The following is a 45,381-nucleotide window of genomic DNA, read 5'->3' as shown; positions in this document are numbered from 1 at the left end:
CAGCCAGTCACTTCCCCTGAGTCGAGCCGTGGGCAATCGCTCTGGGGAAGCTCTCACCCTCAACAACATCGGCAATATCTACTCAGACTTGGGAGAAAAACAGAAAGCGCTAGAGTATTACAGTCAGTCGCTTCCCCTGAGTCGGGCAACCGGCAATCGCTATGGGGAAGCTACAACCCTTAACAACATCGGCTTCGTCTACTCAGAATTGGGAGAAAAACAGAAAGCGCTAGAGTATTACAGCCAGTCGCTTCCCCTGAGTCGGGCAACTGGCGATCGCGCTGGGGAAGCTACCATCTTTTCCAACATAGCTTATACAAAACGCGACCTAAACAATCTTCCCGAAGCCCTCAATGACATTGAATCCTCTCTCAAAATAATCGAAAACCTCCGCACTAAAATAGCCAGCCCTGAACTCCGCAGCTCATACTTTGCCACAGTCCAGAACTACTACGAATTCTACATCGATTTGTTAATGCAACTGCACAAAACTAATCCTAAATCCGGTTATGATACCAAAGCCTTAGAAGCCAGCGAACGTTCGAGGGCCCGTAGCCTCCTCGAACTCCTCTTTGAAAGTAACGCCAACATTCGCGAAGGCATTTCCCCCGATTTACTGCAACAAGAAAAGAGCTTGCAACAGCAACTCGATACCATTGAAAAGCAGCGCATCGAAGCAGTCAGCACCCCCAACCCCAATCAAACTAAAATCGCTGAGATCGACAAACAGCGCCTCGCACTTTTGGAACAATATCAGCAACTTCAAACCAAGATTCGTACCGCCAGCCCCCGCTACGCAGCCCTTACCCAACCCCAACCTTTAACACTGCCAGAAATTCAGAAACAGATTCTCGATGAAAACACGATTTTATTGCAGTATTCCCTCGGCACAAACCGAAGTTATTTGTGGGTGGTGACATCAACAAGAGTAACCAGCTCTGAATTACCAAAACGCGCCGATATAGAAACAGCAGCTAAGGAATTCCTAGAGACAATAACTAGCCCAATCCAGAGAGATATTCCCCAACAAGTTGCCCAAGCAAGTGCCAATCTCGGTCAAGTGATTTTACAACCTGTCGCAGCCCAATTAGGCAATAAACGCTTATTAATTGTTCCCGACGGCGTGCTGCACTATACCCCTTTTCAAGCTTTAACTCTTGCCCAAACTGCTGGACAAAATACCAATGTTCCCTTAATTGTCGAACATGAAATTATTACCCTGCCTTCTGCCTCAAGTCTCGCTATTCTCAGGCAAAATTACGGAGATAGAAAACCACCGGGCCGAACTTTAGCAATTTTAGCAGATCCGGTTTTCAGTCCAGAGGATGAAAGAATTAAAGGAAAAATCACCCAAGCAACAACAGAAAAATTAGAAGCAAATAACCTCGGTTTAAATCGCTCGCTTCGTGCTTCTAATCGGCAGTGGCCACCCGAACGCCTACCATTTACTCGCCAAGAAGCCCAAACAATATCTAGCTTATTCCCCTCAGCTTCTACCCGTCAAATACTTGATTTTGATGCCAGTCGCACTACTGCTACCGATGGAAATTTAGTCAATTATCAAATCATTCACTTCGCCACCCACGGCCTTGCCAACAGCAAAAATCCTGAGCTGTCAGGAATTGTGATGTCTATCGTAGATGACAAGGGCAATCTTGTCAATGGTTTCTTGCGCCTCACGGATATTTTTAACTTGAAACTAGCGGCAAATTTAGTGGTTTTAAGTGCTTGCCAATCGGGAATGGGACAGAATGTTAAAGGCGAAGGAATGGTGGGATTGACTAGGGGTTTTATGTATGCGGGGGCGCAGCGGGTGGCGGTGAGTTTGTGGAGTGTGGATGATGAAGGAACTGCTGTGTTAATGCAAAAGTTTTATCAAAAAATGCTGCAACAAAAGTTAGCACCGGCGGCAGCTTTGAGGGCGGCGCAGATGGAAATGATGCAGGAGGAAAAATGGAAATCTCCCTATTATTGGGCTGCTTTTACCTTGCAAGGGGAGTGGAAATGATATACAGCACTTTTGCTGGTAAGTAAGTACATAGCCCTTCTAGGGACACGGCAATGCCCATTGGTGTCAACTTAACCTTAAATCGGTAGTCAGACAGTCCGATAGTCCGATAGTCAGACAGTCCGACAGTCCGACAGTCCGACAGTCCGACAGTCCGACAGTCCGACAGTCCGACAGGGAATGAATTCCCTGCCTAATAGCTAAAGTCCTCTGAAGAGGACTAATAGACCTCTTGCAAAAATCCTTTTCATCAATTGATGGGACGGGCAAGATGCCCATCCCACAAGAGTTATTTTTTTTGTGGGATGGGCATCTTGCCCGTCCTAATTATTTTTGCAAGGAGACTAATGAGTTTAAAAATTAGGCGTTGCTGGGCGTTGCTGAATACAGGTAGGAATTCAGATTTCCCAATTGCTATAAAACAAGTATGGTCAGTTTTGTAACATCAAGCGAAAAGTTGATTCCTACCATGAATCAGCAACGTCAAAAATTCATTTTCTCAGTCCTCTTCAGAGGACTTTAGCTATTAGACAGGGGTTTCAACCCCTGGCGGACTAACGGGTGGGCGGGCTGACAGCTTAAGTTGACACCAATGGCCGAAGAGCCCGGAACGGGCAAGATGCCCGTTCCACAAAAGAATGAGTTTTCTTGTGGGGTGGGCATCTTGCCCGCCCAGAAAAGGGTTTATCGCCCGTTAGCTAAAGCCTCCCGCAATTTGCGGCCCCGCGATTTATCCCGAAGTTCGGGAGTCGCCATCCGCAACACAAAATCCAGCAACCAAGGCGCAATTCGGTGACACCAAACTGCTAGATGACTTTGCCATCCTACCAAGATTTCCGGCGCATCTTTCTGCAATCCCGCGACAAGTGCTAGGGCAACTTTTTCGGGAGTTGTGGGCACTACCCACCGGAATTGCTCTAAGTCTCGCACCATGTCGGTATCTGTTAGGGATGGCAGCAAAGCTGTGACTCGAACATTGTACTGAGTTAACTCGCTACGCAAAGCTTGGGTGAATCCCAAAATGGCAAATTTGGTAGCAGAATAAGTCGCCATTGTGGGAGCGGCAATTTTGCCCATTAAGCTCGAAACATTGACGATTGTTCCCTCTTTTTGAGTCGCCATTCGCCGAGCTATCAAGCGGGTAATTGTATAGGTCCCGAGCAAATTTAAGGCGATTTCTTCCTCGATTAATGGCAGCGGAGAACGCAAGAATGATGCTTGGTGGGCGACGCCTGCACAGTTGACTAGCAGGTGAATCGGGCCGCAATCTCGCCAAGCTTGGGCGATCGCAATATTCACCGCAACTGACTGAGTTAAATCCAAAGCTAACGGCACTACTTCTGTGCCCAAAACATCGATTTCCTCTGCCAGTTCAATTAATTGCTTGCGGTTGCGCGCCACAATCAACAAGCGTTTGACTCCTTGTCTCGCTAATTCCAGGGCGATCGATCGCCCAATTCCGCGCGAAGCTCCTGTAACAAGAGCTGTTTTTCCTTGAAGTTGCATAGATTAAACCTTTTGGTAGATGCTCACCGCGACACGGAGTTATGAGTTGTGAGTTGTGAATTATTAGTTATGAGTTGGATTTTTTGGCGGTAACAACTCATAATTCATAATTTTGGGAAAGGCTATCTTGTTTCGATAGACCTCATTTACTTGTGGGGTTAACTCAAAACTAAAAACTTTTGAATCGCTAACGTGCGCGTGAGCTGAACTAAACTTTTGGTTTGCCAGAAATCAGTTAATTATCTGGTCTTGTAACCTCATGCCAGCAGACAAAGCTGAGATGGGCAAACCTAGTCATAAATCATGGCCAAGCGGGCTTTATTACCGCTTTTTCTTCAGTTCGCGGAGGCGGACTTTGCCTGTGTAGCCGCGAATTTATTCTCCGGGGTATTCACCGCGAATTGGTCATTGAGCGGGGTTGGAGAACCCCTCTTTCTTCACTCCGTGGAGGCGGATTTTGCCTGGGTAGCTGCGAATAAATTGGCCGGGAATATTCGCCGGGATTGGTTATTCGCCAGGGCTTAATTACCCCTCTTTTTTTTGTCCGCAGAGGCAGACGATATCCTGTGCAGCGGCGACTTACAATCGCCGGGGATTCGTGCGAATTGGCACAGGATAATTGAGCAATGCAGATTATCAATTCCACACCTCCTAGATATGAGAATTTCCTATCTACACACACCTTAACAACTTGACAGAGAAGCGGCAACAATTTTTAATAAATCTTCCGCAACACTTCTTTACAATTTTCTCAGACTGCCGATTTCCAAGTGCCGTGAAAGCCCAAAGGTATGACACCGGGCAATTCTAGCTTGCAAACAGGGGAATCAGAAAGTCCGTCGCTGTCAAATATCCAGACTTCGCTGCTATCAGAATTGCCGTCGTAAACAACTGTCAAAATCCAACCTTTCTCCGAGGAAATATCTGGAACGTAGATGGGCTCTGCGGGATAGCGATTTTCGCCCAAGTCGGCAATTGTGAGATTGCGGGTTTGCGTGTCCAAACGGGCGATCGCACCGTAACGTTCGGCTACAATATCAACGTCAGGCCGATACATTGCCAGATAAATATATCGTGCGTCTTGCCCTATTTCGGCAGCAGGTACGATCGGAAACTCACAAGGTTTATCCAACAATTCTTCGGCTGCTGTCACTTTCCCCGTCTGAGGATTGAGATGCACCCGCCACAGAGTCCCCTCCGCATCGGTGCGAGTTTCACCAGTCGGTACTTCTTTCAGTCGCTGATTAGTTTGAAAGTCAGCGAAGCGCACAAAATCAACCGCTACCGAACCATCTTCCTTCACAAAACCGTTAGCAAAATGCCACTGAAACCAAGGTTCGGTTTCGCCGCGACTAACTAAAGAGAGAGTTTCAGAGTCAAAAACTAATATCTGAGTACCTAACTCCGGTTTCCACTTAAAGGACTCGCTATAACTGCTAATTCCCGTTAACAATGGCAAAAAATTGACTTGCACCGGCGGGATAAAAAATATCAGATACTTTCCCGCAAAAACAAAATCGTGGAGCGCGTAAATTCCATCTAAAGCAACTGTTGATTGTTGCACGACTTTGCCAGTAAAATCGCTTTTATACAGATTCAACTTTGTAGTCGCACCGTTGGTAATTCCAAAGTTGAAAATATTGCGGGTAATCGGGTCGCGCTTGCAGTGAGCAGAATAAACAAATTTACTATCTAAACTGCCTAAATCGTCCGTTCCCTGAGTTTCCAGGGTTTGCAAATCGAGGCGGTGAGGCGGGCCACCTTCCCACAATGCCAAAAGGCGATCGGGCAAAGCTAAAACAGAAGTATTGGCAGCATTTTTAACAGTTTTATTCCACCGCAACCACACAGGACCCGGTGCTGTCATGCCATAATTACTGTAGAGAAATTTATCAGCTTTTTCTTCAGCTAGATATCCCGCTGTTTGCACGTAGCGATAAACAGCCGTAGCACCGACATCGGTAAAATGTACTGCCAAAATTGCACCGTCGCCATCAAACCAGTGTCCCGCAGCAACACCGCCACGTTCCAAACGTCCGGGCCCGTTGCGGTAGAGAGTGCCGCGCAATCCTGCGGGAATTTTACCGCTTTTAACGGATAACTGAGTCAGCGGAAATTCCGCAGCCGGACGGGCTAAAGCTTGAGCCCAGGATTTTTTAGGTGAGATTTTAGTGTCTGTTTTCATTTGAAACTGGCAATTTTCAACTGATATTGCAGAAATTTTCCTTTACAATTATAGCAAAAATCATCTATAACAGTGCTCGCGTGATCCATTCATCAAGGAATGAACAATTTCTCAATCCCCCAATCTAAAATCTAAAATCTAAAATCTAAAATCTCAACCTGTACCTCACTTAATCGAACAAGGGTATAACACCTATGACTCTCCGCCGCCGTGCTCTGCTGACAACTTTTGGGCTGACTGCTATTGGTACTCAGCTTGTGCCGTTAGCGAAGCCCTCGAAGAGGATCACCCAAACCAACCTATCTCCCAAAAGTGCGATCGTGAAGCCGCGCCGCCTGCAAGTTGGCGATACAGTAGCTTTAATCAATCCTGCCGCTTTCAACTACAAAAAAGAAATCGAGGATTTTTTTAAAGTTATGGAAAAGCTGGGTTTAAAAGTTAAATTGGGAGAGCATTTTTACGATCGCTACGGCTATTTAGCCGGCAAGGATGCCGATCGCGCCGCCGATGTCAACGCAGCCTTTGCCGATGACTCAGTGCGAGCTATTTTTACCGGGATGGGCGGCTGGGGCTGTGGTCGGATCTTGCCGCTCCTAGATTACAATATTATCGGCAACAACCCCAAAATTATTATGGGATTTAGCGATATTACGGCGCTGTTATTGGCGATTTATGCTAAAACTAATAGAGTTACTTTTCACGGCCCTTTAGGTGCGTCAACGTGGAGTCCCTTTACAGTGGATTACGTCAAAAAAGTTTTGTTTGACGGAGGTGCTGTGACTATGCAAAACTCCAAAAGCGTGCAAGTTCAAACAATCGGGCGCGGCACAGCTAGGGGCAAACTAATCGGCGGCAATTTATCAGTAATAGCAGCCATGGTGGGTTCTACATATTTACCGCAGTGGGAAAACAGTATTTTGTTTGTCGAGGAAGTTGGCGAAGAAGTTTATCGCATCGATAGAATGTTGACGCAGCTCAAATTAGCGGGCATTCTCGATAAAATATCCGGTTTTATTTTCGGACAGTGTACCAAGTGCGAAGCTGAAAAACCCCAAGAGTCCCTAACCTTGCCTCAAGTCTTGTCCGACCACATTCGCCCTTTAAATATTCCCGCGTGGTACGGTTCAATGGTGGGACACATCCGGGAACAGTTCACTTTGCCGATCGGTCTAGAAGTCGAAATCGACGCTGACTCTGGTACAATCATATTATTAGAATCCGCTGTCAGCTAAATCTTAAACTCTTCTGGATATTACCGAGGCAGAGCCTCTGGATCTGCGTTCCCCGGCAGAGCCAGGGAACGAGAAATAAATTAAACACAAAATCTGAAATATCGTGAAAAAAACCGCACAATTAATTAAACCCTTAACAGTAATAATTTTGACAATTCTTTGCCTGTTGCCGCTCAATGCCTGTGCAGCAGCAAGTAAAACCGCAAATGGCGACCCAATTTACCAGCAGCGAACAGTCCACAATCCCGACGGAATCGGCAAATTTTACATGGGTCGAGAAATTGCCCAAGTCATGGGATATCAAGGCGCTAGTTGGCTAGAAAGACCGTCTCGCGGCATGGAGGAAAAATCAGCTCGATTAGTCAACAATCTCGATTTAAAACCAACCGATATTGTAGCAGACATTGGAGCGGGAACGGGATATTTCAGCTTTCGCATCGCTGCCTTAGTTCCACAAGGAAAAGTTTTAGCAGTTGACGTGCAGCCGGAAATGATTAATTTTCTGGAATTGAATAAACAAGAAAAAAAAATCGCTAACGTTGAGCCAGTTTTGGGAAATATCGATAATCCGAATTTGCCCGAAAACAGTGTAGATTTAGTGGTGATGGTCGATGCTTATCACGAATTTGCATATCCCAGAGAAATGATGCAAGGAATTGTGAAAGCACTCAAACCGGGAGGCCGCACGGTATCGATCGAGTATCGCGGCGAAAACCCGCTGATTCCCATTAAAGGTTTGCACAAAATGACGCAGAAGCAGGTGAAAAAAGAAATGGCCGCCGTCGGTTTAGTATGGAAAGAGACAAAAGATATGTTGCCCCAGCAGCATTTGATGGTGTTTGAGAAAAAATCTCAAATTTAGCAGCCAAATCGAGCGATTCTCTACCATTTTTACTGAGTTTTGTCAAGGTACAAAAGACGTATTTTTGAGGCGCGCAGGCGATCGGTCAAAAATTCTAAGCCTTAAGTAACCATTAAGAGAGACATTTTACTAAAAATACCATTTACAATTAAAAATTGATAACCCAGAGGCGCTTCCTTCATTTTTCAAGCGAAGAAGTGTCGCTATTAAGAAGTACCAGCGTGAACATTCCAAGTTCCATCCTCACCATGCTCGCCGGCATCGGAGTGACTCTGATCAGTCTCTGGTACGGGCAGAATCACGGTTTGATGCCGATCGCCGCCTCTGACGAAGCATCCGACATAGACGCACTTTTCAATACAATGATGACCATTTCCACTGGACTATTTATCATGGTCCAAGGAATTCTCATCGTTGCTGCAATTAAATATCGTCGCCGTCAAGGAGACAACACAGACGGGCCGCCTTGGCATGACAACTTTCCCTTAGAAATTCTTTGGACAGCCGTGCCGGCAGTGATTATTTTAGGAATCGGAGTCTACAGTTTTGAGATTTACAACTCAATGGGAGGCCTCGATCCGATGGGCAATCACGACCACGGAACCATGCAAGCGCACTCTAAAATGCGGGGAAGTGCGATCGCAGCCACACTCTCAGATACACCCCAAAACGCCCCTCAAATTCCGTCTCCAAAACTCTATGCTTTAGGCGTAGGCGCTTCCCCCGAAAATGAAGACAAACCAGCAGACTTAGTTGTAAATGTCACAGGTTTGCAGTACGCCTGGATTTTTAGCTATCCAGAAAGCGGCGTTAGTTCTGGCGAACTGCATATGCCACTCAACCGCGACGTACAGCTAAATATCTCAGCTCAAGACGTGCTGCACGCATTTTGGCTGCCGGAATTTCGCCTCAAACAAGATGCAATTCCCGGCCGACCGAGCGAACTGAGATTTACACCAACTAAAACCGGCGAATACCGGGTTGTTTGTGCTGAATTGTGCGGCGCTTATCACGGAGCGATGAAAGCTGTAGCAGTCGTTCACACGCCAGAAGAATTCGACGGTTGGCTGCAAAGCCAGCAAGTTGCTAGCAGTCAAAACTTAGAGCAAGCAGTTGCAGTCAATCCTGGGGAATTGTCAGACGGTGAATTTTTGGCTCCCTACGTCAGGGAAATAAAAATTAACTCCGAAACCCTCGAACAACTTCACCCAACTCATCACTAAAAATAGTCATTAGTTCCTGGCACTGGGTTTTTTATCCTTAGCTAATAACTAATGACTAATAACTAATGACTAATAACTATGACACAAGCACAGTTCCAAGAAAGTGCCAACACTGAGGCTCGCGGAACAGCGCCCGCCGATAGACATTGGCGCGACTACTTCACTTTTAATACCGACCACAAAGTCATCGGTATTCAATACCTGGTAACAACATTTATTTTCTATCTAATCGGCGGCGTGATGGCAACTTTGGTGCGAACCGAACTCGCCACCCCCGACGCCGATTTTGTCACCCCCGAACTCTACAACAGTTTATTTACTGTTCACGCGACGGTGATGATCTTCCTGTGGATCGTACCCGCCGGAGCCGGATTTGCTAACTTTTTGATCCCCTTAATGATTGGGGCAAAAGACATGGCATTTCCCAGGCTGAATGCGATCGCCTTTTGGCTAATTCCGGTAGGCGGTGTGTTGCTGTTGAGCAGTTTTTTGGTGGGAGCCCCACAAGCGGGTTGGACTTCCTATCCGCCTTTGAGCTTAGTTACTGCTCAAGCGGGGGAAGAAATTTGGATTCTCAGCGTTTTGATTCTGGGAACTTCTTCGATTTTGGGGGCGGTGAATTTTGCCGTTACCATCTTTACCATGCGGGTTCCGAGCATGGGTCTCAATGATATGCCTTTGTTTTGCTGGGCGATGATTGCGACTTCAGCGCTGACTTTGATTGCTACTCCAGTGTTAGCCGCAGCTTTGATTTTGCTGTCGTTTGACTTGTTAGCGGGGACGGCATTTTTTAACCCGACCGGCAACGGCGATCCGATCGTCTACCAGCATTTATTCTGGTTTTATTCGCACCCGGCAGTTTACATTATGATTATGCCCTTTTTTGGGGTGATTTCAGAAGTTTTGCCGGTGCATTCGCGCAAGCCAATTTTTGGTTATTTGGCGATCGCATATTCGAGTCTCGCTATCAGCTTTTTGGGCTTGATCGTGTGGGCGCACCATATGTTTACCAGCGGCACTCCCGGCTGGCTGCGGATGTTTTTTATGATCACTACTATGATCATCGCCGTACCAACTGGGATTAAAATATTTAGCTGGTTGGCGACTATTTGGGGAGGCAAACTCCGGCTTGTCAGCGCCATGCTATTTGGGATGGGTTTTATCTCAACATTTGTCCTCGGTGGCATCACCGGGATCATGGTAGCTTCCGTACCTTTCGACATTCACGTTCACGACACTTATTTTGTCGTCGCTCACCTACACTACGTGCTGTTTGGCGGCTCAGTGTTTGGCATTTACGCTGCTTTTTACCACTGGTTCCCCAAAATGACGGGGCGGATGATTAATGAATTTTGGGGTAGAGTTCACTTTGTTTTAACCTATGTGGGCTTTACTGTAACTTTCCTGCCGATGCACGCTTTGGGGATGCAAGGAATGCCCCGACGGGTGGCAATGTACGACCCGAAATTTACCACAATTAATGTCATTTGTACTGTCGGTGCTTATATGCTGGCAGTGTCTACAATCCCGTTTATCATTAATGTGATTTGGAGCTGGAGGTACGGCCCGAAAGCAGGTGACAATCCTTGGCAAGCTTTGAGTTTGGAATGGATGACGACTTCCCCACCTCCGATAGAAAATTTTGAAGGAGTGCCGGTATTGGCAACGGGGCCCTACGATTACGGCATGGAAAAAATTCAGAATACAGGGGAACGTCTCAGGCTCAAGTTGAGGGAAAATGCGACCCGCAACGCCCAGAAACAGAAACAGGGTATTCCTATTGCGGAGGCTCAAGCTTCAACTTTCTTTGGCGGTACTGCAACTTTGGTCGCTCCTGAATCAGAGGTAAATGTTGATTCTCCTGCTGATGAAAGTCAAGATGGCGAATAGTTATTAGTCATCAGTCATCAGTTATTAATGTCAACAAACACGTCTAACGTAGTACGGATCTGCTATCTGACGATTAAGCTCTCGATCCCCCCTAGCCCCCCTTAAGAAGGGGGGAACCGGACACACTCTTTCTTCCCCCTTCTTAAGGGGGATTGAGGGGGATCGAGACTCCGCTATGAACGAGAGATACAAAGATTTTCAGGCAATTGTTGGCACTAATGTCCTCTTCCCTCTTCCTTCTTCCCTCTTCCCTCTTCCTTCAAAATCCCATTACCAACTAGCAATTTATTATGCAAATTCCCGCGATCGATCCGACAAAAACAGCCCTAAATTACCACCACGAGGGCGAAGTAGAAGCACACGGTGTCGAGCATCCCGACCACCGAATGTTAGGTGTAATTGTGTTCCTGTGCGCTGAAGGCATGATATTTTTCGGTATGTTTGCGGCGTATTTGATTTATCGGGCGATGGCTCCCGCGTGGCCTCCTGAAGGTACGCCCGATCGCGAGTTATTGCTGCCGGGAATCAATACGGTAATTCTGATTGCTAGCAGTTTCGTGATTCACAATGCGGATACTGCAATCAAAAAGAATGATGCCACCGGAATGCGAAATTGGTTGCTCGTAACTATTGCTATGGGCGCAGTTTTCTTGGCAGGTCAGGTTTACGAATACACTCATTTAGAGTTTGGCTTGACGACGAATTTGTATGCCAGTTGCTTTTACGTTTTGACTGCTTTCCACGGCTTGCACGTTACGTTTGGAGTGCTGCTGATGGCGGGGGTGGTGTGGCGATCGCGCGCGCAAGGTCACTATTCTAGCGAGCACCACTTTGGAATCGAAGCGACTGAGATTTACTGGCACTTTGTGGATGTGATTTGGATTGTGTTGTTTCTGTTACTGTATATTTTGTGATCCCAGAGGCTTTTCGACCTCTGCCACAAGATATTTGTATGACCCCCAATTGGGGGTTTTTTTATTATTTGGAGAGTGCGCTCGCCTTTCATTCACCTCCTCACAGCCGATCGCGCTAAACTAAAAGTAGCAATTCTCTTATCCAGCAGCATTGAGAAAATTATGCAGTGCGAATTGTGCGATCGACAAATGGAAGCATTAACCGCCCATCACCTTATCCCCAAACAAAACACCAAGCGGAAAAACGAAGATCCAAGCCCGACAATAGACATTTGCTCCGCTTGTCACCGCCAGATTCACTCTCTATTTGACAACAAACACCTCGCCCAAGATCTCAACACCGTGGAAAAGCTCAAAAATGACCCTGAACTCCAGAAATTTCTCTCTTGGATTAAGAAACAAAAAACCGACAAACGCATTCAAGTACGCGGCAAAAAAGCTTGAGCGCAGGGTCAGAAATTAGGTATATACTCCTGGACGCAGTTACTGTCTGAAGCCCGGTTTCTTCATTAATTTTTCGTTCCCTAAGCCAAAATTTTACATAGAAACCCGGTTTGTTTGCGTAAATCCTAGTATAGTGATTTACTTATTGGTAACAAGCTGCCAACACTTATCATGAACCTCACCTCCCTCGAACTTGCCAAAGACCGAGCGCGCATCTACAAAAACTACCTCCAAATGGAAATAGATGCCAAAGCTAACATAAACAAACTAGCCTTTTTAGACCGCGGTATTGAAAAATCTCCTTACCAACAACACATTAAAAACTATCCAGATTATCTCAAACAGAAACCCGACGGCTTAAAAGTAATTAGCTCTATTCCCGGCCCCAATAATCCCCTCAAACTTACCCCCTTTCCCAGCCTAGGAGAACTACCTCAAATTAACTCTCAAGCTTTAAATTTTCTCCACGAAGACCTCAAAGAAGCCTGCGTTTGCATTGGTACTTTTGTAGACGGCAAAATTCAAGCGCAGTGGCTGGGAAAAAACGCACTTACCAATGCTGAGCAGTGGAGTGCCACTAAAATTATCGCACTTCTTAATATCGTCAGTCAAATAAATAGCAAATATCCCGACTGCGACATAGACAACTGCGTTGTTAGAGATGGAAACGGGCTAAAACACGATTTTTACTTTTACGATGTAGCCAAAGACATGATTAACTATGCCTCCAATATCGGAAGTTCAAACTCCTTAGCTGCGATGTTCAAACGCTTCGATACTCGCATAGGACTAGAGCAATGGCTGAAGAGCGCTACTGGCAATAATGACCTAATTTTTCGCGGCGATTACGGCGAAAATCCTTATCTCACCAACCCAAAAATATTCGATCTCACCAAAAAACAAGTGCTTTTAAGTGCTGCAGTAAACAGCACCAAACAAAAAAATTCTGTATCTGCTTATGACTTAACCAGGCTGATTTCCATGTTAGGATGGCACTTCCATATCGAACAGCGATCGCGCATGAAAGCATCTCAATGGAACAGCCTAGAAAGCATTGTCAGAGCAATGGGACACGACAGCGCTCGATATGTGGACGTAGCAATTAAAACTTTGGGGATGGATAGCCTTATCACTTCTCCAGTAATTATCTCAAAATTGGGTTACGGACTGAGCTCGATCAGGGAAACCCTAGAAACAGTTTATGTGGCTTTAGTGCGGTTTGTTGACGAGCGGCCGAAAGCGGCGGGAAAGCCGGCAAAACTCAGAACTTTAGCGATGACTTTGCGGGCAGAAAAAGCTGTAGGCGGTTCCAGCAATGTCGATCGCTTGGCGATCGAACTCGACGCCAGATTTTGCGCCGAAGTCACCGAGATTCTCCGCCGGTTGTTTGCCGAAGAATTTTAACGGCGGGCGATCGACTAATGAGAAAGTCGGTGAAACTTGCGGTAAAGCATCTTCTCTACCGGCTTTCCTCCCCGCAAATGTTGCTCAGTTATTGCCGCAACTTCTTCAGGGCAAACGCCATTGTACCAAACCTCTTCTGGCAGCACCAACACCATCGGCCCGTTGCCGCACTGCCCCAAACAACTGCTAGCAACAACTTCAACTTCTGAGGGCGACAATTTCTGAAAAGCTGCCAGTACCTTTGCTGAATTTTGCTTGCGACAAGTGCGGTTTTGACAAACAAGAACTTGCCTAGAAGATTCTGTGATTTTCATGTTTTTTTACTTGACAATCTGCTACATATATGGTATTTTTTTATCATGGGAATAGGTGCGGCCATATATGCCCAGATTTGATATATGCCCAAATTTTAAGGTGCGCCGCAACGCACCCTACGATTAATCTGGTGACAAACCTTTGGAAGCCAACCATTGTCGATCGAACAAACGCGACTGATACCGAGCCCCGCCGTCGCAGAGTACCGTAACAATCGTATGTCCAGGCCCAATTTGCTTCGCCAAAGCCACAGCCGCCCCCACATTAATCCCCACAGAACCCCCCATAAACAGCCCTTCTTTCCTCAGCAGTTGGTAAATCACCCGAACAGCTTCAGTATCGTTAATTTGAATCGCGTCGTCTACCGGGGCATTCTCCATATTTGCAGTCACGCGGGTGGTGCCAATTCCCTCAGTAATCGAACTACCTTCAGTCTTAATTTCCCCAGTTTTGAAATAACTGTAAAGTCCGCTGCCCATCGGGTCTGCCAAGACAATTCTCACAGCAGGATTTTTTTCTTTCAAAAACATTCCTACGCCAGCAAAAGTGCCGCCGGTACCAGTAGCTGTTACCCAAGCATCAATTTTCCCGTTGGTTTGTTCCCAAATTTCCGGGCCAGTTGTCTCGTAATGAGCTCGGCGATTGGCTAAATTGTCAAACTGATTTGCCCAGACAGCATTCTCCATTTCTGCAGCCACTCTTCCCGACAATTTGACATAATTATTCGGGTCTTTATAAGGAACAGCGGGAACAGTCCGAACTTCAGCGCCCAAGGTTTTCAAAGCATCGATTTTTTCTTGAGATTGGTTATCGGGAATCACAATTAAACATTTGTAACCTTTAGCGTTGCAAATGTGTGCCAAACCGATGCCAGTATTGCCGGCAGTGCCTTCAACAACGGTGCCGCCCGGTTTTAGCAAGCCTTTTTCTTCTGCATCTTTGATGATGTATAAAGCGGCCCTATCTTTAACGGAACCGCCGGGATTGAGAAACTCTGCTTTGCCGAGAATTTCGCAGCCAGTTTCATCGCTGAAGCTGTTTAAGCGAATTAGTGGTGTGTTGCCGATTGTGCCTACAAAGCCGTTTTTAATATCCATATTTTTGGCGTGTGTGTATCCTATAATTAATTTTTACAAGAAGTTGATATTTATTGCTACCACTTTTACCAAATCTTGCTCATATTGAGTATGAATCCCGGCAAAACGGGGTCGCCGCTGACTGTAGCCGGATTCTCCAAACATTCTTCTGGCAAACCAGGACGGTAAATATAAACTCTGCAATTTTTGCGGTCAATTAACCAGCCTAACTGCACTCCGGGTTCTCTCATATATTCTTGCATTTTTTCTTGCAATGGCTTGAGATTGTCAGAAGCAGACCTCAGTTCTACTACAAAATCCGGGCAAATCGGGGCAAACTTTTGCTTTTGTTCTGGTGACAAAGCATTCCACCGTTCCAGTTTAATCCACGAGGCATCTGGAGACTTGTCACCCATTGCAAGCTTAAATCCTGTACTGGAGTCAAAACAGATACCAGTTCCATCTTGCCCGGCCCAAATATACAACTCTCCAAAGACGCTACCGCTGCGATTTCCCGTCTCCGAACCAGTAGGGGGCATAATTAGCAATTCTCCGGATTTGTTGCGTTCAATTCGTAACTCACTATTGATTTGACAGAACTCGAAAAACTCGTCGTCTGTCATTTGCAATTTGGGCGGGATTCGCAACACAATTGTTGATGACAGCATTTTGCCTTTCCTCAAATCTAAAGCGTTTACACAAGATTGCACAATTTATTTGTTTGTAGTGAGGACTAAAATACTCATTAGGATTAAGGATTAAAGTCCTGACTACAAACGATTTTTAGGCGCGAATTATAGAGGTAAGGTTCGCTAGACGCACCCTAAATATTTAGGTTGTGCGTCCAGGAATGTTAAACCTATTTATTCGGCTGAGGAGTCATCCGCAAATAAGGCTTAATCGGCGTATAACCTTTGGGAAATTTCTCTGCCAATTCTGCGGGGTCGGTAATCGAAGGTACGATTACGCAATCGTCGCCGTCTTTCCAATCAACTGGAGTCGCAACGCTGTATTTGTCGGTAAGTTGCAGGGAATCAATTACTCGCAAAATTTCATTAAAATTGCGACCCGTGCTCGCCGGATAAGTAATGCTTAAACGCAATTTCTTTTCCGGGTCAATCACAAAAACTGTGCGGATTGTTAAGTTGTTCAGCGAGTTGGGATGGATCATGTCGTAAATGTCGGAGACTTTACGATCGCCATCTGCTAAAATCGGATAATTGAGGGTGACATTTTGAGTTTCCTCAATATCTTTAATCCAGCCCATGTGAGAATCCACATCATCGACGCTGAGGGCAATGGTTTTGACGCCCCGCTTTTCAAATTCAGACTTTAGACGGGCCACTGCACCGAGTTCTGTGGTGCAAACTGGAGTATAGTCTTTCGGGTGAGAAAACAACACGACCCAGCTATCCCCAGCCCAGTCGTAGAAATTGATTTCGCCTTCAGACGAAGCTTGGGTAAAGTTGGGAACTGTATCGCCTAATCGCAGAGTCATAACTGATTTCCTCTAATTTTATTTAAGGACTGTTCCTTATCATGCCATAATTGCCCGGTTTCTCGATCGAGCTGTAAAGGATTCTAAACTTTTTGGTCGATCGATCGGCAATTCCACTACTGTAATGTATGTGTGGCTTATACCGCTAAATTTTCTTGCTATGGTTTACTTTCTGCTGAAGGCAATACAGCCTATTTTAGTCCCGCTGTGTTTTGTCTCCGCCTGGGGCTTAGTTTTTTTGCTTTTTTTGAGTGTCGGGCGTACTGTCGCCGACTCCCTGCGTCGAGCTCAGCGGATGCACCAAATCCCTTGTGCTAACTGCGTATTTTTCACCGGCGACTACCACCTCAAGTGTCCCGTTCAGCCTACAATAGCTTTATCTGAAGATGCGATCGACTGTCCTGATTATCGATCGCATTCAGGAACTTACGGTTAAAAAATCCGGCCACCGCTTTACATATTTCTTAACATCTCTGGCTCTTTCAATTAAACTTAAGTTGTGGTAAAGAGATTTTCCGGAGTGTCGAAAGAATGCTAATTCAAAAGCTAAATGACTGCGACGAGTTTATTGCTGGCGACGGTACTCAACTGCGAGAATTGCTGCATCCAGACAAACAAGCTGTGGATTTGCGTTACAGTTTAGCCCATGCCACTTTGCCAGCGGGACAAACTTCTGCGCTACACTCCCTGACAACTTCTGAAGTTTACTACATCCTCAGTGGCGTTGGAGAAATGCACATCGACGACGAAAATCAATTCGTGGAAGCCGGAGATGCAGTTTACATTCCCCCAAACGCCAAGCAGTTTATTTACAACTGTGGTATGGAGCCACTAATATTTATTTGTATTGTCGATCCCGCGTGGAGAAAGGAAGACGAGACAATCCTGTAATTTTCTAGTTTTTATCCTTTTATGCTCGTTACCCGGCTCTGCCCGGTAACGCATATCTAGAGGCTCTGCCTCTACTGAAAAAAACATCACAACCCGAAAATCTCTTTTAACAACAACAGCACCCAGCCATATGTACCGAGTGATTTCCTCTTTTTTCAACTTCGATGTGGAGTTGCAATAATCCGAGGATTCAGTTGCATTGCTCCCCTCTAATTAGTTGAGGAAGTGTCAGCTTTGTTGGTGGGTGCTGCTATTGGTTTTTAATGAGACAGATGTGAGATTAAACAGCGTTTTTACTCCTTAGATTCTATTGTGAACTTCGCTGTGGTATCTAGATGTTGTATCTGTCAGAGAAGCTTTTTGTTCGCTTCATATTATTAATTTAGCACCTTCTTCTAGAAGTGCAAGTACCTGCAACTAAACTTTACATTTTTAGAAGTAAGGGCGGAGAATTATGAAGTTAAATTAAGCATTGAGGTTTCTAACTGCTCAGCTAAAATAGTAGAGTTCGGCTGTGCTTGCTGCTGCGAGAAACGGCATAATATTTGTATGAAAACAACCAAACTCATCAAACTGTGCGCCTTATCGATCGGCATCTTCCTGCTGTGTAGCAGTGTAGTGACAGCGCAAACTACGGCGAACCCTCAACCTGGGCCAACTTACACTAACCAAGAGATTCTGCAACAGTTGGTGAAGGCAAAAGTCGTGTATCTGGGAGAAACCCACGATAGCGTGGAAGACCACCAAGCTCAACTAAAGATTATCCGAGAAATGCAGCGGCAAAATCGGAAAATAGCGATCGCGATGGAAATGTTTCAGCGTCCCTTTCAAAGTGCGATCGACAACTACTTAGCAGGTAAACTGACTGAACAGCAATTAGTCGAGCAAACAGAGTACGATCGCAGATGGCGCTTTCCCTGGGAATCTTACGCCCCCATTTTGCGGTTTGCCAAAGAAAATCAACTACCTGTCCTCGCCTTAAATACACCCTCCGAAGTAACGAGAAAAGTTGCCAGTCAAGGTTTAGAAAGCCTCACTGCCGAGGAAAAAAAGCACATTCCCCCAATATCAGAAATTCGCACCGACAACCCCGAATACCGGCAACTGCTGCTAGAAGTTTTCCAGCAACACCAAAAGGCAGGACAGGGAAATAGTACGGCTTTTGAAAGATTTTTGCAAGCCCAAGTTTTGTGGGACGAAACTATGGCAGAAAAAATCGCTGAATTTGTCAAAGCAAACCCCGACTATCAAGTTGTGGTGTTGGCGGGTAAAGGACACATTATTTACGGTTACGGCATTCCCAGTCGCGTCGAGAGGCGTTTGGGAGTCGGGAATGTAAAAGTGCGATCGGTTTTACTCAATTCCAATGACAATCCTGTTTTGTCGGCAGATAGACCCATTGCTGACTTTGTTTGGAATCACTCGGAATAGTACAATTATACGCGGAAGCAATAATCAGGAAAAAATCAATGACAAACAGACCAAAAATACTTGCATTTGCCGGAAGTACCCGCGAAGCATCCTATAACAAACTGCTGGTAAAAGTTGCGGCGGCTGGGGCTACGGCGGCGGGTGCAGAAGTTACTTATGTAGATTTGCGCGATTTGCCGATGCCACTATTTGACGAAGATTTGGAAGCCAAAGAGGGAATGCCAGAAAATGCCCGCAAATTTAAGGAATTGATGGTAGCGCATGACGGGTTTTTGATAGCTTCCCCTGAGTATAACAGTTCAATTACGCCTGTGTTGAAAAATGCGATCGATTGGGTATCGCGCCCAGCACCGGGTGAACCGGGATTGGTGGCATTTACTGGCAAAGTAGCGGTAATTATGAGTGCTTCCCCAGGGGGAATGGGGGGTTTGCGGGGATTAGTGCATTTGCGATCTATCCTGGGGAATATTAACGTATTGGTGCTCCCGGATCAGAAAGCAATTCCCCAAGCTTTTGAAGCATTTAATGCTGACGGTACGATGAAAGATCCCAAACAGCAGGACGCTGTTGAAAATCTCGGTGCTAAGTTGTCTAATGTGCTGTCGAAATTAATCGCCTGAAGCAATAAATTCATTTTGCAGTAGGGACACAGCAATGTTGTGTCCCAATCCCCGCATCTGTTATTTCGCTGGCTGCATCAAGTGCGATCGCCAACCGCAGACTTTTCCGAGTTTCTTCCAAAGTTTATTCTTGTATCTTCCCACAGGCTAACTCTTCGACATAGCCAATATACCACTCATCTACTTTTCCCCACACCGCAGTAAATCTATTTACTCTTGTGCCTCTACTTGAAAAAGGGTATAATTTTATTTCTCAGATATAATAGCGAGTTTAAAACTTACCACAAATTATACGAAACCGCATCACCCGATCGACGTAAAATAAAACCACCCGATCGCAGATTGGCAGAAATAGACAAGGGTAGGCATACTTAAACCATCGGTCATCGGTCGGTATATTTCTTCCAAACAGCACGGCAGGCGTGGGAGACTCCTCCGTCACGCCTGCCCTGCAGTTTTATTTAATAATTCTTCGATTTCCTACAGGATAGCTTCGCTCGCGCGTAAATTACCCCATTTTTTTCTTCTTCCAAGCCTCCACAAACGGCAAAAACACCGACACCAACTCCTGCCGATTCACCACCAAAGTCGGATAAGAAACTCTCCCGTAATTCTTCCCCACTTCCAGCGGAAAAATCCCCTGGGATTCCAGCGGCAGCCAAACCGCACCAGCAGCCTTCACAATTACCCAACTCCCCGCAATATCCCAAATTTTGGGAGTCGCTTCCACCCCTCCCATAGCCACACCCGAAGCCACAGTCAAAAAATTGTAACTAGCCATACCCAACATCCGAACTTTACTCGGAAGATGAGGCCCCATTCCCACACTCCGGGAACACAAATTAAAAATATGATTCCCGCTCATCTTATCAGCACTCGGACAAATCGGTCGATTGTTCAAAAACGCACCTTGAGGCATATTTGCCAATACGTTGTCGCCCGCCAAATCCCCTGCATAAAAACCGTGAAAAGATTGATTCACCGGTGGCAAATGCACGCAGCCAAAAACCGGAGTTCCGCGATACAATAAACCCAAAGAAATCCCCCAAATCGGAATTCCCCTAGCAAAATTAGTCGTAGCATCCAGAGGATCGACAACCCAGCACCATTCAGTATCTGGGAAAACGTGTTCTCCTTCCTCGCTCAAAATTCCGTGACTGGGAAAAGTAGATGCGATCGCACTTCTAATCTCCGCATCCGCCCAATTGTCAGACTGCGTAACCAAACTCCCATCATCCTTCTCATCTGCTTGTGCAGAACCGAAATCTTTCAAAAACTGCTCGCCGACTGTCTGGACAGTAGTCTGAGAAAAAGTTAAAATTGAATTCCAAAAATTAGTCATTAGTTATTGGTTATTGGTTCCTGATTCGTTATTCGTTATTCGTTATTGCAATAACAACTGACAACTAACAACTGCCAACTGCCAACTGACAACTGACAACTGCCAAGTGCCAACTGACAAAACATCAGTCTAATTCATTTTCAAGAATAGTGGCGATCGCACTTTTAGCATTATCCTGAAACTCCCGAACATCCACCCTACCCAACAACCAAACAGCCAGAATCATACCCGCCGCCGGCACCGCAAACACCAACCCGTAAGCCAACATCGGCACCCCAAACAAACTTCTGCCCAAATCCAAAATAGCACCGCCACTAATCGTCGCCACACCTCGCGCCATCGCCTGCGACAAACCCCAAGCGCCAATAAAAGTCCCAGCAGTTTCTGCAGCAGTCAAATCCAACATCAAACTCAGCGCACCAGTCGTCGTAATACCTGAAGCAAAACCAAAAAACATTAAAGCCGACTTAAACACAATTGGATTACCAGTAAATCCAGATAAAATAATTAAACCAAAACAAGCCGCCACCGACAAACAGCCCAACCTAATCGTATTTTGCTTGCCAATGCGCGGCACAATTAAAAAACCAGTGGCGCTCAAACCGATCAGAGTACCAGTACCATAAATAGCATTCAACCGAGTAGTTTCCGAAATCGGCATCTTAAAAATTTCCCCGCCGTAAGGTTCCAAAACCGCATCCTGCATAAACAAGCAAATTGTCATAATCAGCAGGAAAGTAAAAAACAAACCGGTTTGGCGGCTAGCAGTCAAAATCCGCAGCGCACTTCCCAGAGTAATTTTATCTTCTCGATTCACTGCGGACGATCGCGCCCCGTAGCGCGAATACTTTTTCTCAACCCCAAAAGTGGCAATCCCCACCAACAGCAAAACCAGCGCCGGCACCTTCACAAACAAACCATTAATCGAAGCCTGCAAAACTTCTCGCGGCACATCCCCATCAATTTGCTTCAGCAAACCGCTGCTAACAATCGCCCCGATAATAATACCAACCATCAGCATCGACCACACCACACCCACCAACTTCGATCGATCCTCCTCATCCGAAACATCTACCAACAAAGCCGCAAAAGGAGTCGAACTCGAACAAATAGCAATACCGTAAAGTGCAAAAATCCAACCCAACAAACCCACCCAACCGTAAGTAGGAGTAGTCCACCCCACAGCCTCCAAACTGCTGCCCAAGCGCCACATCACCTGTACCGCCAAAAAAGCAGAAATCACAAACAAAACGCTTCCTACCCACACATAACCCGTGCGGTGATGGCCAAACAAAGGCTTAGCATCAGACATTTGCCCAAACCACACCCTAGCCGGCGCGACAAACTGGTGCATCGCCAGGGTACCCGCCACCACAGTAGCCGGAATCGCCAACTCTTTAATCATGACGCGATTGAGCACCCCCAGCGTCAAAATCGACATCATGCCCAATCCCATCTGAAACAAACCCAACCGGAACATAGTCGCGAGGGTAACTCTTTTGATAGCAGGAGTCGCGGAATCTGTTAATCTAGAATCTGGCAAACGGTCGATCGACATAACTATTCAAATAAACACAGCATGACTCATTTATAGTAACTGAGATACCCGCCACCAGCCGCCATTCCTCCCCAGGCTAGAAGCTCGATCACGACTATTTATAGAAAAATAATAGAGAATAAAGAATTGTGGATTTACCAACCGTGACAACCATTACCCTAGGACAAAATGGCCCAGCCGTCATTCCCCTGTGCGTCGGAACTTGGGCTTGGGGCGACAAACTATTTTGGAACTACGGCAGCAACTACGGCGCCGCCGAAGTCGAAGCAGCATTCAAAACATCCCTAGACAGCGGAGTCAACTTTTTCGACACAGCCGAAGTCTACGGTAACGGCTTGTCAGAAGAATTGCTGGGGCAGTTTCTCAAAAAAACCACCCAACCCGTGCAAATAGCCACAAAATTCGGTCCCGTACCTTGGCGGATTACAGGAAAATCAGTTTCCGACGCTTTGAGTGCCAGCTTAAAACGCTTGCAAGTAGAACAAATAGCCCTCTACCAAGTGCACTGGCCCTTCACTTTTTTACTGAGTCAAGAAACCCTAATGAACGCCTTAGCCGAGGAAGTCAAACAAGGCAGAATTCAAGCAGTAGGAGTCAGCAACTATTCAGTAGAACAGATGCGGCAAGCCCACAAAATACTAGCAGCCAGAGGCGTTCCCCTAGCAACAAATCAAGTCCGCTACTCATTGCTGTCGCGGCAAGTAGAAAAACAAGGAATTGTGAGTGCAGCCCGCGAATTGGGCGTCACAATTTTAGCGTACAGCCCCTTAGCCCAAGGATTGCTCACCGACAAATACACAGCCCAAGAACAACCTACAGGAGCCCGCAAAATGGACTCCCGCTTCAGTAAAGGCGGCATCGAAAAAATCGAATTAGTCATGTCCACCCTGCGGAAAATGGGCCGAAAGCGCGATCGCACGCCCGCCCAAGTTGCCCTAAACTGGTTGATATGCCAAAACGGAGTCATCCCCATTCCCGGCGCCAAAACAGCCAAACAAGCCCAAGAAAATGCAGGCGCGTTAGGCTGGAATTTGAGCCAAGATGAAGTCAATCAATTAGAATTAATGACACGTCCTTGGCGAGAATAAATTTGTTAATTGTTGACTGTTGACTGTTGACTGTAGGTTGTTTTTACTTCTGTCTACCCAACCTACAGTTGACTTCCTTCTTCCCTCTCCCCTCTTCCCTCCTTCCTTCTTCCCTCTCCCCTCTTCCCTCCTTCCTTCTTCCCTCCTTCCTTCTTCCTGACATCCGTTACATCCGTTACAGAATCCGTTGCCGAACTTCCTTCTTCCTTCAATTATGAAAATCTTAACTGACTGGGGCTTCACGCGCGAAGGCTGGCGCAACAACAGCCGCGGCGAATATTTAGTTTTGCTTCAAGGAGGATTGCTCACAGCATTTGTAATCTTACCAGTTTATCAACTGCCAGGATTAAAAATTCAATCAACCCCCTTACTTTATATTATCTGGTTTATGGCCAGTATTCTCGGCTTAACCGGATTAATTTTCATCATCAAAGGATTGATAGACTTAGGAAAAAACCTCACACCTTTACCATATCCCAGAGAAGATGGAGAATTAGTCCAAACAGGCATTTACGGAATAGTGCGGCATCCATTATACAGCGGCTTAATTTTAGCAGCCCTCGGCTGGACACTTTTTCAAATGAGCATATCCCACTTAATAGCCAGCGCACTATTAATAATACTTTTTGAGATCAAAGCCAACCGAGAAGAAACCTGGTTAACCAAAAAATATCCCGACTATTCAGAGTACCGCCAGCGAGTAAAAAAACTAATTCCCGGAATTTATTAAAAGTTCGATCTAAAAACCTCGCTGTCAACAGTCAACAGTCAACTGTCAACTATCTAAAGACCATTACCAATTAGAATAAACGGTGCCCAGTAGTATGGATGACTCAAACGAGCAGCCACTGACTGTCTCAAATTACTGCGGGTTCTAGCTAGGATTGATAAATTTGCCGATCGACCGAACACCGAATCATCACCTGTAATTAAGGCAATTTGCGCTTTTTGCAAAGCTTCTGCCTTCTTATTTCCCGACAGCAACGCCGTATAAAAAGCAATCATCAATGCTTGAGTACCGCCATCATGTACTTTCCATAAAGAAGCGATCGCAGCTTTTGCTCCTGTTTCCTGTATCTGGTAGCCAAAACCTAAAATTTCTTCTCCATTACCTAGTTTACCACCTATCCCCGTCTCGCAAGCACTCAATACTACCAAGTCTACATTTAGTAGGTTTAAAGTTTGAATATCGGGCAGGGTAATTACAGCCCCATCACCTAGCAAAATAAACGAATCTTCTGGTTGTCCGGTAACAAACATAGCATGAGTTGCCAAATGAATAATGTTATAATCTGGCAAGCGGGGAATCATTGTGGCACGATTGAATTCCCGATCTATTAATTTTGTAGTTCCTGGCATCATCGCAGCTAAATTTTCTACTTCCAGCCCCGCAAATGGCAAACCAGACAAACCAAATCGAGTAGACCCCCGTTCAATATTATAACGACCCGCAGCAAAAGCACCAGCTAAAATGCGAGGTTGAGAAGCCGTTTCTACATTGAATTTTGTGAGGCTCGTAGCAGTAATATTATTAATGGCAAACCGCTGCCCCAACCATTGTTTACCATCATATAAAGCTGCTAGAGGAATGTAGCGCAACTGTCCGTCAGGAGCATAAATAATGCTTTTAGCTTGTGCTTCAGTCAGATCGTCTTCTAGGGGTTTGATTAACCAATTATAAAGTTTCTTAGCTGGGATTGTGGCATCGGATGTGGGATCTTCCAAAGCCATGCGAAATTCCACAATTGCTTGATTGAGTTCTTGTTTTTTAACTGCTACAGTACGTCGGAATGGGGGAGAGTCAGCAGTTGTTATTACCAATTCTAAACGGTCTTCTAAAATTAAAGGCTGAATCAATACGGCTTTTTTTTCTAACCGCTGCAATAGGTCTCCCCGTATGGTATTGAGTTGAGCTAGATTCACAGTTTGTACTCTAGCATTAGGGCTGAGTAGTCGGACAATAGCAACAATTTCAGCGGAGTTAATAAATTCATTGAATGTGCCGCGCATTTCCTGCTGCATTTGCCTGAGATTGGCGATTTCTTGTTGCTGTTGGGAGGTGCGGTTAGCTACGGGAATTTTTTCTAATTCAGCAAGCTTTCTGCCTAGTTGAATTTCTCTATTTAAAATTTCCTTGTGCCTGTTGCGAATTTGCTGTTCTTGAGGAGTTAAGGGAATGCCTTGTGCCGTTTGTTCGTTTCCCCGAACGGAACGGAGATAATCTTCTATTTCTTGAATTTTGAGTAAATCGAGGACTTGTTGTGCTTCTAAAACTCGGTCTTGTTGCAGTAATAAATCGGCGAGACGGCGGTAGGTATCGGCGACAGTTGTTGTATAAGAGCGCTGTTGTTCGGCGGGGAGAGAGCGTAATTGGGTGCGAATTGATTCGGTAATGTTGACAGATTCTTTATAGAAAATTATGGCTAATTCTGGTTGATTTTGTTTGGAGATTACGTCAGCAATGTTACTGAGAGTAATTCTTTCTCCAGGGCGATCGCCTAATTCTTTACTAATTGCTAAAGATTCCTGATATAATTGCAAAGCCTGGGAATATTGACCAATTCTTTGATGAACTGTACCTAAACTATCCAAAGTATCACCTAGATCCTTACGATTGCCAAGCTTTTGGAAAATTGACAATGATTGTTTGAGGACATCTATGGCTTGAGAATACTGACCTAACTGCTGGTAAACTACGCCTAAATTGTTAAGGGTCTTTCCAAATCCTGTAATATCGCCAATATCTTTCCTAATAATTAAAGCTTGCTGATAAGAGTTTAAGGCTTCAGTATACTGACCCATTTTATCATAAACAAAACCAATGTTATGAAGAGTTGTTCCCATGCCTCGTTTATTATTTGTTGCTTGATAAGTAGCTAAAGCTTGTTGATATAAGTTTAGTGCTTCCGAGTATTGACCCAGTTCGCTATAGGTTGAACCAGTTCGATCGAGAATATGAGCTTTATAAGTAGGATTATTTAAATTTTCAAATATCGCTAACGCTTGCTGATAAAACTCTAAAGCACGAACATACTCTCCCAAATTTCCGTAAATTATTCCAAGACTGGCTAAGGCACTTCCTTCACCAGCTCGCTCTCTCTCTTCTCTACTAATAGTAAGAGCTTTTTGATAGAACTCTAAAGCACGATAATAATCCCCCATTTCTTGATAAACAGCACCAAGATGATTGAGAGTGTTACCAACTCCTGCTCGATCGTTAAACTCTTGACGAATAGCGAGAGCTTGCTGCAATACTTCTAACGCTGGTTGGTATTCGCTTAATAATCGATATACGTCTCCAAGATTGTGGAGAGTCGCTGCTTCCCCAGTACGATCGCCTAAATTTCGACGCACTTCTAATGCTTTTTGATAAAACTCTACTGCTTGATGATACTGATTGAGATAGTGGTAAACAACGCCTATTTTGTGAAGAACTTCCCCCTCACCTGGGCGATCGCCGATTTTTATCCTAATCTCCAAAACTTGTTGGTAGGTTTCCAGTGCTTTTTGTAGCTCCCCGCTATTTAATTGCTCGTTCCCCTGTTGAAACAGTCTATCTGCTTCAGTTTTAGTATTTTGGGCATTTTGTGCTTGTTCTGGCACTTCCAGCGCTAAAGCATTCGATCTTTGTAACAGGGGGGAGCCGAGCAAAAGCAGGTAGCAAAAAATAAAAGTTGATATCAAAGATAATTCCCTCACTTTTAGCTAGCCCCAAACAAGTTTACCTCAATAGGTCATTTGCCTTAAGAACAAGAAATTCCGGCGTTGCTTAATCAGGGTATGAAAAATATAAGTTTAAAATCCAGAAGCTTTGTGGATACTGGTTTCTATGACTTGCATATTTAGCCTTTCATACCGTAAATCAGCAACGCCGAAATTCCTAACCTGTACTATCGGCTATATTACCTCGAGTGGGTCGTCTGACACTAGGAGGCGGTGTGATCGGTGGTGTCCTCGGAGTGCTATGTTCGGGGTCTATATTATCTGGTGTGACACTAAGTAGGTGTGCAGAATTAATTACACAATATTTCTACTGAAACCCTTGCCTAGCAAGGAGTCTTTATGTAATTAATTTTGTGTGGTTACTTAGGAGGCGGTGTGATCGGTGGTTTGTCATTAGCGGGATGTTTTTTACGAGAATCACTAACATTTAAAGCAGGTTGTTCATTTAAAGCAGGTTTTTCCTTACTCATTTTCGTTCTTGCCTCTCACCTCATGATTTCCAATTTCATACTCCCTCTAAAAACTGTTCTCCGGAAAAAATCAAAATTTTCTCTAAATTAACTCCCCAATCCTCCGGCAAAGCGTTGCGGTTTTGCCAAACTTGCCTTGAGTTTGGCAATCTGCGTTTCAATTTCCTTGACTCTTGGCGTATTTCCTAAAGCTTTGTGACTGTTTATGGCTTGCGTCAACCAGCGAAGTGCTTCTTGCTTTTCGCCGATCGCCCCGTACAACTCCCCCAAAGCCTCCTCTAACTGCGCTTGCTCCCCGATGTCTTTGGCTGCACTAGCTAATTCCTGTGCTTTTAGATAATTGCTCTCTGCCAGCAATGTCACCCCTTCTTCCCAGAATAAATCGCCGAGCTTGCGATAGGCAATAGCTTCTTGAAAACCCGTTGCTACCAATGCTTCCAATGTCTCGATCGCCTCAGATTTCAAATCGGAACCGATGTAAAAATAAGCACGTTGCAAAGCTTTGGTTTTCTCGGCAATTTTTTGACTGTTAATTTGCTCGATCGCCCCTTTCACCAGTTGCTTTTGGGTCGTTGGTAGCATTCGGAAGCTGCGATCGGGCAGTTTTTCCTCGTCCGATGTCCTGCCGTTCTCAGCTTTTACCACCAGTAAATACACAAATCCCGGTTCCAGTTGTGGTGTTCCCGGATACACTACTTCATTTCCATTAACTTTTGTTTCCCAAATTGCCCGATCGCCCTTCACTAAACTAACAGTATAATTATTAACACCGGGAACTTTATTCCAACGCAATTTCGGTCGATCGTTCAGCAATAAAGTGCGCCGAGGACTGATAATATAAGGAATTAAGACATCCAGAGGCCCGCGAGGATCGGCAGTATAATCGTCACAGTCGATCGCTAGCATTTCTTGTTGAGAGAGATCGGAAACTTGGGGAGTCAATCTATTAATTACAGGATAAACCTTTGAGGCTGTTGCGATCGAAATTAAAGGTGTTAGCCCAAAAATAACAAAGTAAGTAAATGTTTTGCTTTTGAGACTGATTAGTGTCAACTTGGATGGAGGATTATTTTTCATTACCTAAATTATCTATAACAGGAGTTACAGCACATTCCACATTTATCAAGTACATCCCGGAGCGATATATCCCTATAGGGACTTAGGCAGTGCCTTTCGTCGTGTTAACTCGATCGGGAATATCGATCGGGCCTCAAATACGGCCTGGGGTTTAAACTCCTGGCTAATAGCCAAAGTCCTCTAAAAGAGGACTGGTATAAAATCCGGGTTTGATATTTCATTTATTTGTCATTGTTGGCGCCCGCTTCACAATCGAATAGACTGTGAAAGTGTTTATTAGTCCTCTTTTAGAGGACTTGTGCTTTGAGGCAGGGGTTTAAACCCCTGCCGGACTATCGGGGATACGCTATAACTGTAAATTTTCAAAATTTTTGCTAAATTCTTGCAGCACCCATCTCTGTTCTTCAGGAAATTCAGAGGACAAATTATTATAGCATTTTTTCCAATTAAATCGAGATTTTTGTTGATTTCCTTGACGTTCTAAAAGAACAGCTTCCAGACAGTAAGCAACAGAGCGATCGCTAGAAATATTAATCGCTTTCTTCAGATTATTGTTAGCCTCTTCATATCGCCCTAACTCCAACTGCGCCCAACCTAAATTTTTGTAGACGGCATACTTAATTTTGTCATCTTTAGCAAGTGGCAAAGCTTTTTCTAACAGCGGTAGAGCTTTTGCATATTGTTTGTCTAAAATTTCTAACCGTGCCAAATTATTCAAAGCTTGATTAAATCCAGCATTTACAGCAATTTGATAGGCAGCGCGAGCCTTTCCATACTCGTGTTTGTCTTCATAAAGCACGCCTAAATTATAGTTAGTCTTGCCGTAATTAGGTTGAAATAAGAGAGCGGTTTTATAATATAACTCCGCAGTATTTAAACGTTTGTCTTTGTAAGTTAAAAAACCTTCTTTGTTAAGATAAAATACTATTTGGGGTGATAGCGTCCACAAACCGCCTAGGAAAAATAAGCTACCTAGAGCTAGTTTACTTACCCAGTTAAAATTTAGCCACTCCTTGATAGGATGCGTTTTACTGGGTTCTATCGAATGATTAATTTCTGGCACTGGTTGCGCCAAGCTCTCCAAGGGCGATCGCGAGTTTACCCCTGCCAAAATTTGCAATATTTCCTGGCAAGTTTGCGGTCGCTTTCCGGGAAAAATCGCCATCATTCGGTCGAGCGAATCTGCCAGATGCGGTGAAACTTGCGTTGCTTTATCTCGCCATATCAATTCACCATTGTCAGGATTTTTAGGTAAATCGATGGGCACTTTTCCTGTCAGTAAATAAACAAAAGTACGTCCTAGAGCAAAGAAATCAGATTGCGGTACTGCATGACCCTCTGCTTGTTCGCTGGGCGTATAACCAGCGGAAATAATCGCAGTTCCAGTATAATTTTCTTTTTGCTGTCGCAGGTAAGTTTCTGTTACTTCTCGCACCGCACCAAAATCTACTAATACCAAGTCTCCATCGGGTTTTAACATGATATTGGACGGTTTAATATCTCGGTGAAAATACTGCTGGTCGTGCAGTAAATTGAGAATTTTTGTTAGTTGAGTTAACCACTCAATGGCTGTTTCTGTAGTTATTGGTTGATTAGCTCTTGCTAACATCCACTCTTGTAAATTTTGGCCTGGTATTTTCTCCATTACCAGACATGGTAACGGTTTGCTACTACCTTCAGGCCAAGTAAAATAGCCGTCTGTTTCTACACGAGGAATGCCAGGATGCCTTTGGCTCATTAAGAACTCTGCTTCTCGCTGAAATAAAATGGTGGCTTTTTGCTTAATATCTGGGTTATTAAAGTTATCCAAATTCAAAACTTTTAATACTTTGATAATACCACCATCATCTACTTCAAAAATATCGCCAAAGCCACCGCCGCCAATGCGATCGATCACTTGATAGCGACCTTGAAGTAAAAACCCTGGATAAATTAAGCTACTTGAAGTCATCTTTCTGTTTCTCCCAGCAGTTTTAAAATATTTTTTTCAGCGTAGTTACCAGCTTGAGAAGGAGATTTACGCAATTTTAATAAAAGTTCTTCTAGCGGCTTTTGAAAAGGACTCCCCAGTGTCAAGTTCAAACGCTCTCTAATTATATTGAACATCGGGTTTTGCTGAGTAGTTTTAGCACCGTCTATTTCCGGGTTTTCATCTAAACCATGACTTCCGATTAAACCTAGGTGTTCGAGAGATTCCGCTTGCATTGCTTCTCGAAGATTTTGACATATTTGTTCAGCAAGTTTATGAGTAACATATTTCATCATCACAGGTTCGAGAGTGAATTTGGATTCAGCACTCGAAGGGGAAAGCTCTTTTTCGATTAAGGAACGTCTTACCAAGGATTCTAATACTGTTAGTAATTCTGAACTAGAAACGTCGGCTGATAATTTTGCTTTCAATTGGTTCAAGGAAATCGGCTGCTGTTCAATTACCAGCCAGTACATCACAGCTTTTCCTACATCTGATAACCGCTGAAAATGTTCGTTAAGTAGATTGCCAAAAATATCGCCAATAACTAAGGAGCTTTGAGCGATAAATTGACTAATATTGCCATTAAACAACTCTTGAATTGTGGTACCAGTAAATTTCAGTGCAGCAGGATGACCTCGGTATATTTGTATCAGTTCATCTAAGCCGTTTTCTGAGGCAGAAAACCCAATGGCCGCCAAAAGCATTTTTGCCTCTGTTTGTTTTAAGCCTTTAACTTGTAATGTACGCACAGGTAAGGTTTCGCCTGCTAAAGAGGATATCTCTACAGGTTTTTCTCGCGATAGGAGTAACAAGCAGCTTTGATGCCGCTCTTCTCCGATTCGCCGCAGTAGTTGACCGTACCCTTGATAACCGTCTCGGTAGTACCCAGCAATGTCTCCACTTCGCAAAATCATTTCCCAATCATCTAGGATTAGCAAACAACGGCGATCGCGCAAACTCTTGAGCAGGGAAGAAATTTGCTCGTCTACAGTGGTTGGAAGTTGCGTGTCTTGGGAACTGCTTGCAAATGAATTCAACTCAGTCAAGATTGTGAGTAAGGGAGGTGCATGGCGGAGACTGCGCCAAATTAGGTATTCAAAACCACCCTGAATTTGTTCTCCCAGTTTAGCAGTCAGAGCCGTTTTACCAATACCTCCCATACCCAACAGCGCCACCAAGCGACAGCGATCGTGGAGTATCCATTGACTGAGAGTGTTTAGTTCTAGACTGCGACCGAAAAAAAATGAGGCATCCGGCGCTTCACCCCAATCTTGGCATAAAGGAGTGCTTGTAACTGCAATTGGCTGTGCGACTGTCTCTGACTGCAAGAGCGATCGCCTTTCCAATGCCGCTTGAAAGTTTTTTTTACTGACCCTTTCCCCCAAAGCTTCAGAAAGCAGCTTCCATAACTTGGGGCCCACATCTTGCATCAGGTATTCGGCAGCATATCCGTAAGTCTCTGCAATCTTATGATACTCATGACCGTTCCAAGATCCTGTCAGAATTATTACTTCTATATCTTTTAAGTGTCTGTTTGTTTTGGTAAATACGGCTGTATCTGCGAGTTTCAGCGCTTCTTCAAAATTCATAAGGTTAAAAAATTTTAATTGGATCTTGAGTATAACCTGAAGTTTACTGAGGTTTACTTATTTAAACTCAGCTTGCCTCATTATTTTTATTTTTGTATTGAACTTTAACAACTTAGGTTATCTATATAGACCGTACAATAACAACTCGCTACTGTATAAATATCAGCTAAAACAAACGAGCTGAAGCCAAATCAATCATTTACAACACTTACCTTGAGTTAAATTATGTCTATTAATCATAACGTTCCGTATTTCAGTCAAGAAGATAACGAGATTGAACCCTGGCGCACTTGCGGTGCTACAAGTTCGGCAATGTGTCTGAAATACTTTCAAGCTGCAGATTTAGGCCCCTTTGCACAGTACGAGGATGATGTTAAAAAACGTTTCGATCGGCTGGGAATAGATCACGGTTCTCCCGATGGCATCAAAAGATTGTTAGAGGGTTTAGGGTTGAGAGATAAGTTGACATTAAAGGGAAGTCTTTCAGACATCACTCGGTCTCTCGATTCTGGCGAGATCTGTATATTGCACGGTTTTTGGACGAATTCAGGTCACATTCTAGTTATTCGCGGTTATAACGCCAGTGGTGACTTTTTTGTGAATGACCCAGCAGGAGAATGGTTCCACTCAGGCTATCGGAAAAATTCCCGATTTTCACCAGATAACAAGGGCGAAAACAAGTTATACAGCGGTAAATTGATATCCTCCGCGGGCAATGCCTCTAGTTTGCGTGAAGCTTTATCTTTTTATGACAATTGGGACAGTAGCACGATCGAATCTACTGCAACAATGTGGCTGCATCGAATTTCTAAATAGCCGAAAAACTTACTGCGTTTGCAATTAAAATTGCGTCCGGTAAAGCCCCTGAATAAAAAAAGTTTGTAGTGAGGACTTTAGTCCGCATTTTTCCCAAACCTGCAACAAAAGACTGAAGTGCTTACTACAAACATCATTACTACTTGGAGAACTGAATATGACCATTAAAAAAGTCGAGTTACAAATCAATGACGGGATTATTGATAGCCCTCACCTGATTGACGAGGTAGAAATCCTGCAAAGGCGCTTGAAAGATTGGGGATTATTACCCAAAGATGCCAAAATTGACGGACTTTTTGGGTCTGTCACAAAAGCAGCAGTCGAACAATTTCAACGGATGCGCCCTGCTAATAAAAGCCAATTTGTCCCCGGCGGACTACAAGTTACTGGAAAAGTCGATCGCAATACCTGGGCCGAGTTGCTGAAGGTGAAGCCAGAAGAAATCGCAATAGTTAGTCGCACAGCTAAGATGTGGGATATGCCCGGTGGCTTTCCTGGCGTCGATCGTATTTTAGATATCGCTCAATCCCCGTCGGAAATTCGTCCCTTTGCTAAGAAAAATTTGCCTCTTATTCTCGATCGATGTCTCAACGATGGAGTTGTCGATCTAGGGCAAATTGCCTATGTTTTTGCAACGGCCCAACATGAATCCCTTTTGGGACGGTTCATGATGGAATTAGCTGATGGGTCGGATTATGAAGGTCGCGAAGATTTAGGAAATACTGAACCCGGTGATGGCCCTCGCTTTAAAGGCAGAGGTTTTGTCCAAATTACAGGTCGTCGCAACTATGAAAGCTGGAGTGAAAAACTGGGAATTAATTTGGTAGATAATCCTGAAAAAGCGGCTCTTCCTGAAATTGCTGCGATGATTATAGTTCGGGGAATGCGCGATGGTAGCTTTACGGGTGTAGGTTTGAGTAATTTTATTGTTGGCGCCGATCGCGATTTCTATAACGCCCGAAAAATAGTGAATCGACTGGACAAAGCCGACCTCATCGCGGAGTTCGCCCAGTCTTATTTCAACGCCATAGCCTAAACAGAAGTTGCCCCCTCCGTGGGGGAACTTCCACCTAAAAATTCAACAAGTAGGCATTCTGCCTGCCCGATGGTTACTTACCATTTCTATGTATATTTATGAGGTTAATCAAATGACAAATTCTTCTATGGTTGAGACTCAAGCAAACGATGCCGATCGCGGAAAAGATTTTGCACAAGTTTTGCAAGAGGATAATGGAAAATACTCGACAATGCGAGCTATGAGTTTGATTGCGCTGATTGCAGCGATTGTGTTTGGCGCAATCACAATAACTACCAAAAACGCTGATGGCAAAGAGATTACAACTGCTTTTTTAGCTGCTGCTTTTGCACCAAAAGCTATTCAAAGATTTGCAGAAGGTTCTCCGTCTAAGTAAAGTCTAGTTAAGTCGATCGCACCTCACCCCTTCATCTCCTCACCAAATAACCAGAAATGAAGGTTGCAGGTGCGATCGCCCTCTGCTCTGATTAATGACAACTGACAACTATCAACTGACAACTATCAACTGACTTTCATTCATGCCGCGTACCATCAGGCATCACCGCACCCTTTAAATCCGCCCCTTCTAAATTACTATCCAACAGCCAAGAATTTCTCAGATTAGCACCCTTCAAATTAGCACTTTCCAGATTAGCCATCCACAGATTAGCACCCTCCAAATTAGCCCCCTCCAAGTCAGCATTTACCAGAAAACTACCTTTCATAAAAGCACCTTTTAAGTTAGCCTTTTTTAAATTACTCCCTCCCAAATAAGCATCCTCTAAAAACGCATTTTCTAAATTGCTTGCTTCCAATTCGCCCCTACCAAATTGCTGCTTATCAGGTAAACCCCAGCCAAATTTGCCTGTTTCAAGTTAGCGTTTACCAAATGTGCGCTCCACAAATTGGCATCTTTCAGGTTGGCTTTTTCTAAATTGACGCCTTTTAGAAAAACTTCGCTCAAATTCGCCCCGGAAAGATTGCAACCTTGACATTCCCTCGCTGTCAGCAATTGCCCGACTTGATGCTTGACTGACGAACGGTTCGCTGCGAAAATTATTAAACCTGTAGTTGCTAAGGCAATAATACTAAAAGTTGCCAGCCCGATCGCACTTACAATCTTCCTTTGTCCCGCGCCTCGAAACATCCGCTTGCAGCCCCTAAAAATTTTTCGATAATTGTTCGTATTTATAACCTAGTTCCTTCCTTCCCCTTCCCCTTATGAAAAAAAAGTTAAAATTTAAATTCCTGACGATCGCACTTATTGTAAGCTTAGCAATAATCGGTGTCGGATGCGATCGCCTTTTCAAAAAACCCTTTCAACTTCCCGCCTCAGCCAAACAAGAACCCTGGCCCATTCAAACAGGCCTCCGAACAGCCATCGTCCGCGACAACATACCAACAGTCAACCGCGTAGTTTTAGTACCAGACGAAGCCACCTTCTTAGCAGCAATCCAAAAATGGAACCTCAAAGGAAACTGGCCTATTCTCATCGAAGACAAAAAATATGCGCCCATGTTTTTGCAGCGCTTTCAACCCGAAGAAATAGTCCGTTTGCCAAGCATCAAACAGCAACTGCCACAAAATCAAAAACTCCAACAATTAATGCTCAACAGCGCAGCAGCAGCTTGGAATGCCACCGATACTCAAACCTTAAAAGCAAAATGGAAGCAACTCGGCTGGGAACCCCCAGGAGTAGTAATCACATCAGAAAACGACCCCGCACGCTCAGCAGCAGTTGCCTTAGCAGCCGCTCACGGTCAACCTTTAGTATTTCTAGAAGGCAACTTGGGAAAACCCAACGATACCCTCAATAACACACAGTGGAAAACTCTGCAACTAGCAGTTACAAAAGCCGTCGAATCAACCGGATATTTTTATTCTCAACTCGCAGACCCGATCGACACAATAACCATTGTACGCCAACTAGCAGTCAAATATCAATCTCCTGAAAAACCCGACGAACAACTAGCTGTTACCGACGGTTTGGGAAGACACCCCAACGGCGAACGCTGGGCGGCTGTCGGCTGGATTTACGGCTCGGAAGTGCGATCAATCTATCAAGCCATGTGTGCCATATTTCTCGATACCGAAACAGCCATGCTTTATGACAGTTACCCCAAGGAAGGAAATTGGGCCAAATATGAAATGGAGGAAGCAGCTAGCGGACTAAAAACCATAGGTTTAAATGTCGAAGTAGTGCAGAAACCAGAATCTAGCCTGGAAAAGTGGCGGAGTTTAGCCTCAAAACCGTGGACATTTGACTTAATATTAATGAATTCCAAGGGCTATCCAAAATCATTCCAAGTCGGCAACGGCGACGCATCAGTTAAAGACATACCAAAACTCCAATTTCCCGCAGCAATCCACATGATCCACAGTTGGTCAGCAGCCGCCCCAGATGACACAAACACCGTTGCCGGAAGGTGGCTAGAAAATGGTGCTTACGCCTATGTCGGCAGCGTCAACGAACCTTTTTTATCTGCCTTTATTCCACCTAAATTAATGGTCGATCGCCTAAAGCGAGGAGCACCCTTTTTAATCGCAGCACGCCAGCTAGAATCCCCACCCTGGAAAGTCGCCACCATCGGCGATCCGCTAATGTCGATCGCCAAACCCAGACCAAGAATCCCGCCCACTCAACAACCGATGTGATATTATCCGCGATGGAGGGATTTAAAATTGGAGCTTTGAGATTGGTGGTTTTAAGATAAAATCTCAAATCGCCAATTCTTTAATTTGAAAGTTGTTTTTTACTGAGTTATATGATATTACCCGTTCACTGATGCGATCGGCCTAACCACCCACAGGGTAAATATAGTTAATTAGCATTATCGCCAGAGTGTATCTAAGTTTGACTGTAACTGAGTATACAATGACCTAAAATCTGCTGACTCTCAGAATCAGTCATTCCACCCCAGCGGCCAGCCCAAAAAATTTACCCTAAAATACGCCTTAATATAAGTTGTCAATTCCCCTAAAATCACTCAAAATGAAAATAAGAAATAAATTGTAATATTATATAACTTCTCACCGAAGAATTAACCGCTAAATGAGAGCCATCCCTCCTGTGGATCTGCCGCCACCCGGGCCAACCGCAGCAACTCCCCAAGCCTCCCGACTAAGCCCGCTATTCAACCGCCTGCACCCCAGCCCAGAAACCCTCCTGCTCATCCTCTCCCTAGTCATCGGGGGAGTTACGGGCGCAGGCGTCGTCACATTTCACTACCTCATCCACTTCATCCACAGCCTGATGCTGGAAGACTTCATGGGGGCGATCGCGTCGAAAGGCTCTTGGACGCTAGCCTGCATTCCCACCCTCGGCGGAGTCATCATCGGGCTGATGCGGTGGCGGTTTCGGGACTTTGGCCCGAATATGTCTTCCTTAATTGCAGCCACCCGCGGCCTGCAAGAACTCTCCCCCCTTAAACCCATCACCAAAATGGTGGCAGCCTCAGTTTCCCTCGGCACCGGCGCCTCCCTCGGCCCGGAAGCCCCCAGCGTCGAAATCGGCGCCAACTTTGGAATGCTGCTGGCTCAAGTCTTACAGCTCTCCCCAGAACGGCAGCGCTTGCTCCTGGGCGCCGGAGCTGCTGCAGGTTTATCCGCCGGGTTTAACTCTCCCATCGCCGGAGTCTTCTTTGCCTTAGAAGTCGTGCTCGGCAGCACCTTCGCTACTTCGTCAGTCAGCGTTGTCTTGCTCTCCGCCGTAGTTTCCGCGCTCATCGCTCAAATCTGCTTGGGATCTCAGCCAGCCTTTTCTTTGCCAGTCTACGATGTCCGCAGCCCCCTAGAACTGCCTCTGTACATGGGATTGGGACTTTTGGCGAGCGGAGTGTCTCTAGCCTACACAGAAGCAATTCAATTAGCCGAGGGCTGTTTTCAAGGAAAAGTCCGAGGATTTGCTTGGCTCGGACGACTGCCCCGGCCGCTTCACCCGATCATCGGCGGGGCCTGTGTCGGCTTAGTCGCCCTACAATTGCCTCAAATTTTGGGTGTCGGCTACGAAACAGTCCAAGCAATGCTCCAAGATGTTAAATTTTCCTTGCCTTTGCTGCTGCTGCTGCTGTTTGTCAAACTGGCGATGACCGCAATCAGCCTCGGCAGCGGTTTAGTGGGCGGAATCTTCGCTCCGGCGATGTTTTTGGGAGCTTCCCTGGGTTCGGCTTACGGCCTCTTTTTGGAAATGCTGCCGGCAATGAGCGATCGAGTCGCAGGCCCTGCCGCCTACGCAATGGTGGGAATGGCCGCCGTCCTCGCCGGCAGCGCCAGAGCACCGCTGACAGCCATCCTGTTGATGTTTGAATTAACCCGTGATTACCGGATTGTCTTACCTTTGATGGCAGCAGTCGGATTGAGCGTTTGGCTGGTGGAGTGGGTAAACCGTCGATCGACAGCCCACAGCCTCAACCTTCAGCAAATGGGCGTAGACGTGGCTGTCAATACACCGATCACAGCCAGAGAACAGTTGCAAGATTGGGAAGATGTTCTGGGCGATCGCATCGTCACAGAACTGATTTCTTGCCAAATTCCCACAGAGGGCGAACACAGGGACGATGAGCCTGTACTGGCGATCGCCAATTCACATTTGCCGGAAAATGTCAAACCATTACCTGAAACAAAATCAGCAGTTTGACGGCTCTCAAATCGGGTTGTTTCGCCACCAAACCGATAACCTTAAAGCTAAATCTGACAACTATGATATTTATCAACCCGAAAACGGATTACGCCTTCAAAAAAATATTCGGTTCCTCAGAAAGCAAAGATATTCTAATTAGCTTTCTCAACGCTCTAATTTATGAAGGCAATCCCACCATCCAAGACTTAGAAATTATCAACCAGAATCTGCCGAGGCAACTTGAAAGTTTAAAAGATACTTACCTCGATGTCACAGCCAAACTAGACGATGGCACCTTAGTCATTATTGAAATTTTAGTTCTCAACGTTCAATATTCTGGCAATCGGGTGTTGTACAATGCAGCCACAACCTACGCATTTCAATTGCAAAGAGGAGAAGGCTATCGAATGCTCAAGCCATTAATAGCTTTAACCATTACAGATTTTGAAATGTTTCGCAACAGCCCTAACTTAATTTCGAGATTTGTGTATAAAGAAGTTAAAAGCAATTTAAACTATCCCGAAGATGCCATGAAGTTAGTGTTTATAGAATTACCTAAATTCCATAAACAAGCAAGTCAACTAGAAACTTTGACAGATAAATGGATATATTTCATGAAATATGCCAGAATTCTCTCAGAAGTTCCCGAAACAATCGATAGCGTACCGGAAATCCACAAAGCATTCGATCTTGCCAATCAAGCCCGGTTAAGTCGGGAAGAAGTAGAAGTTTTGGAACGCAGGGAACAGTTTATTCACGATCAACAGGGGGCAATTATTAAAGCTTTTGAAGAAGCAAGACAGGCAGGAATACAGGAAGCAAGAGAGGAAAGAAAACGAGAAGAAACGCTAGCGATCGCCCGACAATTACTTTCACAGCTAGATAATGCCACGATCGCCCAAGTTACGGGGCTTAGCGTTGAGGATGTGCAGAATTTGCGCTCGACCAATTCATAGTTGAAAGTGGGCGATCGTACCTTGAGCCGATCGCCCACCCTCAACCCCTCGACATCGCAGACAGTGGCGCGACCCTCAAATCTGCTCTAAAATAATCAAAAATTATAAACAACAAGCCCAGAGGCGCTGAGGTGACTCCTAACGAGGGAACGGCAAACAGCAAAAGTCAGAAAATACCCGGCAAAACCCCCTTGGGTTCTAGTTACTACAGCTTGTTAGGGCTGCATCCTTCCGCATCGCCGATCGAAATTCGGCGATCGTACCGGGAACTGAGCAAACTCTACCATCCCGATACCACCGAGCTGCCGCCCTCCGTCGCCACCGCCAAATTTCAGCAGCTCAATAACGCCTACGCCACCCTCAGCAACCCAGAACGTCGCCTCGCCTACGACCTCAAAATAGGCTATTCTCGTCTGAACGTGATTCAGTCGCCCCCAGGCTTCAATACTCCGGTTTCGGGATCGGGCAAAAAAACTTCCAACTCCGCTTACCTAGATCCCACGGATCGACCCCTTTCCCCCGGAGAAATGTTCGCTCTGTTTATCATGGGAGCTAGCTTAATCGGATGTTTGGTACTGGCGATCGCGATCGGCTTAATTCGTGGCAATTAAAGCCTCAAATCCCAAATCTCTAATCTCAAATCGGAAATCCTCAATCCGAAATCCCCAATCTAAAATCTCAAATCTAAAATCCCATGACTCTTCCTTCCGCTGACACTCCTTTGTACAACCATCCACTCCCGGAAATCGAGCAGTGGCTAAAAAGCCGTGGCTGCCAGCAAGATCGGCGAGAACTCCACTGCTGGCAGATCGAGCAACTTACATGGAAAGCAGAACTCTCCCTCGATATCGACCAACTCACCGTCCGCTACATCGATGCTGGAGCCGACGGCCAAGATATTCAGCGAGCATTCAAATACTCGCTCTCACGTCAGGACATTGAAGCGGCCGTTTTCTCCGGCCCCTAATTTGATTTTAGATTTTAGATTTTAGATTTTAGATTTTAGATTTGTCCTCCAATCTCACATCTAAAATCGTTATGTGGAGCAGGAGATGAGTGAAATTGGTATGAGATTTTAGATGGGGAATCCAGGTAAAAAGCATCAACCCTGCAAACATTTACATGGGATTGCGATCGTCCCGGTCGCTCTATTATGCTGTGCAGGACGCTCGCAGGTGGCGTAAAAACGTTTTTTACTTTTATGGAGATGCTCCCTCAGAATCCACACCTACTGGGAAACTGAAAAATCAACCAAAAAATCTAAAATCTAAAATCCAAAATCCAAAATCGTTACACTTTGCCAAATCGGCGGCTGCGCTTCTGATAATCAGACAAAGCGCGGTGAAACTCCGATCGATCAAAATCCGGCCACAGCGTCTCAGTAATGTAAATTTCCGAATAAGCCATTTGCCATAGTAAAAAGTTGCTCAACCGCATTTCCCCACTCGTCCGGATTAGTAAATCCGGGTCACAAACATCAGCAGTATACAAATAGCGTTTAAATAAAACCTCATCAATCTCCTCCGGCTGCAACTTGCCCTCTTGCACCTGAGTGGCGATCGCCCGACAAGCTTGTACAATCTCCTGACGCCCCCCGTAATTCGTCGCCACAGTAAACAAAATCCCCTGATTGTGCTGAGTTGCTGTCACAGAACGCTCGATTTGCGCCTGCAAAGACTTCGGCAAAGCCTGCAAATTCCCCATAAATTGAATTTGCACGTCCTCGTCCACCATCTCCCGCAATTCTTGCCGCAGCTTACCCTCAAACAAACTCATTAAAAAATCCACTTCCCCGGCAGGCCGCCCCCAATTCTCCGTCGAAAAAGCATAGGCCGTTAAAGCTGGAATCCCCCAATCTTTGCAGCAGCGCAGCAGTTCCTTCAGAGTGCTAGCTCCTCGGCGATGCCCCGCAATCCGCGGCAACCCCTTCTTCTGAGCCCAGCGCCCGTTCCCGTCCATAATCACTGCTATGTGCTTAGGCAGTAGTTCCTGTTGCAGATCCTCCGGCAACTTTTCCAAGCAAATTCCTTGACTCATGGTTTCTCCCGATTACCCGACTAACGGCGCAGTATCCGTTTTAATAGCGTCACTCCCTTCAATCCTATCTGGCGTCCGAGATTGCCGATCGGAATTGGAGCCACAGCTCTTTCTCCCTCGGACGGAAACAGCTTTGCTTCCAGCAATTCCTTAAGTTTGTTGCTAGTCAAAGGTCGATTTAAAAGTCCCATCTGGGCTAAAGAAATAGAACCCGTTTCCTCGGACACCACCACGCACAGGCAAGCTTGCACCCGTTCCGTAATCCCCATTGCCGCCCGGTGGCGGGTTCCCAACTGCCGCGACGCAGTGCGATCGGACAAAGGCAAAATTACCCCCGCCGACACGATCCGCGAACCTCGAATCAAAACAGCTCCGTCATGCAGCAAAGTTTGCGGCTGAAAGATAGTCTGCAACAATTCTTTAGAAACTTCAGCATTTAGCTTTAATCCCGGCACAGAAAAATCTCGATCGTCGATCGGAGAATCTGTTTCTATAATTAGTAAAGCGCCCGTGCGGTTTTGCGAAAGTTCTTTTACTGCGTCCACAATTTCATCTATTACGCTGTCCGGTTCGGGATTGGGTCGGCGATCGCGTCCAAACAGTTGCCGAAATTCCCCCCGACCCAATTGTTCCAGAAATCGGCGAAACTCCGACTGCAATATTACCGCCATTGCCACAGCAGAACCCGTCACCAAGCTGTTGAGGGCAACGTGCAACAGCCTCAATCCAGCCCAGTTGCTCACCGCCGCCGCCAGCATCAAAATAATAAATCCCCGTACCATCCACAGCGTTCTGCGCTCGCCAACAATGACGAGCACCAAATACGCAAGGGCAAAAACCAGTCCAATATCGATCCCTTGAATCAATAAGGACTGAACCAGGGCCAAGTCAAAGCCAAATTGTTGATTGTTCATGGTTCATCGAACGCTACCGCCTGTGAACCGCGAACCGTGATGCACTCGAACCCGTGAACCATGAACAGTTGTTATAAGGAATACGCTGAAAATCCCCGTGTTTTTAGACCGGGGAGTGTCAATCCAATCGTGTGACTGAACAAGGCAAAAGTTAAAAGTGAAAAGGCAATCATCACTAAGTAAACATGGATTATCTTTCTTTTAACTTTTAACTTTTAACTTCTAAGTTTTTACTTTTGAGCTCCGAGTCGTTCAGGAAGGCGGTCAAGCCTTAGCAAATCCTGGTAAGTTTCCCGCTGTATAATCGTGTTAACTTCCCCATTTCTCACTAAAACCGCTGCCGGTCTGGGTACTCGGTTATAGTTAGAAGCCATGCTGTAATTGTATGCTCCCGTAGCCGTCACCACGAGGACATCTCCAGGCTTACACTCTGGCAACTTAGCATCTTTAATCAGAATATCGCCTGATTCGCAGTGTTTGCCAGCAACTGTCACTGTTTCCGTTAAGGGAGCAGACATTTGGTTGGCTGCGAGAACTCGATAAACTGATTGGTAGGTAATGGGACGCGGATTGTCCGACATACCTCCATCCACAGCTAGATACGTCCGCATTTGCGGAATGACTTTTTGAGAGCCAACAGTATAAGCAGTGACACAGGCTGTACCGACGAGCGATCGACCCGGTTCGCAAAGCAATTTTGGTAATGGCAATTGCTGCCGCTCGCAAGCTGCTACCACTGCGGAGCAAATTGTACGAGCCCAATCTTCTATGCTGGGAGGATCGTCCGCTTCAGTATAGCGAATGCCCAACCCGCCGCCAATATTAATTTCTGTGGCTGGTAAACCATAACTCTGTGCTTTTGTCAAGGCCTGAATTATGACTTCAGCTAAATCGTCATGGGGTTGCAGTTCAAAAATCTGAGAGCCGATGTGAGCGTGTACTCCCACGCAAAATAACGACGATTGTTGGCTGATGAATTCAAAAACTCGATCGAGGGAATTGGGATCGAAGCCAAATTTACTGTCGATTTGACCCGTTTGAATGTACTCGTGGGTGTGACACTCAATTCCAGGAGTAAACCGCACCATAACTCGTGTCGGCCCGCCTGTCTTGCTGCTGACACCCAATTTTCCCAACTCTGCTAGAGTCTCCAAATCAAGCCAATTGTCGGCTACGGTAACGCAGCCGCTTTCGACAGCGAGCTGGATTTCCTCGCGGGATTTGTTGTTCCCGTGAAAGTAGATTTTGTCGGGATTCACACCAGCTTGTAGTGCTGTGTGGATTTCTCCTGCAGATACCACATCTATCCCTAAACCTTCCGAAGCGGCGATCGCGCAAACTGCCAAACAACTCCAAGCTTTAGAAGCATATAGCACTTGAGATTCGCCCGGATAGTACCGTTTAAAAGCATCTCGGTACTGGCTGCTTGTGGCCCGCAGCGTTTCTTCATCTAAAATGTACAGTGGCGAGCCAAATTGCTCCACCAAAGCTGTCACCTCGCAGCCTCCGATTTCCAACCGATCGCGACTGTTAACACTGGCTGTCAGCGGTAAAAGTTCTTGATTGGGCGATCGATTTTGCAGGGCTTGTTGAGACTCAGACAGATACTTAAGTCCCGATTCTACCCCGATCGATTGAGTTGATACCATCTCGCAATAACTATCCTTACGGTCTTTCTCAGTGTACAATTGACCGCAAGCAATTGGGTCATAAGGGCCCAGATTGATGCTTTTGAGTAATTTTAAAATCTAAAATCTAAAATCTAAAATCCCCTGTGCGTTTTATAGAAATTAAACATCTCGCCCCAGAACACCTGCCTAGCGCGGTAGAGCTCGATCGACTTTGTTTTGGGGGACTGTGGACTTTAGAAGGCTACAAGCGCGAGTTAGAGAGTCCTAACAGCGATTTATTAGGTTTGTGGACGTGGGAAACTGAGGACTGTGAATCAGATCCAAACCGGGCGGGCACGGGGACACCGCCCCTACAGATTCCGGCGGGCACGGGGGCACCGCCCCTACAGATTCCGCCAACTCTCATTGGTATCGGTTGTTTGTGGGCGATTTTAGAAGAAGCTCACATTATAATGCTGGCAATTCATCCTCAGTTTCAACGTCATGGTTTGGGACAAGCTCTGCTTTTGGCTTTGCTAAAATCGGCTTGTGACAGACAATTAGAGCGCGCAACTTTAGAAGTGCGGGATTCTAATTTAGCGGCAGTTTACCTGTACAAAAAGTTTGGTTTTAAAGAGGCTGGACGGCGCAAGCGATACTACGAAGACACAGGAGAAGATGCTCTGGTAATGTGGCGCAGCGGTCTGGAAAAACCGGAATTTCAGCAATATTTGGCGGTTGAGAAAGTGCAGATGTGCGATCGGCTGCATCAGAAAAATTGGCATTGGGCGATCGATAGTTTTGAGTTTTAAATGTAATTTATTGAGTCTTTAACTTGCATTGAGAAATAATGGGTTACTCGATATAAATTTAGTTCAAAATCCTCATAGGCAATCAACTTCAGCATGGGAAGAAACCTCTGCCTGCACGATCATACTTACCGCTTTGCTTCGCGCTCGTTTGAACCGTGCAGAGTATAGTCTGAGCCAAACCCCTCGGAGTGTAGCAACACTTACTAATCATTCGTAACAAGTTAAGCTTGGATGGCAGTTGTCAAGGGGATTTGAGAAGATGCTTCAAAGAAAAAGTAGTCAGAC

General features: G+C 45.4%; 41 protein-coding genes. 23 read left to right on the top strand and 18 right to left on the bottom strand.

Annotated elements, in window-relative coordinates; genetic code table 11:
- Nucleotides 1-2,008: CHAT domain-containing tetratricopeptide repeat protein (locus QUA90_RS01130; protein WP_333443422.1), on the top strand; the 2,008-nt coding region annotated here is incomplete at its 5' end.
- A 684-nt stretch (nt 2,009-2,692) separates the two neighbouring features.
- Here QUA90_RS01130 and QUA90_RS01125 read toward each other — a convergent pair.
- Together QUA90_RS01125 and QUA90_RS01120 are read right to left on the bottom strand one after the other, a co-directional pair.
- Nucleotides 2,693-3,514 carry an SDR family NAD(P)-dependent oxidoreductase gene (locus tag QUA90_RS01125; protein WP_333330204.1) on the bottom strand — a complete coding sequence of 274 codons (822 nt, stop codon included), beginning with the start codon at nt 3,512-3,514 and terminating at the stop codon, nt 2,693-2,695.
- 751 nt (nt 3,515-4,265) lie between these two features.
- The gene (locus tag QUA90_RS01120; RefSeq protein ID WP_333443420.1) at nt 4,266-5,699 is read right to left on the bottom strand and encodes a carotenoid oxygenase family protein; all 1,434 of its coding nucleotides are present in this window, start codon (nt 5,697-5,699) and stop codon (nt 4,266-4,268) included.
- 194 nt (nt 5,700-5,893) lie between these two features.
- On the opposite strand from QUA90_RS01120, the gene QUA90_RS01115 reads away from it, so the two are divergent.
- From QUA90_RS01115 to QUA90_RS01085, 7 genes are all read left to right on the top strand, one after another.
- Nucleotides 5,894-6,931, top strand: coding sequence for an LD-carboxypeptidase (locus QUA90_RS01115; RefSeq protein WP_333330209.1), 1,038 nt, complete (start codon nt 5,894-5,896; stop codon nt 6,929-6,931).
- 103 nt (nt 6,932-7,034) lie between these two features.
- Nucleotides 7,035-7,793, top strand: a complete 759-nt coding sequence (locus tag QUA90_RS01110) for a class I SAM-dependent methyltransferase (RefSeq protein WP_333443417.1) — start codon at nt 7,035-7,037, stop codon at nt 7,791-7,793.
- Between the two features lie 221 nt (nt 7,794-8,014).
- Nucleotides 8,015-9,016 carry a cytochrome c oxidase subunit II gene (locus tag QUA90_RS01105; protein WP_333443415.1) on the top strand — a complete coding sequence of 334 codons (1,002 nt, stop codon included), beginning with the start codon at nt 8,015-8,017 and terminating at the stop codon, nt 9,014-9,016.
- A 78-nt stretch (nt 9,017-9,094) separates the two neighbouring features.
- On the top strand, nt 9,095-10,906 hold the full coding sequence (ctaD, locus tag QUA90_RS01100; RefSeq protein WP_333443413.1) for a cytochrome c oxidase subunit I: 1,812 nt from the start codon (nt 9,095-9,097) through the stop codon (nt 10,904-10,906).
- Nucleotides 10,907-11,196: 290 nt separating this feature from the next.
- Entirely contained in the window at nt 11,197-11,820 is a 624-nt protein-coding gene (locus QUA90_RS01095; RefSeq protein WP_333085785.1) for a heme-copper oxidase subunit III, read from the top strand.
- Nucleotides 11,821-11,895: 75 nt separating this feature from the next.
- Nucleotides 11,896-12,264, top strand: coding sequence for an HNH endonuclease (locus QUA90_RS01090; RefSeq protein WP_333443411.1), 369 nt, complete (start codon nt 11,896-11,898; stop codon nt 12,262-12,264).
- A gap of 171 nt (nt 12,265-12,435) precedes the next feature.
- Nucleotides 12,436-13,668 carry a hypothetical protein gene (locus QUA90_RS01085; protein WP_333443409.1) on the top strand — a complete coding sequence of 411 codons (1,233 nt, stop codon included), beginning with the start codon at nt 12,436-12,438 and terminating at the stop codon, nt 13,666-13,668.
- Nucleotides 13,669-13,682: 14 nt separating this feature from the next.
- On the opposite strand, the gene QUA90_RS01080 is transcribed toward QUA90_RS01085, so the two are convergent.
- The 4 genes from QUA90_RS01080 to QUA90_RS01065 all read right to left on the bottom strand — a co-directional run bounded on the left by QUA90_RS01080 (nt 13,683) and on the right by QUA90_RS01065 (nt 16,557).
- Nucleotides 13,683-13,982 carry a (2Fe-2S) ferredoxin domain-containing protein gene (locus tag QUA90_RS01080; RefSeq protein ID WP_333330230.1) on the bottom strand — a complete coding sequence of 100 codons (300 nt, stop codon included), beginning with the start codon at nt 13,980-13,982 and terminating at the stop codon, nt 13,683-13,685.
- A 123-nt stretch (nt 13,983-14,105) separates the two neighbouring features.
- Nucleotides 14,106-15,080 carry a cysteine synthase A gene (locus QUA90_RS01075; protein WP_333330233.1) on the bottom strand — a complete coding sequence of 325 codons (975 nt, stop codon included), beginning with the start codon at nt 15,078-15,080 and terminating at the stop codon, nt 14,106-14,108.
- 65 nt (nt 15,081-15,145) lie between these two features.
- Nucleotides 15,146-15,727, bottom strand: a complete 582-nt coding sequence (locus tag QUA90_RS01070; protein ID WP_333443407.1) for a Uma2 family endonuclease — start codon at nt 15,725-15,727, stop codon at nt 15,146-15,148.
- Nucleotides 15,728-15,918: 191 nt separating this feature from the next.
- Entirely contained in the window at nt 15,919-16,557 is a 639-nt protein-coding gene (locus tag QUA90_RS01065) for a peroxiredoxin (RefSeq protein WP_333033773.1), read from the bottom strand.
- A 160-nt stretch (nt 16,558-16,717) separates the two neighbouring features.
- On the opposite strand from QUA90_RS01065, the gene QUA90_RS01060 reads away from it, so the two are divergent.
- The 4 genes from QUA90_RS01060 to QUA90_RS01045 all read left to right on the top strand — a co-directional run bounded on the left by QUA90_RS01060 (nt 16,718) and on the right by QUA90_RS01045 (nt 19,499).
- Entirely contained in the window at nt 16,718-16,993 is a 276-nt protein-coding gene (locus QUA90_RS01060) for a hypothetical protein (protein WP_333330239.1), read from the top strand.
- A 95-nt stretch (nt 16,994-17,088) separates the two neighbouring features.
- The gene (locus QUA90_RS01055; protein ID WP_333443405.1) at nt 17,089-17,448 is read left to right on the top strand and encodes a cupin domain-containing protein; all 360 of its coding nucleotides are present in this window, start codon (nt 17,089-17,091) and stop codon (nt 17,446-17,448) included.
- A 549-nt stretch (nt 17,449-17,997) separates the two neighbouring features.
- A complete protein-coding gene (locus QUA90_RS01050) occupies nt 17,998-18,879 on the top strand; it encodes a ChaN family lipoprotein (RefSeq protein WP_333443403.1) in 882 nt (293 codons plus the stop codon).
- Nucleotides 18,880-18,917: 38 nt separating this feature from the next.
- Nucleotides 18,918-19,499: an NAD(P)H-dependent oxidoreductase gene (locus tag QUA90_RS01045; RefSeq protein WP_333443401.1), complete on the top strand. Its 582-nt coding sequence runs from the start codon at nt 18,918-18,920 to the stop codon at nt 19,497-19,499.
- A gap of 508 nt (nt 19,500-20,007) precedes the next feature.
- On the opposite strand, the gene QUA90_RS01040 is transcribed toward QUA90_RS01045, so the two are convergent.
- Nucleotides 20,008-20,841: an inositol monophosphatase family protein gene (locus QUA90_RS01040; RefSeq protein WP_333443399.1), complete on the bottom strand. Its 834-nt coding sequence runs from the start codon at nt 20,839-20,841 to the stop codon at nt 20,008-20,010.
- Between the two features lie 124 nt (nt 20,842-20,965).
- Nucleotides 20,966-22,399, bottom strand: a complete 1,434-nt coding sequence (locus QUA90_RS01035) for a BCD family MFS transporter (protein WP_333443397.1) — start codon at nt 22,397-22,399, stop codon at nt 20,966-20,968.
- Between the two features lie 143 nt (nt 22,400-22,542).
- On the opposite strand from QUA90_RS01035, the gene QUA90_RS01030 reads away from it, so the two are divergent.
- Nucleotides 22,543-23,487: an aldo/keto reductase gene (locus QUA90_RS01030; RefSeq protein WP_333443587.1), complete on the top strand. Its 945-nt coding sequence runs from the start codon at nt 22,543-22,545 to the stop codon at nt 23,485-23,487.
- Between the two features lie 62 nt (nt 23,488-23,549).
- On the opposite strand, the gene QUA90_RS01025 is transcribed toward QUA90_RS01030, so the two are convergent.
- The gene (locus QUA90_RS01025) at nt 23,550-23,699 is read right to left on the bottom strand and encodes a hypothetical protein (protein WP_333443395.1); all 150 of its coding nucleotides are present in this window, start codon (nt 23,697-23,699) and stop codon (nt 23,550-23,552) included.
- Nucleotides 23,700-23,701: 2 nt separating this feature from the next.
- Between QUA90_RS01025 and QUA90_RS01020 the strand changes: the two genes are divergently transcribed.
- Nucleotides 23,702-24,217 carry an isoprenylcysteine carboxylmethyltransferase family protein gene (locus QUA90_RS01020; RefSeq protein WP_333443393.1) on the top strand — a complete coding sequence of 172 codons (516 nt, stop codon included), beginning with the start codon at nt 23,702-23,704 and terminating at the stop codon, nt 24,215-24,217.
- Between the two features lie 53 nt (nt 24,218-24,270).
- On the opposite strand, the gene QUA90_RS01015 is transcribed toward QUA90_RS01020, so the two are convergent.
- From QUA90_RS01015 to QUA90_RS01000, 4 genes are all read right to left on the bottom strand, one after another.
- Nucleotides 24,271-27,171: a tetratricopeptide repeat protein gene (locus tag QUA90_RS01015; RefSeq protein WP_333443391.1), complete on the bottom strand. Its 2,901-nt coding sequence runs from the start codon at nt 27,169-27,171 to the stop codon at nt 24,271-24,273.
- 596 nt (nt 27,172-27,767) lie between these two features.
- On the bottom strand, nt 27,768-28,757 hold the full coding sequence (locus tag QUA90_RS01010; RefSeq protein WP_333384396.1) for a tetratricopeptide repeat protein: 990 nt from the start codon (nt 28,755-28,757) through the stop codon (nt 27,768-27,770).
- A 346-nt stretch (nt 28,758-29,103) separates the two neighbouring features.
- Entirely contained in the window at nt 29,104-30,708 is a 1,605-nt protein-coding gene (locus QUA90_RS01005; RefSeq protein WP_333443389.1) for a protein kinase domain-containing protein, read from the bottom strand.
- A complete protein-coding gene (locus QUA90_RS01000) occupies nt 30,705-32,318 on the bottom strand; it encodes an NB-ARC domain-containing protein (protein WP_333326347.1) in 1,614 nt (537 codons plus the stop codon). Before QUA90_RS01000 ends, QUA90_RS01005 begins: the two co-directional genes overlap by 4 nt.
- 225 nt (nt 32,319-32,543) lie before the next feature.
- Here QUA90_RS01000 and QUA90_RS00995 point away from each other — a divergent pair, with 225 nt between their 5' ends.
- From QUA90_RS00995 to QUA90_RS00985, 3 genes are all read left to right on the top strand, one after another.
- Complete coding sequence (locus tag QUA90_RS00995) at nt 32,544-33,134, top strand: C39 family peptidase (RefSeq protein WP_333326350.1); 591 nt, start codon at nt 32,544-32,546, stop codon at nt 33,132-33,134.
- A gap of 157 nt (nt 33,135-33,291) precedes the next feature.
- Nucleotides 33,292-34,170, top strand: a complete 879-nt coding sequence (locus tag QUA90_RS00990) for a peptidoglycan-binding protein (protein WP_333326352.1) — start codon at nt 33,292-33,294, stop codon at nt 34,168-34,170.
- Nucleotides 34,171-34,282: 112 nt separating this feature from the next.
- A complete protein-coding gene (locus QUA90_RS00985) occupies nt 34,283-34,546 on the top strand; it encodes a hypothetical protein (RefSeq protein WP_333443387.1) in 264 nt (87 codons plus the stop codon).
- A gap of 136 nt (nt 34,547-34,682) precedes the next feature.
- On the opposite strand, the gene QUA90_RS00980 is transcribed toward QUA90_RS00985, so the two are convergent.
- Both QUA90_RS00980 and QUA90_RS00975 read right to left on the bottom strand, forming a co-directional pair.
- A complete protein-coding gene (locus QUA90_RS00980) occupies nt 34,683-34,964 on the bottom strand; it encodes a pentapeptide repeat-containing protein (RefSeq protein WP_333443385.1) in 282 nt (93 codons plus the stop codon).
- Nucleotides 34,946-35,296, bottom strand: a complete 351-nt coding sequence (locus tag QUA90_RS00975; protein WP_333443383.1) for a pentapeptide repeat-containing protein — start codon at nt 35,294-35,296, stop codon at nt 34,946-34,948. Before QUA90_RS00975 ends, QUA90_RS00980 begins: the two co-directional genes overlap by 19 nt.
- Before the next feature lie 74 nt (nt 35,297-35,370).
- Between QUA90_RS00975 and QUA90_RS00970 the strand changes: the two genes are divergently transcribed.
- From QUA90_RS00970 to QUA90_RS00950, 5 genes are all read left to right on the top strand, one after another.
- Nucleotides 35,371-36,804: a hypothetical protein gene (locus QUA90_RS00970; RefSeq protein WP_333443381.1), complete on the top strand. Its 1,434-nt coding sequence runs from the start codon at nt 35,371-35,373 to the stop codon at nt 36,802-36,804.
- Between the two features lie 397 nt (nt 36,805-37,201).
- Nucleotides 37,202-38,785, top strand: a complete 1,584-nt coding sequence (locus QUA90_RS00965; RefSeq protein ID WP_333443379.1) for a chloride channel protein — start codon at nt 37,202-37,204, stop codon at nt 38,783-38,785.
- A gap of 62 nt (nt 38,786-38,847) precedes the next feature.
- Nucleotides 38,848-39,723: an Rpn family recombination-promoting nuclease/putative transposase gene (locus QUA90_RS00960; RefSeq protein WP_333443377.1), complete on the top strand. Its 876-nt coding sequence runs from the start codon at nt 38,848-38,850 to the stop codon at nt 39,721-39,723.
- Between the two features lie 131 nt (nt 39,724-39,854).
- Nucleotides 39,855-40,334, top strand: coding sequence for a J domain-containing protein (locus QUA90_RS00955; RefSeq protein WP_333084991.1), 480 nt, complete (start codon nt 39,855-39,857; stop codon nt 40,332-40,334).
- Between the two features lie 83 nt (nt 40,335-40,417).
- Nucleotides 40,418-40,690, top strand: coding sequence for a DUF3143 domain-containing protein (locus tag QUA90_RS00950; RefSeq protein ID WP_333039717.1), 273 nt, complete (start codon nt 40,418-40,420; stop codon nt 40,688-40,690).
- A 323-nt stretch (nt 40,691-41,013) separates the two neighbouring features.
- On the opposite strand, the gene QUA90_RS00945 is transcribed toward QUA90_RS00950, so the two are convergent.
- From QUA90_RS00945 to lysA, 3 genes are all read right to left on the bottom strand, one after another.
- Entirely contained in the window at nt 41,014-41,760 is a 747-nt protein-coding gene (locus QUA90_RS00945) for an isoprenyl transferase (protein WP_333216554.1), read from the bottom strand.
- A 20-nt stretch (nt 41,761-41,780) separates the two neighbouring features.
- Nucleotides 41,781-42,674, bottom strand: coding sequence for a diadenylate cyclase CdaA (gene cdaA, locus QUA90_RS00940; protein WP_333084990.1), 894 nt, complete (start codon nt 42,672-42,674; stop codon nt 41,781-41,783).
- A 230-nt stretch (nt 42,675-42,904) separates the two neighbouring features.
- A complete protein-coding gene (gene lysA / locus QUA90_RS00935; protein WP_333443375.1) occupies nt 42,905-44,323 on the bottom strand; it encodes a diaminopimelate decarboxylase in 1,419 nt (472 codons plus the stop codon).
- A gap of 125 nt (nt 44,324-44,448) precedes the next feature.
- On the opposite strand from lysA, the gene rimI reads away from it, so the two are divergent.
- Entirely contained in the window at nt 44,449-45,096 is a 648-nt protein-coding gene (gene rimI, locus QUA90_RS00930) for a ribosomal protein S18-alanine N-acetyltransferase (RefSeq protein WP_333326364.1), read from the top strand.
- Nucleotides 45,097-45,381: the final 285 nt, after the last annotated feature.

Source organism: Microcoleus sp. D3_18_C4 (assembly GCF_036702355.1).
GTDB lineage: Bacteria > Cyanobacteriota > Cyanobacteriia > Cyanobacteriales > Microcoleaceae > Microcoleus.
Note: the sequence above shows the minus strand (reverse complement) of the source record. Positions and strands in the feature narration are given on the sequence as shown.

What these genes read in the sequence shown, in the direction of transcription:
- QUA90_RS01125 (WP_333330204.1), bottom strand. Translation starts at nt 3,514, where the DNA reads ATGCAACTTCAAGGAAAAACAGCTCTTGTTACAGGAGCTTCGCGCGGA.
- QUA90_RS01120 (WP_333443420.1), bottom strand. Translation starts at nt 5,699, where the DNA reads ATGAAAACAGACACTAAAATCTCACCTAAAAAATCCTGGGCTCAAGCT.
- QUA90_RS01115 (WP_333330209.1), top strand. Translation starts at nt 5,894, where the DNA reads ATGACTCTCCGCCGCCGTGCTCTGCTGACAACTTTTGGGCTGACTGCT.
- ctaD (WP_333443413.1), top strand. Translation starts at nt 9,095, where the DNA reads ATGACACAAGCACAGTTCCAAGAAAGTGCCAACACTGAGGCTCGCGGA.
- QUA90_RS01095 (WP_333085785.1), top strand. Translation starts at nt 11,197, where the DNA reads ATGCAAATTCCCGCGATCGATCCGACAAAAACAGCCCTAAATTACCAC.
- QUA90_RS01085 (WP_333443409.1), top strand. Translation starts at nt 12,436, where the DNA reads ATGAACCTCACCTCCCTCGAACTTGCCAAAGACCGAGCGCGCATCTAC.
- QUA90_RS01080 (WP_333330230.1), bottom strand. Translation starts at nt 13,982, where the DNA reads ATGAAAATCACAGAATCTTCTAGGCAAGTTCTTGTTTGTCAAAACCGC.
- QUA90_RS01075 (WP_333330233.1), bottom strand. Translation starts at nt 15,080, where the DNA reads ATGGATATTAAAAACGGCTTTGTAGGCACAATCGGCAACACACCACTA.
- QUA90_RS01070 (WP_333443407.1), bottom strand. Translation starts at nt 15,727, where the DNA reads ATGCTGTCATCAACAATTGTGTTGCGAATCCCGCCCAAATTGCAAATG.
- QUA90_RS01065 (WP_333033773.1), bottom strand. Translation starts at nt 16,557, where the DNA reads ATGACTCTGCGATTAGGCGATACAGTTCCCAACTTTACCCAAGCTTCG.
- QUA90_RS01060 (WP_333330239.1), top strand. Translation starts at nt 16,718, where the DNA reads ATGGTTTACTTTCTGCTGAAGGCAATACAGCCTATTTTAGTCCCGCTG.
- QUA90_RS01055 (WP_333443405.1), top strand. Translation starts at nt 17,089, where the DNA reads ATGCTAATTCAAAAGCTAAATGACTGCGACGAGTTTATTGCTGGCGAC.
- QUA90_RS01050 (WP_333443403.1), top strand. Translation starts at nt 17,998, where the DNA reads ATGAAAACAACCAAACTCATCAAACTGTGCGCCTTATCGATCGGCATC.
- QUA90_RS01045 (WP_333443401.1), top strand. Translation starts at nt 18,918, where the DNA reads ATGACAAACAGACCAAAAATACTTGCATTTGCCGGAAGTACCCGCGAA.
- QUA90_RS01040 (WP_333443399.1), bottom strand. Translation starts at nt 20,841, where the DNA reads ATGACTAATTTTTGGAATTCAATTTTAACTTTTTCTCAGACTACTGTC.
- QUA90_RS01035 (WP_333443397.1), bottom strand. Translation starts at nt 22,399, where the DNA reads ATGTCGATCGACCGTTTGCCAGATTCTAGATTAACAGATTCCGCGACT.
- QUA90_RS01020 (WP_333443393.1), top strand. Translation starts at nt 23,702, where the DNA reads ATGAAAATCTTAACTGACTGGGGCTTCACGCGCGAAGGCTGGCGCAAC.
- QUA90_RS01010 (WP_333384396.1), bottom strand. Translation starts at nt 28,757, where the DNA reads ATGAAAAATAATCCTCCATCCAAGTTGACACTAATCAGTCTCAAAAGC.
- QUA90_RS01005 (WP_333443389.1), bottom strand. Translation starts at nt 30,708, where the DNA reads ATGACTTCAAGTAGCTTAATTTATCCAGGGTTTTTACTTCAAGGTCGC.
- QUA90_RS01000 (WP_333326347.1), bottom strand. Translation starts at nt 32,318, where the DNA reads ATGAATTTTGAAGAAGCGCTGAAACTCGCAGATACAGCCGTATTTACC.
- QUA90_RS00995 (WP_333326350.1), top strand. Translation starts at nt 32,544, where the DNA reads ATGTCTATTAATCATAACGTTCCGTATTTCAGTCAAGAAGATAACGAG.
- QUA90_RS00990 (WP_333326352.1), top strand. Translation starts at nt 33,292, where the DNA reads ATGACCATTAAAAAAGTCGAGTTACAAATCAATGACGGGATTATTGAT.
- QUA90_RS00985 (WP_333443387.1), top strand. Translation starts at nt 34,283, where the DNA reads ATGACAAATTCTTCTATGGTTGAGACTCAAGCAAACGATGCCGATCGC.
- QUA90_RS00975 (WP_333443383.1), bottom strand. Translation starts at nt 35,296, where the DNA reads ATGTTTCGAGGCGCGGGACAAAGGAAGATTGTAAGTGCGATCGGGCTG.
- QUA90_RS00970 (WP_333443381.1), top strand. Translation starts at nt 35,371, where the DNA reads ATGAAAAAAAAGTTAAAATTTAAATTCCTGACGATCGCACTTATTGTA.
- QUA90_RS00965 (WP_333443379.1), top strand. Translation starts at nt 37,202, where the DNA reads ATGAGAGCCATCCCTCCTGTGGATCTGCCGCCACCCGGGCCAACCGCA.
- QUA90_RS00960 (WP_333443377.1), top strand. Translation starts at nt 38,848, where the DNA reads ATGATATTTATCAACCCGAAAACGGATTACGCCTTCAAAAAAATATTC.
- QUA90_RS00950 (WP_333039717.1), top strand. Translation starts at nt 40,418, where the DNA reads ATGACTCTTCCTTCCGCTGACACTCCTTTGTACAACCATCCACTCCCG.
- QUA90_RS00945 (WP_333216554.1), bottom strand. Translation starts at nt 41,760, where the DNA reads ATGAGTCAAGGAATTTGCTTGGAAAAGTTGCCGGAGGATCTGCAACAG.
- cdaA (WP_333084990.1), bottom strand. Translation starts at nt 42,674, where the DNA reads ATGAACAATCAACAATTTGGCTTTGACTTGGCCCTGGTTCAGTCCTTA.
- lysA (WP_333443375.1), bottom strand. Translation starts at nt 44,323, where the DNA reads ATGGTATCAACTCAATCGATCGGGGTAGAATCGGGACTTAAGTATCTG.